Raw genomic sequence first — 56959 nt, forward strand, 5'->3', positions numbered from 1 at the left:
GCCTCTTCAAGGCCGGCGCCTACCGCTCTGTGCGCGTGGGCTTTTCCATGGAGGGGCCAGTAGCGTTCCATGGCGAGGTACGTGAACGAGGCCGACCAGCCGATCAGCAACAGGCCGTTCAGGGCCTCGACGCCGGAGATCAGGCGGGCATGCCCGACGGGGAAGTGGTCGCCGAAGCCGAGGGTGGTGTAAGTGACCACCGAGAAGTACAGGCAGTCCTCGAAGGTGGTGACCGGCACGCCCGCGAAGGCGCCGTTGCCCAGCCGGAGCACGAGCAACCAGTAGGCCCCGGCGTAGATCCAGACAGCCATCGTGTGCCCGACGAAGGCCGCCAGCACCACCACGAGAATGCGGGCGCGCGGTGGAATCGGAAGCTCCGCCAGGTGCTCTGAGGTCAGGCGCAGGATCTCGTACAGCACCAGGATGGTGGTGATGACGAGGACGACGCTGGCGGCCATGGCGAGAAGCATGTGGTTGTCCCGGGAATGAACCCGGGAGGAGCATGCCCCGCACTGCAACGGTCGCCTTGACCTGCCTCAACGCAGCCCCGGACGCCCGCATCAGCTTTCTAGTCCCGAGGTCAGCGGGCCCTGATCCAGATCAACGCGGGACCCGATCCCCTGCCGTCTCCTGGTGGATGCGCCCCAATCCCGGGCGTGCGTCAGCAAGGGAGGCCGGCCATGCCGGACGTTCGCGTATCCGAGGATCTGTGGTCCACCGGAATGCTGCCCGAGGGCATCCTGGAGCGCTGGCTGGTCGAGGACGGGGCCAGGGTGAGGGCCGGGGAAGCCGTGGCCGCCGTCCGGATCGGCGAGGCGCTCCACGACATCGTCTCGCCGGTCGGGGGACGCCTGGAAGTGGTCGCGCCAGCCAGCGAGGTCGTCGACCCAGGCTGCATCATCGCCGAGGTTCATGCCTGACGCCGCGCAGCGGCCGGACCTTTGAGGGAGATCAAGGCCGGCCGGCCCGCGAGGCGAGAGGATTACGGGAGCGAGCCGCGGCGGATTGCGCCGCGGGCATCGGTTGGAGGCTTTGCATGGCCCGGTCGCACCTGCACGCGCATCCCTCGCCGTCGGGATGGCGGACGGACGAGATCCTTCTCGGCACCCTGCAGCACGCGGCCGGCGCCGCGCTGGTGCTGGCCGCGTGGGTCCTCCTCCTTATTGACCAGGGACGCCCTGGCGCCTCCGCCCTCCTGCCGGGACTGCTGATCTTCGGGCTGTCCGCCGCGAACCAGCTCCGCTTCCGAGCCGTGTTGGAGCGAGCCGTTGCGCTCGCCGGCGCCTGGACGGTGCTGGCCCCGTGGATGCTCGGGTTCGCCGCGAACGATCTCGCGACCTGGGCCCACGTGACGCTCGGTGGTGTGACCTTCGTGTCCGCGCTGGCCTGGCTCAAGCTGGCGAGGAAGCCATGACCGGAGCGTCATCACCCCAAGCCGGCATCTTCGCGCTCGCGGGATTGGCGATGCTCGCCGTTACGTTCCCGGCTGCTGCCGGCGCGGATGAAGATCACCGCATCCAGGGCTGGACCGTCGCCGCGCAGCATTGCAGCCGGTGCCACGTCATCGGCAAGGAGCCACAGGAAGGCGGGCACGTCGGACCGGACTTCCGGACCATCGCCGCCATGCCCTCGACCACGGGCGTGGCGCTCAACGTCTTCCTGCAAAGCCATCATCAATGGATGCCAAGCGTGCAACTGGACCGGGACGAGCTGGATGCAGTCATCGACTACGTCCTCAGCCTCAAGACGGCGGAGCCCGCAAGGCCGTGAGGCCGGAGATCGAGAGGATGCTTCCCTTTCCCGTACTCCTGGCCGACATCGGCGGCACCTACGCCCGTTTCGCCATCGTGCCGTGGCCAGGCGCAGACCCAACACCGATCTGGAAGGCGGCGACGGCAGGCTTTTCTGGCCCAGTGGAGGCCGTCCGGTCCTATCTTGATGGGCCCGGAACGATCAGGCCCTGCGCCGCCTTCCTCGCCGTCGCGGGTCGGGTCGGTAGCGGCGTGACGCGCCTGACCAACGCGCCCTGGCGGTTCGATCTCGCTGAGATCGGCGTCGCCCTCGGCCTCGACGCGGTGCGGGTGGTCAACGACTACGTCCCCCTTGCGGCGGCCCTCACGATTCTTGACCAGGCCGCCCCCGCCGAACTGGTGCGGATCGGTCCATCGGTGACCGGCGCGGGCACGCGCCTCGTCATCGGGCCGGGGACGGGCCTCGGCGCGGCGGCCCTGATCCCGGCAGGCGAGCGTTACCTGATCCAGACGACCGAGGCCGGGCATACTGGGTTCGGACCCTGCGAGCCAGATGACGGCCTGCCATGGCACCAACTGATGCCGTCGGAGGGCAGGCTGACGGCCGAAACCCTGTTGTCCGGCCCTGGCCTTGTAAGGATCGCACGGGCGCTCGCGGCGGCACGCGACCCAGAGGTCGGCTGGCGCCTGCCGGCGGAGGTCCTCGACGGCAGGGCGGGGAACGCGGTCGCGCGCGAGACCGTCGAACAGTTCACACGCCTCCTGGGCCGCTTCGCTGGCGACTTGTCCCTGATGTTCGGGGCGACTGGAGGCGTCTTCCTGGCCGGCGGAATCGCTCCGCGGATCATCGCGGACCTGCAGGGCGACGCGTTCCACACCGCCTTCGAGGACAAGCCTCCCTTTCATGAGGCGATGTGCGCCGTCCCGCGCTTCGTCATCACGCGCCCGGAGCCCGCCATCGCTGGACTGGCCCTTCTGGCAAACGAAGACGGCTTCCTCTTCCCCGGCCAGGACTGGCGCAGGGTTGAGGCAGATCAAGGCCGAGCAACGACGCCCGCCGCACCATGAGGGTCTCTCGCGGTCGAGCCCAGGAGCGAACCCCATGTCCTATGCGAGCCTCATGGTCGCGGTCGATGACGGCCGCCACGCTGCAGGGCGGGTCCGCCTGGCCGCGGAACTCGCCCACCGCTTCGGCGCGCGCCTGGTCGGGGCGGCCGGCTGCTTGCCGGATTATCCGCAGGGGTTCGGCGAGACCATCGTTCCGGCCGGCATGGCCATCGAGGAGATCCGGGTGGCGGCCCTCGACCGGCTTAGGGGCGTCGAGCAGCTCTTCCGGCAAGCCTCGTGCCTGAACGACCGGGTCGCCTGGCGTTCAGATCTTGCCGCCCCGGTACCCTTCCTGGAGCAGCAGTCACGGGCAGCGGACCTAATCGTCGCCGGCCGCTACGCGGATGACGAAGGGGTGTTCCCCGGGATGGTGGTCGGCATCGGCGACGTGTTGATGGGCGGTGGCCGGCCCGTTCTGGTGGTCCCGCCGGGCGTCGAGCATCTGGAGGCGCGACGGGTGATCCTTGGCTGGAAGAACACGCTTCAGACGCGGCGGGCCGTCTCGGACGCCCTGCCGTTCCTGCGGCGGGCCGAGGCCGTCCAGGTGTTGCGGATCGCGGATGGCGAGGAGCGGTCGGAGATTGAGGACGTCGCTGCGTTCCTGGCACTGCACGACGTCAACGCGACCGCGCACGTCGTGAAGCCCTCGGGCTGGACCGTTGCCGACGATCTCAGGACAGCGGCCAGCGAATTCGACGCGGACCTGATCGTGACGGGCGCCTACGGCTACAGCCGCCTGCGCGAGTGGTTCTTCGGCGGGGTGACGCGCGACCTGCTGTCGAAGGGCCCTGTTTCCTGTCTGATGTCCCACTGATTGCGAGTCCGCTCATGTCCAACCCGGGCAGCCCCGAACATCCCGAGCCGAGTTTCCCACCACCGTCGCCGGCGTTCCCGCCCGAGCCAGGTCATGATCCCCTGCCAGAGCCCTTGGACGTGCCGACCTGGGAGCCCGCGGGCATTCCGGCTACGAACGAGCCGCTGGGGGTTCCTGGCGGGATACCCCCCGAGATCGTGCCCTGACGTGTTCCGGCGCCTGAGCGCCGGAGGAAATCGTCTGTCAACCGCGGACCGTGACGATCAGGCCGGGGTAGAAACCCGTCCGCTCATCGGAGTGCCCAAGCGGATTGCAGACAATTCGGGTTGATCCGGAGAGGTGGTCGGTAGCGGAGTGGACGTGACCGTGAATCCAGAGTTCGGGAGCTCGCGAGTCGATGAGGTCGCGCAGGTCCGAAGCGTAGCACCAGCGCATGTCGGCGTACGGATCCGGCAGGCTGGCCGGATGCGGGGCGTGATGCGTCACGACGACCGAAGGTCCGTCGTGATGCCTCCCGAGCTCCGCCTCGACGAAGGCAAGCGTCGCCCTGTGCATGGCAAGGACTTCGCCAGGGGCGATCCTGTTTCGCGAGCGGGGACCCGTCCTGATCCGCCGGTAGTCCACCATGCCGTATCGGCCCTGGGCGGACCCGAAGGCATGCGCTCGGTCGAAGCTCCCGAACCGGAAGTCCGTCCATAGGGTGCCACCCAGGAAGCGGGTGCCGCCGATCACAACCGCGTCATCGAGCAGCAAGCTGATGCCGAGCGCGGCCGCACGCTCACGGCCACGTTCCAGCTGGTCGTAGATCGTGTAGCGCTCCTCGCCCCGGTCCCACCAGTAGTCATGGTTGCCCGGCACGTAGACGAGCGGGATGCCCGGCAAGCGCTCGGCGAGCCAGTCCAGGGACCGCGTGAGAGGCATGTGCACGTCGCCGGCGACCACGGCCACGTCAAAGCCAGCCGGCGGCGCATGGAGGATGGGGTCCCAGGCGTTCTCGGGCCATTCCTGATGCAGGTCAGAGAAGACCCACAGGCGCTGGGGGGAGGGCGCCGTCATGACTGAACCCCGGGGCGGGCCGCGTTCTCCGCGAGACGAACCCGGATCTCGTCGAGGGTGACGGGACGAAAATCGAAGCAGTCCACGCCGACGTCGGTGCTTGTGGCCGTGCCCGGCAGAGAACCGTGGGAATGGCCGTAGAGGTGCAGATCGCCGCGATGCATCCGCGGCCAAACCCTGTGGGCGTAGTGACTGCACCAAATGCCCTGCAGGGTACCATCAGTAAGCGGAACGCGGACATGGGCAACGTCGACGACGGTACCGTTCCACGGCAGGCGGGACCCGATCCTGTCGTGGTTCCCACGCACGAGGAAGCGACGGCCGTTCAAGCGCGCGAAAATCCAGCGAGCGCGTTCCTCGGGGCAGCGGTAGCAGAAGTCTCCGAGGTGCCAGACCGTGTCCTGCGGGCGCACGGCGGCGTTCCAACGAGCGATGAGCGCCTCGTCGTGTTCCTCGATGTTGGCAAAGGGCCGGTTCAGTCCCAGGCGGGGGCCCAGGGTTGCCCGATGGGACCAGTGGGTATCGGACGTGAAGAGTGTTCGCGATGTCATCTCATGAGCCTCACGCGGATGCGGAGGCTCGACGCATGGGGTCGCGCGCTCCGGTTCAGTCGGGCGGGTGACGGTCCAGGCGTTTCATGGCAGGGAACTCCTTGCGCCAGTGGGTGATCGCCTGGCCGGCGGCGCCTGGCAAGTGGCGGGACGCAGGCACGGGGCATCAGCCCAGTGTTGATTTCCGGTGCACAGACCGGTTGGGAGGCCTTCCGCGGCGCTCAGGACGGAAAGAAGCCCTTGCGGTCCCCCGACCCCTCCTGCCCGACGAACATCGTCACCCGCGCGGGAGAAGGGAGGTCGAACGGCGGCCTGTCATTCTCAATGATGATGAATTGCGCCTTGTCCGCTTGTGACAGCAGGAACCGGTAGAACTGCTCCTTGAGACCGCTATCCACAACCTCCCTCTCGTCCTCGGCGATTGTCTCATGGTCGGTTTTCAAAGGGTCGCGGTAGCTGAGGAGCGGGCTATCGAGGGCGATGATGCCGGGATGCGGGAGCCCCTTCGACCGGCAGTGCAGGAGCACGCCGATCTTGAACGCGGCATTCATAAGGGCTCGGACGCCCTTTCCGTTCGCTCGGCGGTCCTTACCATTGAGGAGGATGTCGTGGCTGCCGGTATCGAACGACACGGTCGGCGACCCAGGGAAGCCCCAGGCATGCAGCACGGACTGAACCGTCGAGGCCAGTTCGTGGCCGGTGATCCCTCCGATGCCCACGCTGACGGACCCTCTTGGCACCGTCGTGGGCTTGAAAACCGTCAGCCGTGCACGCCGCGAACGCAATGACTCGATGGACTGGAGTTGGGCCAACCCTTGGCGGACGCTGTCCCGGACGCGGTCGAGCTCCTCGTAGGCGGCCCTGCTGGAGGCTTCCAGCGGCTTGAGGCCCTCGATACGTTCGTCGAGCGTGGCGACCTCTGAAGCCAGCCGCTCGGCCCTCTTGAAGAGCCCCTCGCGCTCGGCCTCCAGCGAGAGGATCGCCTTCCGAAGGTCAGACCGTTCGAGCCTGATCTTTGCGATTTCCGCGCGGGTCGCCGCCTGCGTCACCTCGATCTCATCGAAACCATGGGCGTGCCGCTGATGCTCTGGGTCAGCGCCGCAGAGAGGGCAGGCACGACGCGCACCGGCCAGGAGGGCGGCGCTGCCTTCCTCCAAAGCCTCAAGCCTGGCAACGTCGCTCTCGTAGACAGCGTCGAGCAGTGCGAAGCGGTCGAGTGTCACCGATATGTCCGCCCGACGCTCGTGCGCCTCGGCGCCCGCCTCGACTGTTGCACGACGCTCGTGGCGCAAGGCATCGAGCCCGCGCTGATGCTCGGATAGGGACTGCTGCAGCCCCTCGATGGACTCCGAGATACGACCTTCCTGAGCTTCGAGGTCGCCGTTGCCAGGCCAACGCCGCTTAAGTTCCTCTTCGGCGACGGAGATCATGTCGTCGATCAGCTCGATCTTGCCGAGGTTCGCGGTTCTCTGCGCTTCCGAACTCTTCGTCGTCTGCATGGCGCCGTCGTCGACGCCGGTGACGATGAACTTGAGGACGTTCTTGTCGAAGGTCTCGCCGCTCTGCGGAGCGATCCTGATGGGGCTCCACTCGCCAATCATGTTCGTCTCCTCCGTGAAGAGGTACGGGACGAAATGTCGGAAGGTGAAGGCGTTCTTGTCCGCGTTCTGGTTCCTGGCGATCTGCCGGTCCCGGATGCCGAGCTCGGACAGGAGGAAGCCCGACAGGCTTTCGCCCTTCGCGCGGTGTTCCGCCGAGAGCGTCCGCTCGGGTGTCTCCTCTGTGCCCGGCTCGACCGCTCGTCCATAGTACCCGAAGGCCCCGCCCGCGACGGATCGGACGAGCGTCACGCGCCCGCTCCTGGGAAGGTCGAGTTGCAGCCACGCCCGCTCGTAGCCTTGGATCTCCTCGATGTCCGGGAGAGCCGACCCCGCTCCCATCATGAAGTCGAGCGACTTCATGATGGATGTCTTCCCGGCGTTGGAGGCACCCCAGACAACGTTCACGCCCGGCACGAAGCCGATGTCGGCGAGGGCAACGCGCGGCCCTGTTAGAGACAGGCGACGCAGGATGAAGCGGGCTGGATCAGTCATGGTCATCCGAGCCGCGTGTTGCCCTCGGCAACGCCGAACGCCTCACCCCAATCCCCGATATGCTCGCGGATGCGCGCCTTGAAGCTGTCCTTGGTCTGCGAACGCACCTCGCGGGCGATCCATCCCGCGCACGCCTTCAGGTGCTCGGAGTAGGGGGTCTCCAGCAACTCGACGTACGAGGCGGCCTCGTCGGACGCTCGGTAAAAGATGCCGTCCGGTCCGCTCTCCTGGCGTACGAGGTGGCACCTGCGCATCAGGTCCAGGCTCCTCTCGACGAGGCGACGCCGCACCAGGAGCTCGCCCTTGCGCCCCGGAACGTCAGGATGGAGGCTCGGCGGTCCGCCAACGTCGGCGGTGTGAACAACGACATGGTCGAACAGCACCATCTCGGCCAGGTCGACGCGCTCGGGACGCAGGTGTTCGAGGACGATCACCGCCCTGATCCCCGCCTCAAGCGGGGAGTTGAAGAGGCGCCCGAAGGAATCGACGCTCACGGGATCCACTTCATCTGCCCTTCGTTGGCGAGGTGGTGACACATGCCTTGCCGCACAGGCACGCGCGCGAGCTTGCCCTTGATGGCGCAAGGCATCATCGCGGCGTGACGCATGATGGCCCCGACGCGTTCGAGGCGGCTGGTGTGTGCCTGCCGGTAGACGTCGATGACGCCAAAGTAGACCTCGCGCTCGAAAGCCACGAGCGCCTCAATGGAGGTGTTGTCGCGGTGGAAGGCCCGGAACGACGCGGCATCGAAGAACCGCGTTCGCTGCTCCCTGAGGTGGGAGCCGTGCTCGCCGTCCGCCAGCACGTCGTCGGCGGTCGCGAACGCTGAGCCGCGGGCCTCCGCATAGACTTGGCGGAGCTGGTCTATGTACTCCATCTCCTCCTGGCAGATCGCCTGTGGGACGGTGCCTTCTGGAGCATCGCCCGGAGGCAGGCCGAGGACCATCGTCAGGGCCTTGGAAGAGGCCGGGTGCTTCGCCAGGCCTGCGGCGGATAGGTGGCTTACCGCACCGAAATCATAGGCCTCGATCAAGGCGCGCAGTTCGGGGGTGAGGGGGACCTTACGCCGGCCGGTGATGTAGCCCGCGCAGTGCTGGTCCCACTTCGAGAGCAACGCCGCCTTGAGGTCGGACGGGTTGAAGATGAGGTCCTGCAATGGCCCGGCCACGCCGCGCGGGGCCACGAAGAAGTATTGCTCCGGCAACGTCCGGTAAGCGCCCTCCGAATGGTGATAAAAGACCTTGCCGAGTTCCCCGAGCGCCTCGGCCACACCCAGCGTGCTGCGAAGCGTCTTCCGCTTGCATTGGTAGAGGTGCCACGGTCCCTCGTGCTTGGCCGCCGTCACGAAGCCGACGACGTCGCGCCCCTTGTCGTTGGCCTGCCCGATCCGCTCAACGAGGTGGTAGCCGGCCCCGACGCGCTCGCACCACAGCTCGATGAACTCTTCGAGTTCGTCGTCCTCAAGCTCCTTGATGCGAATGGCGACGCTAGTCACGCGACCGATCCTCGAAGGCAGGGATGTAGGGAGACATCGGCGACGAAGCTTCGCCGACCGACCATTCGAAGGTAGCTCAGGGGTTTCGGGCAGCCAAGCGAGAGGTCGTGAAAAGCTGTGCCTGCGAGACGGCGTCACCTCGCGGCTTGGCCGTGGTGCACGCGTACGAGCACATGGGTCTCGGCATCGGGTAGATGGTAGGAGGTCGGCCTACCTCGTACCATTTGCCCACGGAACTGGACGCGTCCGTCCTCGTGTGCCGGACCCGATTTGCATTAATCTCTCGGGACGGTACGGTCGACCCGAACGTCAGATGGTAGGGGCAACAATCGATACAGGCCGTCCACCTTCGATAGTCGATGCTTGCCCCGGGAGGTCCGGTCCCAAAGCCGGTTGACCAGACCAACTTCGAGCGAAACGAAAGCGGCCGTGGCGAGGGCCTTGGTTTCGTTGTCGAACGCTTCGATGAGCTGGTCGGCGGTCATGGGCCCCCGCTCATCCAGCAGCCTGGCAACGTCGCGTGCCACCAAGTCCCAGAAGTGCAGCGCTGTTGAGGCCGCGATGCCTTTCACCTTCTTGCCACCCGGGGATTGGCATCCGACGACCGTGACAGCGCCCGATGGCTTGGCATCGTCGGGAGCCTGAGCTTCGCGCAACGACGAGATCTCCTCCCGAAGGCGTTGGTTCTCCTCGTTCAGGGAGACGAGCTTCCCGTCGAGCTCGCCCACCAGTCGTTGCACCTGCTCAAGTAGCCCAGGAGCCGGCGCCTGCGGGGGCTCCCGCTCCTGACGCGCCTTGGCCGCGGCTTCGCCGATCCTCATCGCCTCAGAGGCGAAGCCCGCGATGAGCTTCTCCATCTCCTCCGGCAGGTCGAGCTTCGCGAGGTGACCTTTGTACCGGCGGCGGTCCCTCCAATCCTCGAAGGGATCCTTCAGGTCACGGTTCGAGGCGGCCTTGCCCCGCAACTCGTCGCCCTTCCGATTTTGCTTGCTCAACGCCTCCCTGAGCGTTGCGTAGGAAACCAGGTCTCCGTTGGCGACCAATTCGTCAGCCAGGGTGTCGAAGGCGGGTTGTGGGATCATCGGCTGGTCTCGGCGTGTCATGGCCAGCCTGCCACCAAGCCGTGAAGAAGCCCTTCCTGCCCGGATCTCGGATTGCCCTGGCCGCCGAACGACTCAGTGATCGACGAAGCCGGCACGGCCCTGCCTTGGACGCCGCCCGGGATGGTTTCCACAGGCAATCCATGCGGGGACAAATCGGGGACAAATGCAAATTCGACGACCGCCCAAAATGAGCGGTGCCAACGACTTAGCGGAGGGGGAAGGTTCTGGCGGAGACGGAGGGATTCGAACCCTCGATACCCCTTTCGGGGTATGCTCATTTAGCAAACGAGTGCCTTCAGCCGCTCGGCCACGTCTCCGCAGGCGGTCGATCTAGAATTTCGGATGGGGCGGGTCAAGCTGCGATTGGCGCGGCGGCCGGGAAATCGATGCCTTCCGGGCGGGCGTGCCGTCGGGGCCACAGGCCCGGTGGATGCCCCGGCACGGCTGATCCGGGCAGGGCGGGGCGGCCTCTCCCGGCCGCCGCGCCGTCTCAGGCGCTGGCACGGTCTTGGGCGCTGGCAAGATCTGGCAAGGTTTCAGCCGCTGGCACGGTCTTGGGCGCTGGCGAGGCGCTTGCGCTGGACCTTGCCGTTGGCGGTCCGCGGCAGCGCGTCGAGGAAGCGGACTTCGCGGGGGCACTTGTAGGTCGCGAGCCGATCGAGGCACCAGGCCATGATATCGTCGGCGTCCATCACGACATCGGGCTTCGGGACGACGAAGGCGGTGATGACGCTGAGGTCGGCCCGAACCGCCATCTCCGCGACACCGACCTCGGCGACGCCGGGATGCTCGATCAGGACCCCCTCGATCTCGTTCGGCGAGACGCGGTAGCCGAACGCGTTCATCAGGTCGTCGTTGCGGCCGTGGAAGGTGAGGTAGCCGTCCGCATCGAGGCTCGCGAGGTCGCCACCCACGAACCACGCGCCGCGCATCACCGCGGCCTCCTCCTCGGGCCGGTTCCAGTAGCCCAGCATCAAGCCGGGCTCGGAGCGGTGGATGGCGAGGAGCCCGACCTCTCCCGGCGGCAGCGGATCCGCCGGCCCCTCGGCCGGCAGGATCGCGACACGGCGCCCGGGCTGCGGCTTGCCGGGCGAGCCGGGGCGCACGGGAATCGTCGGGCCACTCGAGACGTAGGTCGAGCACTCGCTCATCCCGAGGGCTTCGTAGAGGGGCTTTCCGGTCGCCTCGGTCCAGGCTGCGAGGAGTTCGGGCGACAAGGCCTCCCCCGCCGTCACCCCGTGGCGCAGGGTGCCGAGATCGACGGCGCCGAGATCGGCATATTTCAGGATCTGGCGGTAGAGGCTCGGCACGGCGGCGAACAGAGTTGCCCGATGACGGGCGATCAGGGTCGGCCAGATCGCCGGATCGCGCGGCCCGTCGTAGAGCACCGCCGTGGCGCCGCAGGCCCAGGGATCGGTGATCCCGACGCCCAGCGTGTAGGTCCAGTTCATCGTACCCGCATGGAGCATGACGTCATGCTCCGACAGGCCGAGCCAGTGCGCATGCATTGGCCGGCGCCCGCGGATGGCCCGATGGGCGTGCAGAACGCCCTTGGGCCGGCTCGTCGTCCCGGAGGTGTAGACCAGGGTCGCGGGATCCTCGGCCCGGGTGTCCGCGTAGTCGGGCAGTGCCGCGCCGGTCTTCATCGCGGCGATGTCGGCGGACCGGAGCAGGATTCGGTCTCCGAGTCCGGCCGGGTCGATGGAATGGCCCGCCCCCACGACCACGACGGACGCGCCGGCATTCTCCATCAGGAACGCGGCCTCGGGCTCGGTCAGCTGTGGTGAGGAGGGCAGGGCCACGAGGCCGGCGGCCAGCGCGCCGAAGTAGACCAGCACGTAGTCCGCCTCGTTGCCCATGCGGATCATGACGCGCGCGCCGGGCGCGAGGCCGAGGGCGCGGAGCCCGGCGCCGATGCCCCGGACCGCCCGATCGACCTCGCCGAACGTCAGGCTGCGAACGTCGTCGCCGGCGCCCGCCATGATGAGCGCCGTCTTGTCGGCACGCAGGCGGGCATTCTCGGCAAGACAGAAGCGCGCGCCGTTGAACGGCGGGGCCTCGGCGGCGGCGGCGAAGGATGAGGTCAAGCGCGGGCTCCGTGGCGACCCGCGCAAGGAAGCCGAAAGCGGGCGCCCCGACAAGGGCACCCGCTTCCGTGTTCCCGGCTTGGTGCCCCGCGGCGCAGCGCGCCCTCGGCCAGCGAACGCCTCAGCCGGCGATCTCCTTGGCGGCGACCAGCATCTCCTTCATGGCTTCCGCGGCAGCCTGGTAGGCGGGGGTGCCGACATCCCAGTTGCTGACCTTCAGGGCTTCCAGCATCTTGCTGGCCTCTGCGAAAGCCTTGCTCTCCGCCGCCACCAACCGGGCGAAGGCGGGGTGGGCGGCAGGCGCGGTCCCGGCCAGGTCGGTCTTCAGGCTCCGGCCGGGCTGTCCCGACAGGGTGGCCAGGGTCGCGTCCGGCTGCGCCATGCCGACGAGAACCCGCGCAAGTTTGCGCTTCCAGGCGCCGATATCGGCCGGCAGACGCACCAGGGCGTAGACGGGTACGTCGCGGGCATTGGTGTTCAGCGCCGTCTGGCCGGTGGCCTCGGCGCGCACGAGGCGGCTCGTGATCTTCTCGATCTCCTCGTGGGTCTTCGCGGCCTTCGCGGCGATGTTCTGCACGCTGGTCGAGATTTCCGAGGTGGCCGCCCGCTGTTGTCCCAGCATCTGCGAGATCGCCTGGTTCAGGTCGCTGGCCTGGGCGATGCGGGCATTCGTCTCGACGATCCGATGTTCGAGGTGATCGACGATGGTGCGGCCCGTGGTGACGGCGCTGCGGCTCTCGTGAACCGCCTCCGAGATCGCCCCCATCTCGGCGGTGAGGGTGCTCAGCAGCCCGCGGATCTCCCCGGTGGACTTGGCGGTCTGGGCGGAGAGCGACTTGACCTCGGCGGCGACCACGGAGAACCCGCGACCGGCCTCGCCCGCCCGGGCCGCCTCGATCGTGGCGTTGAGGGCCAGGAGATTGGTCTGCGCCGAGATCGCCGCGATGGTGGTGGCCATCACCTCGATCTGGGCGATCGCGCGCTCCAGGACGATGACGCGATCGGAGATCTGGGACGTCCGGGCATCGATCTCGTGCATCGCCGTGCGCGCCTTCTGCGCGTCCTGGATGCAGGCCTGGGTCTCCGCGAGGGCATCCCGCGCGACGGTCACGACCGTCTCGGACGTCTGGGCCACCTCCGCCACGGACGCCGCCATCTCCTCGGCGGCGCCCGCGATCGTCTGGGTGGCGCTGGCCACCTCACCGACGTCGTAGGTCATCCAGCCCGTGTTGGTTGCCGCCTCCGACGCTTCGCGAGCGACGGTGGCGGTGGTGCCCAGGCTGCGCAGGAGGTCGGCTTCGCGATCGGCGTGCAACCGCTCGATCGCGGCGCGGAGCGGCCCCTCGGGCAGATCGACCGATGCGAGATTTTGGCTCACCATCAGCGATTCGACGGCCTGCACCAGACGGGCTTCGTCGCGGATCTGAGCGGCCTCCGGCGCCGCTTCGGTGACGGGTGGCTTCGTGGCGGAACGGGCGAAGGGAAGGCCGAGCATCGCGGTTGGTCCTGTAAGGCGTAGCGATGTGATCTACCGGTCTTCCATTAATGTATCCTTATTGCCCAAGACATCCACATCAGGTCGAGAAGCGTTCCGTGTCCTGCCTTAACGAGTCTTGGTGCAGCGCAACCGATCGAAACCTCGCTCGGCGCAATCACTGCTTGTTGTCTACCGTAGAACCGAGGTCGGAAAACTTCGCTCTTTCCTGAGCCTATAGCCTAAAGGCGGTCTTGACACGGCTTTTCCGTGACCGCTGAGGGGCCGTTGCGCAGACCGAGAGGCGCGTCCCTCCGGTATTAAGGCGGGCATGAAAGACGCTTCAGGCCTGTGTCTACTTTTACACAATCCGACGATGCTGAGACTCGCCTGGGTGGTCGGGGACGCAGCTTCGCGCAGCCTCCGGCGAAGGCGGCAGGCACCAGTCTGGACCAAATCTGTTCAGTCGTTGAACCATCCCGGGGATCATGGCGCCGGGCAGGGCCCCACAATGCAGGGTGGCACCGGGGCAGGGGCCCCGGACGACCCGCGGCGCGTCGGATCCCGGTCGCTCGCCCGCGTTGGGAGACCGGTCGGAGCGAGCCGTGTCTCAGGCCGAGCGGGACAGGGGCACTTCGCGCGGACCGATCAGATCCGCCTTGCGCTCCAATAGAGTCGGCGGCGGGACCGGAGCCTCGATGGTGCAGACGACACCCGTGGCCGCGAACAGCAATTGAACCTCGCCATCGAGTTCCCGGGCAAGGCTGCGCTCGATCAGGCGCGAGCCGAACCCGGTCCGGGTCGGCGCAACGACGGGGGGGCCGCCATCCTCGCTCCAGCGCAGGATCAGGCGGATTTCCGCCTGGCGCTCCACCGACCAGGCGATCGTCACCGTGCCCCCCTCCTGCGAGAGGGCACCGTACTTCACCGCATTGGTGCCGAGTTCGTGCAGCGCCATGGCGATCGAGAGGGCCAGACGCGGCGGCAGCCGCAGGGCGGGACCGGAGACGACGAACCGGGAGCGCTGTCCCTCCGTCGCATCGAGCGGGGCGATGGCGTCGGCCACGACGTTTCCGAGTTCGGCGCCATCCCAGCTCTCCCGGGTGAGGACGTTGTGGACCCGCGCCAGGGCCAGCAGGCGGGCCTCGAACGCGGCTCGCGCCGCGGTGGCCTCCGGCCCTTCGAGCCGGCGCAGGGACTGCCCCGCGATCGATTGCACGGTGGCCAGGGTGTTCTTCACCCGATGGTTCAATTCGTGGATCAGGAGTTGTTGGTGCTCGGCGGCGCGCTTGGCGTCGGTGATGTCGACGTTGCACCCGGTATAGCCGAGGAAATTGCCAGTATCGTCCGTCCGCGGCACCCCCTCGCAGCGCAGCCAGCGCACGACGCCGTCCTGGTCCACCACCCGGACGTCGGCCTGGAAGGGCAACCGGGCCACGAAGGCATCGCGAAAGCGGGTCGCGAAGGCCTCGTAATCCTCGGCGAAGATGATCCGGCGCCAGTCCTCGCCGGCCAGCACGGCGGCCGTATGGAGGCCGAACATGTGGTCGAAATGCATGTTGGCGAAGCTGATCTGGGCGCTCTCGTCGGTCATCCAGATCAGGGCCGGCGCGGAATCGGCCATGTGGCGGAAGCGCGCTTCGCTCTCGCGCAGGGCACTCAGGCCCCGCTCGGTCTCCGCCAGCGCCCGGTCGCGCTCGTCGCTGCGCAGGCGCAGGCGCTGGGAGGCATCCGCGAGCACGTCCCCCAGGCGCCGGATCTCGTGGATCGGCGAGGTGATCCGCGGGATGACCTCGCCGCGCGCGAGGGCCGGCCCCGTCGCCGCGAGCCGGCGCAGGGGCTGCGAGACCCGCGACCACAGGTGGACCGCCAGGATGGACGAGGTCGCCAGCACGAGGAGGCCGAAGCCGCAGAAGGCCCAGATCCAGTTGCGCAGGCGCGCTTCCACCAGGGCCTGTGGGATGATCGCGGCCGCCGTCCAGCCGGTGAGGCGGGAGCGTGCCTCGACGACCGTCACGGCCTTCATGCGACGATCCTTGCCTTCCCAGACATTCGGCGTCGCGGTCTGGTACTGACGCAGCGTCGCGAGGCGCTGCGAGCCGATCATGGCGTCCGGATCGGGCAGCCGCGCCAGGATGACCCCGTCCCGGTCGGAGAGGCCGGTGGTCCAACCCTCGACGGCTTCCCGGGCGACGAGGCTGTCCAGGCGGCTGATCGGGACCGTGAAGCTGAGGATGTGGGTGACGCCGCCCTCGCCGAACACCGGCACGGCGACCGCGTAGGTCGCGTCCGTCGGCTTCATGCCCTTGACGTACCCGGAGACCACGGCGCGCTGACTGCCCGAGGCGATCTCGCGATCGAACGGCAATGCGCTGCGCGGCAGCGGAGCCCGGCGCGGCACCGCCGTGTTCACGACCTGCTGTCCGTCCGGCCGCCGCAGGAGGATGTCGAGGCCGACCGCGTCCCGCACGAGGCGCGCCTGAGCGTCGAAATTGTCGAATTCGCCGTCCTTCAACCGCGGTGACGTGGCGAGGGTCTGCAGCACCGAGACGAGGCCCGCCGTATCGCGGTCGACGGAGAGAGCGATGCTGCGCACGTTCTCGCGGGCGTCCTGCTCGAAGCGGGCCCGCTCCGTCCCCGCATAGCGCGCGAGGAGGATGGCCGTGAACAGCAGGCCCGGTCCGATCAGCGCGATCACCAGGGCGACCAGATAGACCTGGGTCGAGAACCCGCGCTGTCGAACCCGCGCGAAGGCGGAGGCGAGCGACCTCGGCCCCCACCACCGGCGCCCCGTCGTGGTCTCTCCCGGAGGCGGATTGCTCATGGGCGCGCGACGCCCGCGCGATCGATATGTCCGAGGTCGCGAGCCGGCGCGAGGTGATCCCGAACGCGCTGCTTCAGGACTTTGACGTCGGGAAAGCCGCCGTCGCGCGTCCGATCCCAGATCAGGTGCGGTCCGCACAGGATCACGAACACGCCGCCGGTTCCGGGAACCAGCGCCACCTCGCCGAGGTCGTCCCGAAACGTGGAGAGGAGCTCCTGCGCCATCCATCCCGCCCGCAGCAGCCACTGGCACTGCGTGCAGTAGGTGATCGAAACCCGCGGCTTCTCGGGCGATGGGCGGGGCGTTTCGTCCATGGCGGGTAAAGCGACCGATCGCCCCCGGCTTGTCAACCGAAACGCACGCCCGGGCACCGCGAGGCGCCGGCCTCGGCAGGGTTCGACCAAGATTTCCCGTGAACGGCCAAGTTTTTCCCTGTGCGTCTTTATCGCAGCGCCAGCGTGCCTATGTGTGATCACGTGCCGATGAGGGACCCATCCTCGCGCGGCGCTCGGTTTGCAGGGAGTTCAAGCATGCGTTCAGGTGTCGTCACCCCGACGACGGGTCCCGTCCGGGCCTGGCTCGGCAGGGTTCGGATCGCCGTCGCGGCTCTCGCCCTGGGTACGACCCTGACCGGCTGCGGCGCGATCAACCGGGTTCCGACCCTGGAGGAGCGGGCCAAATCCTCCTGGAGCGAGGTGCAGAACCAGTACCAGCGCCGGGCCGACCTGATCCCGAACCTCGTGGAGACGGTGAAGGGCTACGCCCAACAGGAAAAGGACGTGCTGATCGGCGTCACCGAGGCGCGGGCCAAGGCCTCCAGCGTCAAGGTCGACGCCTCCACGGTGAGCGACCCGCAGAAATTCGAGGAATTCCAGGACGCCCAGAACCAGCTCTCCGGCGCCCTGGGTCGCCTGCTCGTGACGGTGGAGCGTTACCCGGAGCTGAAGTCGAACCAGAACTTCCTCGCCCTGCAATCGCAGCTCGAGGGGACCGAGAACCGGATCGCCGTCGCGCGGCGCGACTACATCGGCGCCGTCCAGGACTACAACACCGAGGTCCGGACCATTCCGGGACGCTGGATCGCCGCCTGGTTCTACCCCGAGGCAAAACCGATGGAGACCTTCACGGCGACGCCCAATTCCGAGCGCCCGCCGAACGTGAAGTTCTAGCCCGCCATGGATCGCCCGCGCTTGCGCCGTCCGCGCTCGGGACATCCGCGCTCGGGCGGCGCCGGGACATCCGCCATCCGGTCGATCGCTACGCGGCTGATCCTCGGGCTCTGGCTCGTCGCGGCCACCAGCGGCCTCGCGCTCGCGCAGACCGGTGCCGCCGAACCGACCTTTCCCGCCCTGACCGGACGGGTGGTCGACGGCGCCGGCATCCTCAAGCCCGAAGACCGGACGGCCCTCGAGACCAAGCTCAAGGCGTACGAGGACAAGACCTCCGATCAGGTGGTGGTCGCCACGGTCCCGAGCCTGCAGGGCCGGACCGTGGAGGACTATGCCAACCGCCTGTTCCGCGCCTGGAAGCTCGGACAGGCCAAGACCAACAACGGGGCGCTGCTCCTCGTTGCCCCCAATGAACGCAAGGTCCGGATCGAAGTCGGCTACGGCCTCGAGGGCGCCCTGACCGATGCCCTCTCGAAGGTGATCATCACGACCGCGATCACGCCGCGCTTCAAGACGGGCGACTACGCCGGCGGCATCAATGCGGGCGTCGACGCCATGCTGTCGATCCTCGCGGGCGACGCCGAGGCGTGGCACCGCAAGGCGGAGGTGCGCAGCGACGAGGCCGATCCCGGACAGGTGGTGATCTTCATCGTGCTGTTCCTCGTTGTCCTGTTCGTCGTCTACCGGATGAACCGTGGGCGCCGGGGCGGGGGAGGCGGCTTCATCATCCTGCCGGGGCCATCCGCGGGTGGCTGGAGCGGCGGCGTCTCCGGCGGCTTCGACGGGGGTGGCTTCTCCGGCGGGGGTGGCTCGTCGGGTGGGGGAGGGGCCTCCGGTGACTGGTAAGCAGCGTCCCTTCCTCGAGGAACCGGCCCGGACGCGGATCGCGGAGGCGATCCGCCGGGCCGAGACCGCGACGGCCGGCGAGATCGTCGTGCTGGTGGCGGCCCGTGCCGGGCTCTACCGCTCCGCGCCGCTGCTGCTGGCCCTGGCGGTCGGCCTCGTCCTGCCCTGGCCGCTGATCGCCCTGACGCCGTGGAGCGCGGCCTCGATCGCGCTGGCGCAGGTCGCCGCGGTCCTGCTGGCGCTCCTGGCGGGGCTCCATCCCCGGATACGGATGGCCCTGGTGCCACGGGCGATCCGTCGCGACCGCGCCCACGAACAGGCCCTGCGCGAGTTCACCACCCGCGGGCTCAGCCAGACGGAAGGGCGGACCGGCGTGCTGATCTACGTCGCCCGCGCCGAAGGCCATGCCGAAATCGTCGCCGATCACGGCGTCGCCGCGCGCGTCCCGGCCTCCGCTTGGTCCGGCGCGATCGAGGGGCTCCTGGCTGCCCTGCGGCGTGGCGAGGCCGAGGCGGGCCTGACGAATGCCGTCGTGCAGGTCGGTACCATCCTGGCCGGGCAGCTCCCGCCGGAAGCCAGGCCCGTCGACGCCCTGCCGAACCGCGTGATCGAACTCGATTGACGATCGGGAGTCTGCGCAACCCAGGGTGAGAAAACGCCGGATGGGTGATTCAATCCCGTATGATTGAAATCGCAGGCCCCTGGTCCTGCGGAAGAATTTGCGCGAGAAGAGCCCTTGACGACCTGCTACGAAGGACAGGTCGCTGGAGCGAGACGTCATGAGTGCGGTAACGAAGCACGGGCCCTGGGCCCTCGTGGGAGCGTTGGGGGCGGCGGCCCTCGCCATCGTCGCGACGACGCGCGGCGAGACGGTCAACGCCCTCTGGGTCGTCGTGGCGGCCGTCTGCATCTACCTGATCGCCTATCGCTACTACTCGCTCTTCATCTCCTCCAAGGTCATGCGGCTCGACGACAGCCGCCCAACCCCGGCCCACGTCCACAACGACGGGCTCGACTACGTCCCCACCAACCGCAACGTGCTGTTCGGCCACCACTTCGCCGCCATCGCCGGCGCCGGACCGCTGGTGGGCCCGGTGCTCGCGGCGCAGATGGGCTACCTGCCGGGCCTGCTCTGGATCCTGGCCGGCGTGGTGCTCGCCGGCGCCGTGCAGGACTTCATGGTCCTCTTCATCTCGATGCGCCGGGACGGCCGCTCGCTGGGCGAGCTGATCCGCGCGGAGCTCGGCACCATCCCGGGCGTCATCGCCCTGTTCGGCACCTTCATGATCATGGTCATCCTGCTGGCGGTGCTGGCGATGATCGTCGTGAAGGCCCTGGCCGAGAGCCCCTGGGGCACCTTCACGGTCGCGGCGACGATCCCGATCGCGATGCTGATGGGTCTCTACGCCCGCTACATCCGCCCCGGAAAGGTCGGCGAGGTCTCGATCATCGGCTTCGTGCTGCTGATGCTGGCTATCGTCTACGGCGGGAACGTCGCGGCGGACCCCTACTGGGGGCCCTTCTTCACCTATACCGGCACGCAGCTGTGCTGGCTGCTGATCGGCTACGGCTTCATCGCCTCGATCCTGCCGGTCTGGCTCCTGCTCGCCCCGCGCGACTACCTCTCGACCTTCCTCAAGATCGGCACGATCATCGGCCTGGCCCTGGGCATCGCCTACGTCGCCCCGCACATGCAGATGCCGGCCGTGACCAAGTTCGTCGACGGCACCGGACCGGTCTGGGCCGGGTCGCTGTTCCCGTTCCTGTTCATCACCATCGCGTGCGGCGCGGTCTCGGGCTTCCACGCCCTGATCTCCTCGGGCACCACCCCGAAGCTGATCGACCGTGAGTCCGATGCCCGCTTCATCGGCTACGGCGGCATGCTCATGGAGAGCTTCGTGGCCGTGATGGCGCTGGTCTCCGCCAGCGTGATCGAGCCGGGCATCTACTTCACCATGAACGCCCCGGCCGGCCTCGTCGGCACGACGCCGGAGACCGCGGCTGCCGCGGTGACGAAGCTCGATCCCGCCTTCGCCATCACATCCGAGCAGATCGCTCAGACGGCCAAGGACGTCGGCGAGCACTCGATCATCTCCCGCGCCGGCGGCGCGCCGACCCTCGCGGTGGGCATGGCGCACATCATCTCCTCGGCCATCGGTGGCAAGACGATGATGGCGTTCTGGTACCACTTCGCCATTCTGTTCGAGGCGCTGTTCATCCTGACGGCGGTGGATGCCGGCACGCGCGCCGGGCGCTTCATGCTCCAGGACCTGCTCGGGCTCGTCTCGCCACGGTTCAAGGACACCTCGGCCTGGGCACCCAGCATCCTGGCCACCGCCCTCTGCGTCGGCGCCTGGGGCTACTTCCTCTACCAGGGCGTCACCGATCCGCTCGGCGGCATCTACACCCTGTGGCCGCTGTTCGGCATCTCCAACCAGATGCTGGCCGCCGTGGCCCTGACGCTCGCCACCGTGGTGATCTTCAAGATGAAGCGCGAGCGCTACGCCTTCGTCACGATCATCCCCACCGCTTGGCTCTGCCTCTGCACCCTCACGGCCGGCTGGCAGAAGATCTTCTCGGCCGACCCCAAGATCGGCTTCCTCTCCCATGCCGATCGCTTCTCTGCCGCCATCGCGGAGAACAAGGTGCTGGCACCGGCCAAGACCATGGCCGACATGCACAAGATCGTCTTCAACGACCGGATCGATGCGGCCCTCGCAGTTCTGTTCGTCGGCCTCGTGCTCGCCATCGCCGCCTTCGGCATCATGGCCTGCCTGAAGGCCTATCGGGCCGATCGCTGGACCGCCCTGGAGAGCGGCGGCCCGGCCGCCGTTCCCGCGGAGTAAGTCCCATGGCGCTGTCGTCGACCGAGTTGCGGGACCGTCTCAGGACCTTCTCGAAATGCGTCTGCGACGGCGCTCGCCTGATGGTGGGGCAGGGCGATTACGAGGCCTATGCCGCCCATATCCGGAAGACGCATGCGGACCAGGAGCCCATGAGCGAACGGGAGTTCTTCCGGAACCGGGAGAACGCCCGCTTCGGCGTCGGCAACCGCAGCGGCTTCCGCTGCTGCTGAGCGCTGCCGCCTGCCCGTCTCGCGGGTGTTAACCAGACGAGCGGACTCACGGGTGTGACCCTGGCAGTGCCGCCCGAAATCGGCTTAGCTTGCGCCTCCGATGTCCGGGGGCACCATGACACAGCCGCTGGCGTTCGACGCTCGCTCCAGTTCGGGCCGCGTCGGCGCGATCACCTTCGATAAGCGGCTCATCGGCCTCACCGGCCTCGCGATCCGCGGCTTCCTGCTGTCGCTGGTCACCTTCGGGATCTACCGGTTCTGGTACATCACCGACCTGCGGCGCTATTTCTGGAACCGCACCGTCATCGACGGCAGCCCGGGCGAGTATGTAGGCCGGGGCAAGGAACTGTTCCTCGGCTTCCTCGTCGCCCTCGCCGTGCTGATACCGATCTACGCGGTGATCTTCGTCGCGACCCTCTCGGTCCCGTCGCTCGCCCCCTTCGGCAGCATCCTGTCCTTCGCCATCCTGTTCGTCCTCGGCCAGTTCGCGGGCTACCGCGGTCGCCGCTACCGGGCCTCGCGCACGCTCTGGCGCGGGATCCGGCTGGGACAGGACGGATCGGCGATCACCTACGCGCTGATGGCGACGGGCTGGGCGCTCCTGACCCTGGTCACCCTCGGCCTCGCGTTTCCGTTCATGCGGGCGAGCCTGGAGCGCTATCGGATCACCCATACCCTGATCGGGTCGAGCCGCATGGACTCGTCGGCCCGTGGCCGGTCGCTGCTCCTGCCCTGGCTGAGCTTCTACGCCGTCGTTCTCCTGCCGGTCCTCGGCGCGCTGTTCGCCTTCCTGACCGCCACGGACTTCACCCTCCCGGCCGACCTGTTCGTGCCGAAGCCCGGCGGCAAGCCGAGCGAGACCATCTTCAATCCCGCCTATGCCGGCACACCTGTCGCCACCTATGGGGCGATCCTCGTCGGCACGCTGGGCCTCACCGCGTCCCTCGGCTTCCTGCTGATTCCGTTCTACCGGGCACGCGAGACGCGCGTCTTCATGAACGCGGCGAGCCTCGGGCCGGTGCGGCTGTCGTCGACGCTGAAGGCGCGACAGTTCTACTGGCCCTACATCGTCTACCTGCTGTCGATCATCGGCCTCGTCGTCGTGCTCGGCCTCGTCATCGGCGGCGGCGCGTTCCTGCTCCAGGCGAAAGGCCCCGCGAGCGGGGCGTCCTGGGTGATCGGCCTCGGCCTGGTCGTCGGCTATCTCGGCGGAGCCCTCGTCTTCGCCGTGCTCTACGTCCGCGTCATCACCGCACGCCTCTGGGCCGCCGTCGCCACGACCACCACCGTCGCGGACGCGGAGGGGCTCGCCGCCATCCTTGCCTCCAGCCGCCGCGTCGGCAGCGGGCTGAACGAGGGCCTCGCCGATGCCCTCGATGTCGGTGGCGCCCTGGAGGTCGGGTTCTAGCCCGACCGCCCGAACAGGAGCGGAGCGCTCCGGATAAGGCCGATGCAGCACACAGGTCCGGTCGCGTCGCCGCCGGTCGCCACCGGCACCTATCTCGACGGCCTCAGCGCCCGGGCGCACCCGGTGACGCTGCGGCTCGCCGACCGCCTCGAGATCGACGGAGCCGGCACCCGCCTCGCCTGGGACCTCGCCGACCTCGCGGCCGGCGACACGGTCCCGCCCCTGGTACGGATCGGCCCGCGGGGCAGCCCCGCCCGGGTCGAGTTCGCCGACCCCGGCTTTGCCGACGCCCTCGCGGGCCGCTGCCCCGACCTCTACAGGTCCGACGCGGCCGGCGCCGGTGGAACCTGGCGCCTGGTCCTGTGGTCGGTCGCCGCCGGCGTGTCGGTGCTCGTCCTGGCGATCTACGGGGTTCCGGTCATCGCCGGCCGCCTGGCGCCCCTGGTGCCGAATGCGATCGAGACGCGGCTCGGCAGTGCGGTCGAGGGCCAGGTCGGCCGCCTTCTCGGCGATCCACCGGTTTGCGACGAGCCCGCGGCCCGGACCGTCCTCGACCGGCTGGTGACGCGCATGACCCAGCGCGAAGACCTGCCGGGCGAACCCCTGGTCAGCGTGCGCCGGCACCCCCTCGCGAATGCGCTGACCCTGCCCGGCGCGCGGGTGCTCGTGCTCTCGGACCTCATCGACAAGGCGGAGAGCCCGGATGAGTTCGCCGGAATCCTCGCCCATGAGCTCGGGCACGTCGCCGCGCACGATCCCATGCGGGCCCTTTTGGCCGCGGGCGGAAGCTCGTTCCTTCTCAGCCTCGTTCTCGGCGACCTCACGGGCTCGACGATCCTCATCGCCACGGGGCAGGCCGCGATCTCGGCCGGCTATTCCCGCGAGGCTGAGAACGCCGCGGATGCCTACGCGGTGACCCTGATGCGCCGAGCCGGGGGCGATGCTGCGGCGCTGGCGACGATCCTGGAGCGGATCGCCGGGGACGGGGACCAGGGCGCGGTCGCGACGTTCCTCCGCAGCCATCCCATGACACGGGAACGCGCCCAGCGGATCCGCACCCTGGCGGGCCTCGGGAGCGGCGGGCGGCAGATCCTCACGGGCGCGGACTGGGCGTTGCTGAAAGGCATCTGTCGCAACGTCCCGGTGAAATCAGCACAGTAATCGGGCAGCAGCGCCGAAGTTTAGGCGACCGGTTTACACCCGGAAACAAAAATCTCGGGTTGAGACCTCGATTGCGTCGCGGCGTCACGGCTACAGAGAAACCGGTGGCATGCGACCACCGTGGTACACCAGCCTGAACGCGATCGCGTGGGAGCCGCATGGGCCTCGTCCAGTATGCTCTGAAGTTCCGCATCACGATCTACGTGCTCGCCGTGCTGATGATGCTCGGCGGCGCGGCAGCGGTCGTGGTCGCCCCGAAGGACGTCCTGCCCACCGTGGATATCCCGGTGGTCGTGGTGGTGTGGACGTATAACGGTCTGTCGACCTCCGAGATGGAGCGTCGCATCACGACCTATGCGGAGTTTTCGCTCTCGAACAACGTCAACAACATCGCCCGAATGGAGTCGACGACCCTCCAGGGCACGGCGATCCAGAAGATCTACTTCGATGGTTCGGTGAGCATCGACCTCGCCATCGCGCAGGTCGTCTCGGCGATGAACTCGATCCGCTCGACGATGCCGCCCGGCGTACAGCCCCCCATCGTCCTGCGCTTCTCGGCCTCCTCGGTGCCGGTGATCCAACTCGCGCTCTCCTCCGACCGGGAGAGCCTGACGAAGGTCTTCGACTACGCCCAGTATCGCATCCGCCAGCGCCTGACCCAGGTCCCGGGCTCGACCCTGCCGTCGCCGTTCGGCGGCACGCCGCGCCAGATCATGGTCGATCTCGACCTGCACGCCCTCCAGGCCCTCGGGCTGACCGCCCTCGACGTCACCAACGCGGTGACGGCGCAGAATCTGACGATCCCCTCCGGCCTCGCGAAGATCGGCGAGCAGCAATATCCGGTGCAGCTCAACGCCTCGCCCGAGGCGATCGAAGCCCTGAACCAGATCCCGATCAAGGTGGTGGGCGGCCAGCCGATCCTGGTGCGCGACGTCGCCAACGTCCGCGACGGCGGGCCGCCGCAGGTCAACATCGTGCGCGCGGACGGCCTGCACTCGGTGCTGATGCGCATCTTCAAGAACGGCACCGCCTCGACGCTGGACGTCGTCAACAACGTCAAGAAGGCGCTGCCCGACATCCAGGCCGCCGCCCCCGAGGGCATGAGCCTGAAGCCGCTGTTCGATCAGTCGGTCTTCGTCTCCGCCGCCATCGAGGGCGTGATCCACGAGGCGATCATCGCGGCGGGCCTGACGGGCCTCACCATCCTGCTGTTCCTCGGGTCGTGGCGCTCGACCATCGTGGTGCTGGTCTCGATCCCGCTCTCGATCCTGACTTCGCTGGCGATCCTGGCGGCGCTGGGGGAGACCATCAACGTGATGACCCTCGGCGGCCTCGCCCTGGCGGTCGGCATCCTGGTCGACGACGCCACCGTGGCGATCGAGAACACCTACCGGCTGTTCGAGGAGGGCGAGCCCTTCCGCAAGTCGGTGGTGGAGGGCGCGGCCGGCATCGCCAAGCCGGCGCTGATCTCGACCCTGTCGATCTGCGCCGCCTTCGTCTCGGTCTTCGCCCTGACGGACACGCCGAAATACCTGTTCACGCCCCAGGCTCTGGCGGTCGTGTTCGCCATGCTGACCTCCTACGTCCTGTCGCGCACCCTGGTCCCGGTGCTGATCGACGTGCTGGTGGCGCGGGAATACGACACCAAGCACGGGGAGGGCGCCGCGCCGCGGCGGGGACGCGTCGCCCGTGCCCTCGGATGGGTCGGCGGCCCGGTCTTCCGCTTGGCCGGCTGGTTCCGGCACGGCTTCGAGCTGCGGTTCGCGCGCTTCCACCGCGGCTATCTCGGTCTGCTCCACGTCGTCATCGCCCGCCGCGCCGCGACGCTGACCCTGGTGGCCGTCGTCTTCGCCGCCACCGCCGGGCTCTTCGTCTTCGTCGGGCAGGACTACTTCCCGCAGGTCGCCTCAAGCCAGATGACCCTGCACCTGCGGACCCGCCCGGGGATGCGCATCGAGACGGCCGAGCAGGTCTTCGCCCAGGTCGAGAACGTGGTCCGCGAAGTCATTCCCGAGGGCGAGATCGACCAGATCCTCGACAACATCGGCCTCCCGGCGAACAACTACAACTTCGCCTTCTCGGACGGTTCGTTCGTCGCCTACAACGACGGCCAGATGCTCATCAACCTCAGGGAGGGTCACGGCTCGGTGGCGGACTACACCAAGCACCTGCGCGAGGTGCTGCGCGAGCGTTTCCCCGACGTGGTGTTCTACTTCCAGCCCTCGGACATCATCACCCAGATCCTGAACTTCGGCACGCTCGCGCAGATCGACATCCAGGTCACGGGGCGCAACACCGCCAAGGATCTCGAGGTGGCGCAAAACATCGTCCGCCGCCTCAAGGCGGTGCGCGGCGCCGTCGACGTGCACCTGCACCAGATCGTCGGCACGCCGCAGTTCTTCGTCGACGTGGACCGGCGGCTCGCCTCGGAGCTCGGGCTCACCCAGCAGCAGATCGCGCAGGGCCTGAACGTCTCGCTGTCGGGCTCCTTCCAGGTCACGCCGAACTTCTGGACCGACCCGAAGACCGGCATCCCCTACCAGCTCTGGGTCCAGACGCCGGAATACCGCAACGACTCGCTGACCGCGCTCCAGAATACGCCGCTCCTGGTCAATGGCGGCGCCGATGCGCCCGGGGTGCTGACGCTCCTCTCCAGTGTCTCGACCATGCGCCGGGAGGGGTCGCAGACGGTGATCAACCACGTCAACACGCAGCCGACCTTCAACGTCTACGCGGCGGTGCAGGACAGCGATCTCGGCTCGGTCTCGAAGGAGATCCGCCAGATCGTCGCCGAGGAGCAGAAGGCCCTGCCGGCGCCGGACAAGATCATCGTGCGCGGGCAGATCGAGAACATGGAATCCGCCTTCTTCCGGCTCCAGGTCGGCCTGGCGATCGCCCTGGTGGCGGTCTACCTGCTGATGGCGGTGAACTTCCAGAGCTGGGGTGATCCCTTCGTGGTGCTGGCCGCCCTGCCGCTCGCCTTCTGCGGCATCGTCGCGAGCCTGTTCATCACCGGGACGACGTTCTCGATTCCCTCACTCTTCGGCGCGATCATGTCGGTGGGCATCGCCTCCGCGAACTCGATCCTGCTGGTGACCTTCGCCAAGGAGCATCGCGAGGCCACCGGATGCGGTGCCGTCGAGGCGGCCCTGCTCGCCGGCGAGACACGCCTGCGGCCGGTGCTGATGACCGCGAGCGCGATGTTCCTCGGGCTCATTCCGATGGCGCTCGGCACGGGCGAGGGCGGCGAGCAGAACGCGGCTTTGGCCCGGGCCGTGATGGGCGGCATCGCCATCGGCACGCCGGCGACGCTGCTCTTCGTGCCGTTCCTGTACGCGCTGCTGCGCCGGGGCGCGGTCAAGCCCCTGGAGGATTACGCGTGAGCCGTCGGCGGATCGTCAGGTTTCGGATCTTGGTTCGAAGGTTGGTCATGAATCGCAGGGTGAAGCCCGGTTCGGCGATGGGACAGGCGTGATGCATCAGACCCACGACCCGTCCGACATCCCGCCGCCGCCCGGCAAGGCGCCCTTCCTGATCGCCGCCGTGGCCGCCATCGCCCTGCTCGCCTGGGGCGGCTACGGCCAGATGCAGCGGCGCGCCGCCGCCTCCGAGACCCAGCGGAAGATCAACAGCTTCGTGCCGGCGGTGCGCACCGCCACCGCGGAGCGGGCCGACAAGCCCATCGACATCACCCTGCCGGGCCAGACCGACGCCTTCGCCAAGGCGGCCCTCTACGCCCGCGCCACCGGCTACATCGCCGAGCGCAGGGTCGATATCGGCAGCCGCGTCCGCCAGGGCGACATCCTGATGCGCATCGCCGCCCCGGACCTCGATCAGCAACTGGCCCAGGCGGAGGCGCAGACCGGACAGCTCGAGGCGGCCCTGCTGCAGGCCAAGTCCATGGTCGACCAGGCCAAGGCCAACGTGAACCTCGCCAACGTCACCAACACCCGCACCACGACGCTCGCCGGCCAGGGCTGGGCCTCGAAGCAGAACGCAGACAATTCCCAGGCCAGCGTGCTGAGTCAGGCGGCGACCCTCGCCTCGGCGGAAGCCGGCGTGAAGGTGGCCCAGGCCAACATCAAGGCCCAGGCGGCCACGGTGGAGCGCCTGCGGGCGCTCACCGGCTTCAAGGACATCATCGCCCCCTTCGACGGCGTGATCACCCAGCGCGGCGTCGATGTCGGCGACCTCGTGCACGCCGACGGCAGCGGGACCGCGCTGCTCTCCATGGACCGCGACGACATCCTGCGCGTCTCGGTCAACGTGCCCCAGAACGTCGCCGTCGGCGTGAAGCCGGGGGTGGACGCATCCATCAAGGTCCCGCAGATCGCCGACCGGACCTTCTCCGGCAAGGTCGAGCGCAGTTCGGTGGCGCTGCTGACCTCGTCCCGCACCCTGACGGCCCAGGTCGACGTGCCGAACGGCGACGGCGCCCTGCGGGCCGGACTCTATGTCTACGTCACCCTCAAGGTGCCGCGCACGGAGCCCAACGTGCGGGTGCCGGCCGAGAGCCTCGTCTTCAACCAGCGCGGCACCCAGGTGGCGGTGGCCCGCGACGACGGCACGGCGCAGTGGCGCACGGTGACGATCCGGCGCGACCTCGGCACCACGGTGGAGCTCGGCCAGGGCCTGGACGGCGGCGAGGAGATCGTGCTCAGCCCCCCCGCCGACCTGCGCGACGGCCAGAAGATCGAGCGCAAGCCGCCGGCGGCCGACGGCAAGTCGCTGAAGTCGGCCGCCCGCTGACGACAGACTCGATCCCCAACGATCGGCTCATCCCATCGGCGCGTTCGGACCGCCAGCGAGTCCACATCGACACCCATCCAATTCTGAAGAGTCGGAACTCTTCGGAACCCCTCGGGATCGGATGACAGAGTCACCGGTCATTGCGAGTTCGACAGACTGCAAATTATCGTATTGCAGAAATTATTTTTTGCTGTATCCCGATCTCAGGAGGGCCGGATGACGAACGTATCTGTCCTGCCGCATGAGGATCAGCCGCCTGAGCTCGGCGACGGCATCGCGCTCCGGCGATGCGCACGCTACGCCATGCGGCTTCTCACGATGATCCTGGGAATGACCGTCGTCTTCACGGGGGTTGTCCTGGCGCTCGGCCTTCTTTGTCAGGGCCGCTTTCTCTGGCTCGGGCCCAACGCAGCCTTCATCGGGAGCCGGCCGGAGGGTAGCGCCGGAATCGTGCCGTTCGGAGGGCTGCCCTGGCCGACGCGATTGTCCTACGCGGCGAATTTCATGATGACCCAAGCGCCAATTCTGTTTCTGCTCACGGACCTGCGCGCGTTCTTGCGCGACCTCGCGGCCGGAACGCTTTTCGCATCTGGGCACGCGTCGCGCCTACGCCGGATGGCGGTCTGGCTCCTCGCTTATGCGATCGCACCGATCATCGGACAGATTCTGGTTCGGTCCGTCGGGCAGGGGGTGGATCTCGCTTGGTTCCGCACCTCGTCGCTCCACGCCCTCGTGCTCGCCGCTCTCCTGATCGTTCTCGCCGAACTCATCCGGGTCGGGCAGGCAATCAAGGACGATCGGGACGGATTCGTCTGATGCCAATCGTCCTGAGGCTCGATGTAATGCTCGCCCGTCGCAAGCGCCGATCGAAGGATCTCGCCCGTGCAGTCGGGATTACGGAGGCCAACCTGTCGCTGCTGAAGTCCGGGAAAGTCCAGGGCGTACGCTTCGCGACACTCGAAGCGATCTGTCGGGAACTCGACTGCCAGCCGGGCGACTTGCTCGAGTACGTTCCGGACGGCGAGGACGCACTACGCCGCGCAGGCTGATTGCATCGCCGACAACCTCGGACCCGCACGCATCCGCGCTGCGGGAGCGGAGACTTGTACCCATGCGCCATTTCTCGCGCGGCCTGCGCACGCTCGTGATTGTCCTCACCACGACGCTGCTCGCGGCCTGCCACCCTGCCGCCTCGAAGCGGGATCGGGTCGCAGTCGCCTGGCCGGCAGAAGCCGGCACCGTCGTGACGCTGCCGATGCAGCGTGTCTCTGGCCGCTGGCTCATACCTGTCGCGTTTCGTCGTCCGGACGGCAGCGAGCGGCGGGCGTTCGCATGGCTGAACATGGGCGTGGGGGCTCCGATCCTGTCGCAGGATCTCTATCGAGAGTTGGGTCTCGCCGAGGGCCAAAATCTCACGATGCGGATCGGCGCCGTGTCGGTGCAGGTCGAACGCGAAGGGGTGACCGATGGTCCCGGGCGCATCGGGGACCAGGATCTGTTCGCCCTCCTCTTCGCACCCCGGACGGTGGAGGCTGTCCTCCCAGCTGGGATACTTCAGCATTTTGCGGTCTCGATCGATCCGAAGGCCGCATCCCTGACTCTGGCACAGCCCGGATCTTTTCCGCTGCGCGGCGTACCGGTGCCGATCCGGGTCAATCCGGACTCCGGACTTGTCGTGCTGGATGCACGGATCGACACCGGACCGGTTCCCCTCGTTGTCGACGTCGGCGCACCCTACACATGGCTGCGGGGCCGGGCCGTCTCGCAATGGCTCGCCCAGCACCCCGAGTGGCACCGCGGGGACTCCGCGGTCGGGCGCGCCAATCTCGCGATGGCGGATCTGGACCTGGAACGCGCCGGCAAAATCATTCGCTTTCCGCGTGTCTACCTACCGGGCTTGGTGCTCCAAGATGTCGGCGCCCTCGGCACAGGGCCGATCGGCGGCGCGCTCGGAGAGGCAGCACTGGGAGAGATATTCTGGGACACTTGGGAGTCAGATGCTGGCGAGCCGGTGGTGGGCTGGCTCGGCAACAATGTCCTCGACAATTTTCGTCTGACACTCGACTACGCGGGCCGGCAGAGCTTCTGGGAGCGGCAGCGCGCAGCCGATCCCAGTGAACTAGACAGCGTCGGCCTGACTTTGGTCCGGCGCGGCACGGGCTATGTTGTCGCTGCCGTCGCGTCCCGGGAAGATCGTCCCCTCGTGCCCGGCGTCGAAGTGGGTGATCGGTTGGTGCAGGTCGATGGGCATCTGCTGGACGGGCTCCCCCCAGAGGCGGTGCTCGCAAGGCTATCGGCCCGCCCGGGACAGCCGCGCATTCTGGACCTAGACCGCGGTGGAAGATCCGTGACGATCAAGGCCGAAGGGGCGAACTTCTGAGGCAACTCTCTGACGTGTGCCAGGCGGAGATCTGAGCACACCATTTTGCCCCTCTCGAATGGAAGAGCGTGATGCGCCCTCGCGGATTGTTGGACGGGGAGTCATTGAGCAAGGCTGAACACCCGAGCGAGCGGTATTGCAGCGATCGAATCCACGAAAACTCAGCCAAAGGTCTGGCCGCCTCCGCGAACGGAGGCCCCCGGTTGCGCCGGCACGCTCCGGCGTAGACAAGGCGGTCCCGGCGTCGCGCCAGCGACCCGCAGCGGACCCCGTCATGCCGACTCCCCCCGACGCCGCGTCGCGCGACGGCTCCCGCTTCGCCTCGATCGCCGCAGCCATCACCTGCGTGGCGGTGGTCGGCATCGGGCTCAGCCTGACCATCCCGCTGCTCTCCATCGAGATGGCGCGCATGGGTGCGTCGAGCACCCTGATCGGGGTGAACACCGCGGTGGCCGGCCTCGCGGCCATCCTGACGGTCCCCTTCGTGCCCCGCCTGGCGGCCCGGCTCGGCGTGCTGCCGCTCCTCGTGGGCGCCATCGTCCTCGGCGCCCTCTGCCTCGTCGCCTTCAAGCTCCTGCAGGGCATCGCTTGGTGGTTCGTGCTGCGCTTCGTGTTCTCCACGAGCCTCGGCGCGCTGTTCGTGCTTTCCGAGTTCTGGATCAACGCGGCGGCTCCGCCCGAGCGGCGCGGGCTGGTGATGGGAATCTACGCCACGGTGCTGGCGCTGGGCTTCGCGGTTGGCCCGACCCTGCTCGCCGTCCTGGGGACACAGGGCCCCGCGCCCTATCTCGGTGGGGCCGGCCTGTTCCTCGTCGCCCTGGTCCCGCTCCTGCTGGCCCGGGGCCTGTCGCCAGTGATCGGGCACGGCGCGTCACGGCCCTTCCATGCCTATCTGCGCCTGGCGCCCGCGGCCACCGCCGCGGCCCTGGTCTACGGGGCGGTGGAGACCGGCGGCTTCGCGATCCTGCCGCTCTACGGCCTGCGCCTCGGCTACGACGCCGAGACGGCGGCCGGGCTCGTCAGCGCGCTCGCCCTGGGCAACGTGATGTTCCAGATCCCGTTCGGCTGGCTCGCCGACCGCGTGGACCGCCGCCTCGTGCTGCTGATGGCCGGTCTCGGCGGCGCCCTCGGCTCGAGCCTGATTCCGATGGCCTCGGCCTCGTTCCCCGCGCTGCTGGTGCTGCTGTTCCTGTGGGGCGGCATTGCCGGGACACTCTACACGGTGGGTCTCGCCCATCTCGGGGCGACGGTGCGGGGGCGGGAACTCGCCGGCGCCAACGCCGCCTTCGTGGTGCTCTACAATGTCGGTCTGATGCTCGGTCCGCCCATCATCGGCGGCGGCATGGATCTGGCCCCGCCCCAGGGCTTCGCCTACAGCCTGTGCCTGCTGTTCCTCGGCTACGCGGCGGTGGTCGCCCTCCGCCTCGTCCAGCGGCCGACGGACGAGGCGCAGGCGAACGACACGCCTTGACGAATCCCGGCCGATGAGGCAATCACCCGCCGGTATTCAGCCGGCCGACGCCGGCCCTTTTGCGTTTCGCTGATGCGGAATGCCGCGATCACAGGAGCGCCGCGTCCATGGCCAAGGCCGTCACCGTTAAAGTCAAGCTGATCTCCACCGCTGACACGGGTTACTTCTACGTCACGAAGAAGAACTCCCGCACGCAGACCGAGAAGCTGTCGATGAAGAAGTACGACCCCGTCGTGCGCAAGCATGTCGACTTCAAGGAAACCAAGATCAAGTAAGCCCGACGGCGCGTTCCCGCGCCGCATCCGTGTCGTCGAGGCCGTTTCTCCGCAGGGGGAAGCGGCCTTTTTGTTTGCGCGGTGGGACGGTTGATGTACCGCCCCGTTCGGGCGATGGAGAGCCCTCGGCGCCCACACCCGCAGGATGAGTTCATGGCAGACGATCTCGACCGCAGCTTCGATGTCGACCTGTTCGTCATCGGTGGCGGCTCCGGCGGCGTCCGGGCGGCCCGCATCGCCGCCGGCTACGGCGCCCGGGTCCAGCTCGCCGAGGAGTACCGGGTCGGCGGCACCTGCGTGATCCGCGGCTGCGTGCCGAAGAAGCTCATGGTCTATGCCGGGCGCTTCGCCGACGAATTCGCGGATGCCGCCGGCTTCGGCTGGACCGTGCCCGAGCCGCGCTTCGACTGGTCCGTCCTGAAGGCCCGGCGCGATGCCGAGGTCAGCCGCCTCGAAGGCATCTACGACGCCAATCTCGGCCGCGCGGGGGTCACCGTCAGTCCCGAGCGGGCGGTGATCGAGGATGCGCACACCGTGCGCCTCGTCGGATCGGACCGCCGCGTCACGGCCCGCATCATCCTGGTCGCGGTCGGCGCCCATCCGGTCAAGGAACCGCTGATCCCGGGCGCCGAGCTCGCCATCACCTCGAACGAGGTCTTCGCGCTCGAGACCCTGCCCGAGCGCATCCTCGTGGTCGGCGGCGGCTACATCGCGGTGGAATTCGCCGGCGTCTTCGCGCATCTGGGCAGCCGCACCACCCTGCTGCACCGGGGCGACCGCCTCCTGCGCGGCTTCGACGACGAGATCCGCGACGCGCTCGGCGAGGCCTATGCCAAGCGCATGGACCTGCGCCTCAACCGTACGGTGGAGCGCCTCGACCGGGCCGAGGGCGGCATCCGCGTCACCCTCGACGACGACAGCACCCTGGAGGTCGATCAGGTCCTGACCGCCACGGGCCGGCGCCCGAACATCGCCGGGCTCGGTCTCGACAAGGTCGGGATCGCACCGGATGCGCGCGGCGCGATCCCGGTCGACGCCTTCTCGCAGACCTGCGTGCCGTCGATCTACGCGGTGGGCGACGTCACCGATCGGGCCGCGCTGACGCCGATCGCCATTCGTGAGGGCCACGCCTTCGCCGACACGGTGTTCGGCGACAAGCCGTGGTGTGTCGATCACGGCCTGATCCCCACTGCCGTCTTCTCGACGCCGGAGATCGGGGTTGTCGGCCACAACGAGGATGTGGCCCGTGACCTCTACGGCACCATCGACGTATACCGCTCGAGTTTTCGGCCGATGAAGGCGACCCTGTCCGGCCGTGAGGAGCGCGTGCTGATGAAGGTGGTGGTCGATTGCGCCAGCGATCGCGTCGTCGGCGTACACGTCTTGGGGCACGATGCTGGCGAGATCATCCAGGCCGTGGGCATCGCCGTCACCATGGGGGCCACCAAGGCGGATTTCGACCGCACCATCGCGGTGCATCCCACGGCCGGCGAGGAACTCGTCACGATGCGCAGCCCCGTGGTGACCAAGCATCCGGTGGGTGTCGGCTAGCGTCTCAACGGCCAAACCCCCGGGCCCGATCCGTCGCGGGTCATCGCACGACCACGCACAACGACCGGATCCGCGGCCGCGCAATTGTCCCGGACCAGCGGTCCGTCCCGGGAGATGCGCGGCCTCAGGCCGCCCGGCATCCGCCTCGCCGACCGCTCCGATGCCGAGCACCCGACCCAGACCGAAGCGCCGGACGTGATCTGGCGCGATGTCCAGACCGAGCCCGGCGCAGCGCGTGACGGCGCCTTCGCACTACACGGGATCGCGATCAGAGGAAGCTGGAGGAGGGACCGCCGGTCAGCCCGGCGGCCACTTGAAGTCGTCGGCCCGGCCGGGCTGGGCCAGGGGGGCGGCGCCCCGCACCAGGGCGCGCTCGACGGTACCAGTCGGATCAGCGTCGCGGGGGCGGCCACTGATCAGGGTGCCGCCCGGCGTCACCTCGGCGCGGCCGAGGGGGACCACCGGGCCGGCGAGGGGCTTGACCGGCAGGGCCGGGATGCCCGGCGGCTCCGGCAGGCTCGGAAGCATCGCGGTGATCTGCCGATCGATGGCGGCGGCATCGTCGAGCTTGGTGGCTTCGCCTTCAACGATCGGCTGCGGCGCCACCGCCACGGGAGCGGCGAGCGCCGGCTGGGCTGGCGGCGTTCCGGTTCCCATCATCCGCTTCAACTCGACGTCGGCGAAATGCGCCATCTTGCGCGCCCCGGCCTTGGTGAAGTGGACGCCGTCCGCCGTGCGCAGCTTGGCCTCCTGGCCTTCCAGGTCCGGCCCCGTCGCGGTGTACCGGTTGCGGTCGTCGACGAAGCCGGGCCAGATGTCGACGTAGGTCTGGCCGGCCTTGGCCACGCGCTCGCGGAAGATGTCGTTGATCGCCGCGATGTCCTTGGTCAGGGCTTCGCTGCGCATCGGGGGAGCCCCGACCCAGATCAGCGGGATCTTCGCGTCCGTGAACACCTTGATCAGGGCGTCGACGCGCTCGGCATAGAGGGTGCGCCAGCGGTCGCTCAGGGGATCGAGGGTCTGGTCACCCTCCCGGATCGGCTGACGATCGTTGGATCCCAGCATGACGAGGGCATAAGTGGTCTTCGGGTTGGCCTTCAGGAACTCCTCGGCGGCCTTCGGCCAGTCGACCACGTCCCTGCGCACGAGGCCGCTATCGGCCTTCGAGCGATCGAGCACACCGATCTCCGGATTGTCCTCGAACACGTTCGACAGGCCGCTGCCGAGGTGGCCGGCCAGCGTATCGCCGAAAACCGCGATCCGCGTCGTCGGCTCGACCTTGGGTACGGCCGGCTTCGGCTGGGCCACGACCGGGGCCGGGCGGGGACGACGCCGGACGGCGCGCCCGTCGTCGTGCCCGGAGCGCCCGTCATCGGCATAGCCCCGGCTGCGCGGCGGCGCCGGGCGGGCGCTCGGCACCGGGGCGACCTGAGCCGGCGCCGGACGATCCTCCCAGGGCCAGTAGAACTGGCGCGGCGCCTCCTGAGGCGGGGGGGTGTAGCGCCGGTTCGCCTGGCGGGCGGCGTAGCCGTCGTCGTCCCGGTAATAGTCCCGCGCCCGGCGGCGGGGGGATTGGTAGTCGCCGCCCCGCGGTGCGTCGTAGGAATCGCCCCACTGCGCGCAGGCCGGCGCGGCACCGGCGAAGAGCAGGACGAGACCGGAGAGGAAACACCAGGCCGCGCGCGATGCCGGCAAGGTCATGGGACGCCTCGATCAAACGGACCGGGGACCGGTCGGGTGGCCGACACCTTAGAGGAGGATGGCGCCGAGGTCTAAGGCCGCCCCCGCAGGTGCTCCAGCAACCTTGGGGTGGCGTAGCCGTCCGCAGGCAGGCCCTCGGCGATCTGGTACTGCCGCACCGCCTCGCGAAGCTTCGGTCCGGCGCGCCCGTCCGCCGCGCCCGCGTAGAGGCCGCGCTCCGTCAGACCGACTTGAAGGGCCTGCAGCCCCGCCTTGTCGAGGCGTGCGTCGCGAACCGGCCAGGGCGCGGCGAGGACCGGCCCGCCGGCCAGTCGGTCGGCGAGATGCCCCACCGCCAGCGCGTAGGAATCCGAGGTGTTGTAGGCGCGGACCACCTCGAAATTGTCGGTGATCAGGAAGACCGGGCCGCCGAGGCCGCCCGGCAGGAACAGGCTGCCAGCGTCCGCATCCGGCAGGGCCTGGCCGTCGGTACGCCGGACGCCGCGTCGGGCGAACTCCGCGAGGTCGCCGCGATAACGGGCGAGGTCGAATCCCGTCGGCAAGGTGACCGCGTAGCCCCAGGACAGGGCCGGGTTCCAACCGAGGGCCTTGAGGTAAGCGGCAATGGAGGCCAGGGCGTCCGCCTCCGACCCCCAGATGTCGCGGTGCCCGTCGCCGTCGAAATCCACCGCGTGGGCGAGGAAGCTGGACGGCAGGAACTGCACTTGGCCCATGGCCCCGGCCCAGGAGCCCTTCATGCGCTCCGGCGTGACGTCGCCCCGCTCCAGGATGGCGAGGGCGGCCAGGAGTTCGTCGCGGAACAGCGTCCCCCGGAACCGCGCCTCCGCCAGGGTCGCGAGGGCCCGGATCGTCGGAACGCTGCCGCCGCTCGCGCCGAAATCCGACTCGACACCCCAGAATGCCAGCACGATCCAGCGCGGCACGCCGTAGCGTGCCTCGATGCGCGCGAGGATGGGCGCGAGCCGCTTGGCTTGGGCCTGCCCCCGGGCGATCCGGCCCGGTGAGACGGCACCGACGAGGTAGTCCCAGACCGGACGCCCGAACTCGCCCTGCCTGCGCGTGCGGGCCAGGACGTCGGGATCGGGTCCGGACATCCCCGCGAAGGCCGCCGCGAAGGTGTTGGATGAGACGCCCCGCGCCTCTGCCTCCGGTCGCAGCGCGGCGATGAACGCGGCGAAGCGGGACTGCGTTTCCGCCGTCGCTGCGGACGGCGCGGGTGCGGCTCCCGCCGCGAGCACCGGGCCGGCCCCGAGCCATCCCGAGAGGAGGAGCGGTCCCCAGCCCCTCACAGGCGGTTGCGCCGGGCCAGGGCCTCTTCCCAGGCGAAGGCCTGAGCGACGATCCGGTCGAGGTCGTCGTTCTGCGGGGTCCAGCCGAGATCACGGATGCGCTGGGCCTCGGCGACGATCTGGGCCGGATCTCCCGGACGGCGCGGCGAGAGACGCACCTCGAAATCACGCCCCGAGACCCGCTTGACCACGTCGATCACCTCCAGGACCGAGTAGCCGCGGCCATAGCCACAGTTCATCGTCAGGCTCTCGCCGCCGGACCGCAGATGGTTGAGGGCGACCCGATGGGCCTCGGCGAGGTCGGAGACCTGGATGTAGTCCCGCAGGCACGAACCGTCCCGGGTCGGGTAATCGGTGCCGAAGACCTCGAGATGCGTCCGCTGCCCGAGGGCAGCCTGGGTCGCGACCTTGATGAGATGGGTGGCGTTGGGCGTCGATTGCCCCGTTCGGCCCCGCGGGTCGGCCCCGGCCACGTTGAAGTAGCGCAGGATGACGTAGGAGAAGCCGTGGGCCTTGGCAGCATCGGCGATCATCCACTCGCTCATCAGCTTGGAGCGACCGTACGGGTTGATCGGCGACGGCGGCAGGTCCTCCGGTACCGGCACGACTTCGGGCTCGCCGTAGACCGCCGCCGTCGACGAGAAGATCACGTGCTTGACCCCGCAGCGAACCGCCGTTTCGATCAGCGCCCGCGTCTTGACGGTATTGGCCAAGTAATAGTGGAGCGGATCTGCGACCGAATCCGGTACCACGATGCGCGCGGCGAAGTGTGCGATGGCGTCGATACGATGCTGGAGGATGACTTCCGTGACGAGCGACTGGTCCGCGACGTCGCCGATGACGAGCTTGACCTCCGGGGGGAGCGCCCAGTCGAACCCGGTCGAGAGGTCGTCGAGGACCACAACCTCCTCGTGCCCGGCGTCGAGCAATGCCAGCACCATGTGGCTGCCGATATAGCCCGCCCCGCCCGTCACAAGAACCGCCATGACACCTTCTCCCCAAACGTTTCACTGACGATATATCGGAAATCGAGCTTGTCGGTTATGCCCGTTACGTCGATGGCTCTATCGCCTCCCTGGGCGGAGGCTGTACCGAGGCAACGTCACTCACTCGGGGTTTTCCTCACCTCCCCTCGTTACCGGGTCTCGCTGATGAAACCGATTCGCAAAGCCGTCCTGCCCGTCGCCGGCTTGGGCACCCGCTTCCTGCCCGCCACCAAGGCGGTGCCGAAGGAGATGCTCACCGTCGTCGACCGGCCGGTCGTTCAGCACGTCGTCGACGAGGCCCGTGAAGCGGGAATCGAGCACTTCATCTTCGTCACCGGGCGCGGCAAGGCGGTCATCGAAGACCACTTCGACGTCGCCTTCGAACTCGAACGGATGCTGCAGGAGCGCGGCAAGACCGAGGCCTACGAGGCTCTGAAGCGCGACCTCCCGGGCGCGGGCCAGACCAGCTTCACCCGCCAGCAATCGCCGCTCGGCCTCGGCCACGCCGTCTGGTGCGCCCGCGAGATCGTGGGTGACGAGCCCTTCGCGGTGCTGCTGCCCGACATGCTGAGCCGCGGCTGCATGCAGCAGATGCTCTCCGCCTACGAGCGTCACGGCGGCAACGTCATCGCGGTCGAGGAGGTCAAGCCCGAGGAGACGCATCAGTACGGCATCGTCGGTGTCGGCCAGACCTTCGGCCAGACCTTCGAGATCAACGGCATGGTGGAGAAGCCCAAGGCCGGCACCGCGCCCTCGAACTTCATCATTTCCGGCCGCTACATCCTCCAGCCCGAGATCTTCGACATTCTCTCGGCGGGGGAGACGGGCGCCGGCGGCGAGATCCAGCTCACCGACGCCATGATCAAGCTCGCTAAGGACCAAGCCTTCTTCGGCATGCACTACCAGGGTCGGACCTACGATACCGGCTCGAAGCTCGGCTTCCTCACCGCCAACATCGCCTACGCCCTTGAGCGCAAGGACCTATCGGAGGCCCTCAAGGCCGAGATCGCGCAGCTTCTGAGCGAGCACTAAGACCGCGTCCCGGCAGGGTCCGGCCAGCTCCGGAGGAAATGCCGAGCCCAGACCCGAGAAAACGGGTTGAACGTCGTGCAAAGCCCTTGATTTTTGTGCGTCGCACTTTAGATTGTGCGTTGCGGGACCGCGATGGCGTCGCGGTTCGGCAGCCCTTCTTGGGCGTTTCCTCCCTAGACTTCGGGCCGCTCTTCGGAGCGGCCTTTTTTTGTGCCCGATTTTGCCCAAGCGAACGGACGCCGCAGGCGCGACGCCTCGGGCCGCGCGAGCGACGCGAGGGTCCTGCGCGCGAGCACGCTAATCCTCATGGTGGTGGATGTGGGTCGAAGGATCTGCACGGGACCCGGCATGCGGGGTCTCGGAGCGAAGGCTCGGCCTCAGGCCGCAGGATATCGGTGGACGCCTCCTGGGAGGACGCGCGGGCCGGCCGCGCACGGGGCAGCGGTCGGCTCGCGGGACGACAGGCGCGAAGGCGCCGGCGGATCGGTTCAGTTCAGGTAGGTCCGGATCCAGTTCGGCGACAGCACCTCGCCATCCTCCGTGATGATCCAGGGCTGCTTGGCCGGATCGGACAGGGCGCCGGCGGCAGCCTCAATGGCCTCACGCAGGGTCCGGTAGCGGGCGGGCTGAGCGAGGGGAGCCGGAACCGGAGCGGTACGCCAGATCGTCAGATCGGCGGGACGTTCCAGGGCTTGGGTTTCCATGTGTGTATTCCTTTGATCGTGAGGGTCGTTCCCCGCGATGCCGGATGCCCGGTTCGTGGTCTGTACGACCTCGAACCTGAACATCTACTGCGGGACGTCTATCCGGGTGAATGGAAGCATCTCTAAGGCAGCTTTGAGGTCATTTCAGGCAGGAACGAAATGCTCATCCGAACCTGAAAGCTCCCTCCCTCATACAAAACGTGCCGTTGTTGATCAGCGCGCAGAATATGGCTGCTTTTGGACGCCCTCTCGTTCTCTTTGTCGCCTAGGCTGACAATGTCGAGCCGTTGTTTATCTTTGGCCACGGCGGGTTTCGGTGTGCTGTCGCACCCTGGTCCGTCGCGGTACCGAGCCAGTTGAAGGCCATTGCGTCACCGCCCAGTTAATGGCGACGCGAAGCGGTGCGGTTTTCGCAGCATGGTGAAGAGGATGACACATGCCCGATCGGTATCCGCCGCGGCCGGCGGATCGCTTCCAGCGCTGGGCCGCCGGGGCGGCCCTCGGCCTGCTCGCCCTCTTCGTCGCCCAGCCCTACCTGACCGGCCTGCTGTTCTCGGCGGACACCGCGCGGGCGATCACCGCCCGCGGCGACCTGGCGTCCGCCGAGACGGCGACGGTGGAGCTCTTCGCCCGGGCCAGCCCGTCCGTGGTCCACGTCTTCGTGCAGGCCGCCGCCCAGGGGCGAGCCCTGATGGGGGTCGACAACGAGGGCGGTGAGTCGGGCGGCGGCTCGCAGACCGGGACGGGCTTCATCTGGGATGCGGCCGGACACATCGTCACCAACAACCACGTGGTCGCGGCGGCGGCACAGGGTGGGGGCACCATCGCGGTCCGCCTCTCCTCGGGCGCGGTCGTGTCGGCGAGCCTCGTCGGCGCAACCCCGAGCTACGATCTCGCCGTCATTCGCCTGGGGCGTACCACCGCGGCCTTGCAGCCCCTGGCCATCGGCACCTCGGCCGATCTCAAGGTCGGCCAGTCGGTCTTCGCCATCGGCAATCCGTTCGGCCTCGACCACACGCTGACGACCGGCGTGATCAGCGCCCTGCAGCGTCGCCTGCCCACCAGCGCGGGACGGGAACTCTCCGGCGTCATCCAGACCGATGCGGCGATCAATCCCGGCAATTCCGGAGGTCCGCTCCTGGACTCCGCCGGGCGCCTCATCGGCGTCAACACCGCGATCTTCTCGCCCTCCGGGGCGAGCGCCGGCATCGGCTTCGCGATCCCGGTCGACGTCGTGAATAGGGTCGTCCCCGAGCTCATCCGCAACGGACGGACGCGCAATCCCGGCATCGGCATCATCGCGGGACAGGAGGCGACTGCGGCGCGCCTCGGAATCGACGGGGTGGTGGTCCTGCGCGTGCTGCGCGGCTCTCCGGCCGCATCGGCCGGCCTTCAGGGTGTCGATCCGCAGACGGGTGAGATCGGCGACATCATCGTCGGGGCCGGCGACCGACCGGTGCATCGCCTCGCCGACCTCACCGCCGCCATGGAGGCGGCCGGTCTCGGCACCTCGATCGACCTGACCGTGGAACGGGACGGACGCACCCGCCGTGTCCGCGTCACCACCACCGACGTGGCGGAGAGCCGGCTCTGAGGCCGGGCCCTCGTCACGCCGCGCGGCGCTCGCTAAAGCGATCCATCGTCAGTGAAAGTGACCCATGGTCAGCCTTCGTCCCTCCTGCGCCGTCCTGCTCTGGCTGGCCGGTACCCTCGCCGCCGGTGCCGCCGAACGGACACCGCCGCATCTCTGCCCGGACAATGCGCCTGAGGGCGTCCGTCTGCCGCCGCAGCCCGGCTGCGGCACGGCGCGCCCGAAGCCGGCGGTCGTGGACAGCCAGGGGTTCCGTGATGTGGGCGGGGTGAAGCTGCGCGTCGGCGGCCGCGTCGGTGCCGAGTACGGGTTCGGCCGGTGACGTTCCTCGCCGGAGCGGTGGCGCTCCTTCTCGTGTGGTGGTTCGGGCGAAACCTGCGGATTCGCCATCCGGCCCTGACGGCACGCGTCCTGCGGCAGGTGGGGGGCTACATCGCCCTCGCGCTGGCAGCGCTCTTCCTGATGCGGGGCCGGCTCGAGTTCGCCGTCCTGCTCGGGGGCGGCGCCATCTGGCTGCTCGAGGGGTCGGCCGGCCTGAACCGCCGGGTCCGGGGTTTTGCCGCTCGCTACGATCCACGCCGGCTGTCGGGGGCCACCATCCGCTTCGATGCGGGCGGGGAGGGGATCGCCCTGGCGGGTCCCTATGCCGGCCAGCCCCTGGCGGTCATCCCCCTGCCCGCCCTCATCGCCCTGTTCGGACGCGATGCCGAGACCGCCCGTCGTCTAGAGGCGTATCTCGACCGCCGGCATCCCGGCTGGCGTGTAGACGCTCAGGGAGATCCCGACCCGGGGCCGCGCCGCGCGGCGTATCCAGGGGCGATGACGGAGCAGGAGGCCTATGAGATCCTGGGGCTTGAGCGCGGGGCGTCCCTGGAGCAGGTCCGCACGGCTCACCGGACGCTGATGAAGCGGCTGCACCCCGACCAGGGGGGCACGGCCGAGCAGGCGGCCCGCGTCAACGCGGCCCGTGACAGGATTAACAACCGACATCGCTGATACTCCACGCGCGTTGCCAGACAAGGAATGTCGAGAGTGCGGCCGTCCGGCGATACGAACCGGGCGTCCGTGTCCTGTGCCGGAACGCCCGAACGGGGCGCCGGTCCCTTGCAGACCCGTCAGTGCAAACTCAGCTGCGGGTGGCGAAGCAGTTGAAGCCGTTGCGCTTCAGCGCGTTGCAGGCATCCTGTGCGCTGTCCTGCTCGGCGAAGCCCGAGAACCGGGCGCGGAACAGGGTCGCGCCGCCATGCTCGACCTTCACCGTGTAGGGCGAGGCCTTCGAGAGCGCGCCGCCGGCCCGGCTGCGGGCCTCGGACAGCATGGATTTCGCCTTGTCCTCGTCGTCCATGGCGCCGAGCTGGATGACCCAGGCCGTGGGGGTGATCCGCGCGCCGGAGACCGGCTTCGCCGCCTCGCTGCGGGGGCCGTCGACGGAGGCGAGACGGGCGTCGCTCTTGCCGCCGGCCGGGAAGGCGGGCTGGCCGCCGGACGGCGCATAGGCCTGCGCCGAGGCCGGCAGGGCGCCGGAGCGCCACTTCATGCCGGCACTGCCGGGGGTCGTGGTGGCGGAGCGGCTGGGGCTGATGTCGAGGGGCTGACCGGCGTGCAGGGTCGATGCCGTGGTTTCCACATCCTCGTCGTCGGCGGAGGCCACCTGGGTCCGGGTGCGCGAGGCGCCGTCGGCGACCACGGCCGGGCGCGCACGCTCCGCGACCTCGATGGTCGAGGGGGCCTGGCGGGCCCCCGCATAGGCCCGGGGCAGGGACTGGCGCACGAGGTCGGCCATGATCCGGTCACGGCTGGCGCCGGATTTACCGCCCAGCACGATCGCCACGATCTGGCGGTCGTCGAGCTTGGCCGCCGTCATCAGGTTGAAGCCGGAATCGCGGGTGTAGCCGGTCTTGATCCCGTCGACGCCCTGGACATTGCCGAGGAGACGGTTGTGGTTGCCGATGACCCGGCCGCGGAAGGCGAAGGACCGGGTCTGGAAGTACCGGTAGTACCGCGGGAAGCGATCCTGGATCGCCCGGGCCAGGATGGTGAGATCGCGCGCCGTGGTGATCTGGTCGGCATCCGGGAGACCGGAGGCATTGGCGTAGTGGGTGCGGCTCATGCCGAGAGCCTTGGCCTTCTGCGTCATCATCTCGGCGAAGCGGGCTTCGGAGCCGGCGATGTTCTCGCCGATGGCGCAGGCCACATCGTTGGCCGACTTCGTCACGATCGCCTTGATCGCGTCCTCGACCTCGATGGTGGAACCCGGACGCAGGCCGAGCTTCGAGGGAGCCTGGGAGGCCGCGAAGGACGAGATGGTGAGTGGCGACTCGAGGGTGTAGCGTCCGCGCTCCAGCTGCTCGAAGAGCATGTAGAGCGTCATCACCTTGGTGATCGAGGCCGGGTGGCGCAGCGAATCCTCGTTGATCGCGTGCAGCGTCTTGCCGGTCTTCACGTCCACCACCATGGCGGCGTAGGGCGGGTTGTAGCCGCCACCGCCGCCACCGCGGTGATGATGGCCGCGTCGCGCCTCGGCCGGGGAGGCGAGGGCGGCCAGGACGGCGGCCGCTGCGATCGCGGCCGGGATAGCAGGCACCCGGCCGACGCGGGGAGTATGGCTACGCATCACGACTCACTGCCTCGACATGCACGACCCGCGGGTCGGCTTGCACCGCAACATCTCGGCGGGGGGTGCGGCCGTGCCGCCGTTACCCCGCAACATCTGTCAATCAGGCTAGGTGGACGCAGTTACGGCCCGGTTAATGCAGCGCGACCAATTCGTTGGATCCGCCGCCCATATTGCGATGCAATATATCGCTTGACGTTTTATGTTGCGTCGCACACAAAACGTCACGGCCGGCTTCGGCCTCGCGGGCAATCGCCCGACACGTCAGGGTAAGCCCCGCGGGGGCGGAAGGATCTTCAGATGACCCAAATGTACGAGAAGGCCGCCGAGATGAACAAGACCGGCCTCGCCAGCGTGATGAAGAGCGTCTCCTCGCTCGCCAAGACCAATCAGACGGCCGGCATCGAGATGGCGGATTTCGCCAAGGAATCCTACAGCGCCGGCGCCGAAGCGATGAAGAAGCTGGCCGCCGCGCGCACGCTGCAGTCCGCTCTGGAGATCCAGGCCGAGTACCTCAAGGCGTCCTACGAGCGCCTGCAGAACCAAGCCAAGGTGATGACCGACCTGTACCAGGGCCTCGCCCAGGACGTCGGAGCGCCGCATCAGGCCAAGGCGCCGTTCGATCTCAAGAGCTTCTTCGATCCCAAAAATCTCTTCAACCCGAAGGCCTTCTTCAACCCGAAGGCCTTCGACCTCGCGGGCTTCCCCAAGCTTCCCGGCTTCCCCGCGGCCGACCAGAAGGCGGCCTGACACGCGGGCGCACGGCCCGCCGCAGTCCTTCACGTTCTGACAGTCCGGCCCCGTGCGATCGCTCGCACGGGGCCTTTTTCGTCTCCGGGACCGGGCGTTCCCGGAGTGTCGTCCGGTTGGTTGGGGAAGCCGGTCCGCTGCCGTCTCGGACAAGTGCGCGCAGCCGACTGGCGAAGCGACCGATCGCCCTATAGATTACCAGCGATGCGAGCGCGCCTCGCCGGCGCGACCCGCGGATGAGCAGCCACCAAGCAGCATGCCGCACCAAGGGGTCGATGCGATTCAGATGACCGACGTCCTGATACGGGGCAGCGAATCCTCGCGCGCGGACGGCCCCGAGACCTTTTCACCGCACCGGCGCGTCGCGAATGTGCGGGCGACGGACGAACCACGCGAACCGGGTGGTACGGATGACGGCCGGTCCGGGACCGCCATCATCACCCGCACCAAGCCCAAGACCAAGCGACCGAGCCTCTACCGGGTTCTCTTGCTGAACGACGACTACACGCCTCAGGAGTTCGTGGTTCACGTCGTCGAGAAATTCTTCAACAAGTCCCAGGAAGTCGCGTTTCAGATCATGATGCACGTGCACCACAATGGTGTCGGCGAGTGCGGGATCTTCACGTACGAAGTTGCGGAGACCAAGGTGACGCAGGTCATGGACTTCGCCCGCAAACACCAACATCCTCTCCAGTGCGTTATGGAAAAGAAATAGGCACCCCACACAGAGGCCACGCTTTGCCCAGCTTCTCTCGCAGCCTAGAACAAGCTCTCCACCGCGCCCTGGCGCTCGCCGGCGAGCGCCGGCACGAATATGCGACGCTGGAGCATCTCCTGCTCGCCCTCGTGGACGATCAGGACGCGGCCGCCGTCATGCGGGCCTGCAACGTCGAGGTCGACACCCTCAAGCGCAGCCTGGTCGAGTACGTCGACACCGAGTTGTCGAACCTCATCGGGGACGGCCGTCAGGATGCCAAGCCGACAGCCGGCTTCCAGCGCGTGATCCAGCGTGCCGTGATCCACGTGCAGTCCTCCGGGCGCGAGGAGGTCACCGGCGCGAACGTGCTGGTGGCGATCTTCGCCGAGCGCGAGAGCCATGCCGCGTACTTCCTGCAGGAGCAGGACATGACGCGCTACGACGCGGTCAACTACATCAGCCACGGCATCGCCAAGCGCCCGGGCGCGTCCGAGGCCAAGCCCGTGCGCGGTGCTGACGAGGAATCCGCCTCCGAGCGTCCGAGCGGCGACGAGGGCGAAGGCCGCACGAAGAAGAAGGGCGATGCCCTCGAGGCCTACTGCGTCAACCTCAACAAGAAGGCCCGCGACGGGCGGATCGACCCGCTGATCGGCCGCGAGGCCGAGGTGCAGCGCACGATCCAGATCCTGTGCCGTCGCCAGAAGAACAACCCGCTCCTCGTAGGCGAGCCCGGCGTCGGCAAGACCGCCATCGCCGAGGGCCTGGCGCGCAAGATCATCAACAAGGAGGTGCCCGAGGTCCTCATCGAGGCCACGGTCTTCTCCCTCGACATGGGCACCCTGCTGGCGGGCACCCGCTACCGGGGTGACTTCGAGGAGCGCCTCAAGCAGGTGATGAAGGAGATCGAGGCGCACCCGAACGCGGTGCTCTTCATCGACGAGATCCACACGGTGATCGGCGCCGGCGCCACCTCCGGTGGGGCGATGGATGCCTCGAACCTGCTCAAACCCGCCCTGGCCAACGGCTCGCTGCGCTGCATCGGCTCGACCACCTACAAGGAGTACCGCCAGTACTTCGAGAAGGATCGCGCCCTAGTGCGTCGCTTCCAGAAGATCGACGTCAACGAGCCGTCGATCCCCGACGCGATCGAGATCGTGAAGGGCTTGAAGCCGTACTTCGAGGAGTTCCACAAGCTCAAGTACACCACCGAGGCCGTGAAGGCCGCGGTCGAGCTCTCGGCGCGCTACATCAACGACCGCAAGCTGCCGGACAAGGCGATCGACGTGATCGATGAGACCGGTGCCTCGCAGATGCTGGTGCCGGAGGCACGCCGCAAGCGTACCATCGGCGTCAAGGAGATCGAGGCGACCATCGCCACGATGGCCCGCATCCCGCCGAAGACCGTCTCGAAGGACGACGCGGTGGTTCTCAAGAACCTCACCGAGAACCTCAAGCGCGTGGTCTACGGCCAGCCCAACGCCATCGACGCGCTGACCTCGGCGATCAAGCTGGCCCGCGCGGGCCTGCGCGATCCCGACAAGCCGATCGGCTCGTACCTGTTCGCGGGTCCGACCGGCGTCGGCAAGACCGAGGCCGCCAAGCAGCTCGCCGCGTCCCTCGGCGTCGAGATGCTGCGCTTCGACATGTCGGAGTACATGGAGCGGCACACGGTCAGCCGCCTCATCGGCGCACCCCCCGGCTATGTCGGGTTCGACCAGGGCGGCCTGCTCACCGACGGCATCGACCAGCATCCGCACTGCGTGCTGCTGCTCGACGAGATCGAGAAGGCACATCCGGACCTGTTCAACATCCTGTTGCAGGTCATGGATCACGGCAAGCTCACCGACCACAACGGCAAGCAGGTCGACTTCCGCAACGTGATCATCATCATGACCACGAATGCGGGTGCCTCCGACCTCGCGCGCTCGGCCTACGGCTTCACCCAAGCCAAGCGCACGGGTGACGACGTCGAGGCGATCAACAAGCTGTTCGCGCCGGAATTCCGCAACCGTCTCGACGCGATCATCTCCTTCGGGCACCTGCCGAAGGACGTGGTGGCGAAGGTGGTCGACAAGTTCGTGCTCCAGCTCGAAGCGCAGCTCGCCGACCGCAACGTCACCATCGAGCTCTCGGACGAGGCGCGCGAGTGGCTGACCGAGAACGGCTACGACGACGCGATGGGCGCCCGCCCGATGGCCCGCCTGATCCAGTCGACCATCAAGACGCCGCTGGCCGACGAGGTGCTGTTCGGGCGGCTCAAGGACGGCGGCGCGGTGCGGGTCGTCCTGCGCAAGGGCGAGGGCGCGGAGAAGGACGCCCTCGGCTTCGAGTTCCCGGCCGGTCCGGTCACGCCGAAGCCCGAGAAGGACGTCGCCAACGCGGCCAAGAAGCACAAGCGCACGAAGGCCAAGGCCTCGGCGCGCAAGACGAACGACAAGCGCGACGACAAGGGCGGCCCCAGCGGCGGCTCCGGGGTCCGCACCGTTCCGAAGGTGCCGCTGGTCAAGGCCTGAAAGGCCAGGGCCTGAGACCCACCCGGTCGAACCGGCCTCTCCCCTCGGGAGGGGCCGGTTTTTCACGTCCGACGGGCGGCGGAAAACCACATCCGGCGGTCGACACGGGGTCGCCGGATGGTTAGCAAGCGCGGGAATGGAGCGCGGACACTGCGAGAGACTGGCCGGATACGCCTCCCCAGCGCTGAGATCGGTTGAGGAGGGGCGTCCCCGATGAACGACTTGCACGAGGGTCCCCTCACGCCCATCGCCACCAAGCAGGCCGCCGCCCCGAAGCTCACGGCGCGGGAGCAGCGTCGGCTGCGGCGTCGGCGCCGCCGGCGCGGCGAGGAGATCCTGGGCTGGATCCTGGTTCCGGTGATCGTCTTCGGACTCTACTGGGGCGTCACCGCCAGCCTCGATTTCCTCGGGACCTCGCCGGGCCAGCTTTGGGACCAGCTGATGCAGGTCAAGGCGATGATGGAGAAGCGCAGCTGATCCGGACGCCGGTCGAACCGACCGGCGCCGGTCTCACGTCAGACCCAACGCAGCACTTCGGCGACGCGCGGAGGCTGGTCGTCCGCGGGGATCGACCGGTTTCGATCCGTGCCTTCAGCCCCGCCGCAGGGCGTGGATCGAGAACAGCCGATCGGGATCGGTCCAGACCGCTTCAGCGCCCCAGCCAGCCTCGCCCGCCAGGGTGCGGAAGCTCTCGACCGTGTACTTGTAGCTGTTCTCGGTGTGGATCGTCTCACCCTCGGCAAAGGCGATGCGGCGATCCGCGATGCGGATGGTCTGGGCCTTCAGGCTGACGAGGTGCATCTCGATACGGGAGGCCTCGGGGTTGAAGAAGGCCCGGTGGACGAACGCGTCGAGATCGACCTCCGCGCCGAGCTCGTGGCGCATCCGCACGAGCAGGTTGCGGTTGAAGGCCGCCGTCACGCCGGCGGCATCGTCGTAGGCGGCATCGAGCACCGCCTTCTCCTTCACGAGGTCGATACCGATGATCAGGGTGGCGCCCGCCCCGAGCACCCGCCCGAAATGGGCGAGCAGCCGGGTCGCCTCGGGCGGCTCGAAATTGCCGATGGTGGAGCCGGGGAAGAACCCGGCGACCGGGCCGCCCGACAACCCGGCCGGGAGGGTGAAGGCCCGGGTGAAATCCGCCGCAACGGGGGCGATCGTCAGGTTCGGGAAGTCCCGGGCCAGGGCCTCGGCCTCGCTGAGCAGGAAGCTCTCCGAGACATCGACCGGGACGTAGGCCGCGAGGTCCGGCCGGTGCACCATCAGGCGCCGGACCTTCACGGTCGAGCCGCTGCCGAGCTCGACGAGGGTCGCCCGGGCCGGCAGGGTCGCGGCGATGGCCGATCCTTGTGCGTCGAGAATGCCGAGCTCCGTGCGGGTCGGGTAGTATTCCGGTTGCCGGGTGATCGCCTCGAACAGGTCCGAGCCAGCGGCGTCGTAGAAATACTTCGCCGACAGGAACTTCTGGGGCGCCGAGAGGCCCGTCAGCACATCGTCCAGGAACTGGCGCTCGGCATCGATGGCCGCGATCGGGGTCGCGTCCGTGAAGACGGGGTTGATGGTCAAGGGACGTCTCCGGGCACGCGACGGGTCGAGGATCAGGACCGGGCGTCCGACAGGCGCAGGCCCGTGAACTGCCAGCGTTGATGGGGATAGAAGAAGTTGCGGTAGCCCACCCGCGCATGGCCCTGCGGCGTCGCCACCGAGGAGCCGCGCAGGACGAATTGGTTCGACATGAACTTGCCGTTGTACTCGCCGAGCGCGCCGTCCACCGGGCGGTAGCCGGGGTAGGCCGTGTAGGCGCTGCGAGTCCATTGCCAGACGAGTCCGAAGGCGTCGGGGAGCTTGTCCGCGCGGGCCGCAACTTCCCACTCGAACTCGGTCGGCAGGTCACGCCCGGCCCAGCGAGCATAGGCATCGGCTTCGTAGTAGCTGATGTGGGTGACGGGAAGGTCGGGATCGACCGGCTGGATGCCGGCAAGCGTCATGCTCGCCCATCCGCCCTCGGTCTCGCGCCAGTAGCCCGGCGCTTCCCACCCTTCGGTCTGGGCGGCGATCCAGCCGTCCGAGAGCCAGAGCTCGGGCCGCGCGTAGCCGCCAGCCGCCATGAATTCGCGCCACTGCCCGTTGGTGACCAGGGCCCTGTCAAGGGTGCCGCCCTGGATCAAGGCATCGTGGCGCGGGGATTCGTTGTCGAAGGAGAAGCCCTCGCCCGCATGGCCGATGGACTCGATGCCCCGGCGCAGCTCCGTGCGTCCGCCGGTGCTCTGGGGCCTCGGGAAACGCCAATCCCCGTCATAGGCCGGGCCGAGCGGGTTCTGCGCGAAGGCGTGCAGGATATCGGTGACCAGCAATTCCTGGTGCTGCTGCTCGTGATAGAGCCCGATCTCGAGGACCGGGAGCACCGCCTCGAGGGCATTGGCGGAGGCCTGGCTCAGGAGGGCATCCACCGAGCGGTCGACATGCGCGCGGTAGGCAGCGACCTCGTCCGCCGTCGGCCGGGTGATGAGCCCGCGCATAATCCGGGGCTGACGGGGGCCGGCGGCGACGTAGTACGAGTTGAAGAGATAGTGCAGCCGCTCGTCGTAGATGGCGTAGCCCGGCAGGTGCTCACGCAGCAGGAACTGCTCGAAGAACCACGTGGTGTGCGCGCGATGCCATTTCGTCGGGCTGGCATCCGCCATCGACTGGACCTGCTGGTCCTCCGGGGACAGCGGCGCCGCGCGGCGCTCGGTCTCATCGCGGACGTGATGGAAGGCCGCGATCCAGGCTGCGCGGTCCACCGGCATCGCCGAGAGGGGCGGGGGTGGGAACGCAGACCGGCCGGGCTCGGCCACAGGGGTCTCCCGAAACGCTGCCGACGCTGCCATGGCGGCCACTCCCATACCTGAACCCGCAAACCTGAACGTGAGAGAGGAGATATGGCCCCGCGGCCATTCGGCAACGGAGACCGTGCGGGGTCCTTCGTCGCGGCTACGCTCGGACCGCCGGGTCGATCGCCTTTTTCCGGCCACGGTGACCTCCCCTTAACCCTTCGGGGCCGACACTTCGCCGTTCACGCGGGACAGTCGGGCCGGACTCGGATGCGGATCGATCTCATGGCAGGAGCGACCACGGCGGCCGTGGCACGGAGCGTAGCGCCCGCGCCCACCATCCTGGTGTTCGATTCCGGGCTGGGTGGGCTGACGGTGCTGGAGCAGGTCCGGCGGGCCCGACCGGATGCCGCCTACGTCTACGCCGCCGACGATGCCGCCTTCCCGTATGGCCGCCTGTCCGAGCCGGTGCTGGTGGAGCGGGTGCTCGGCGTCATGGAGCGCCTGCTCGGGCTGCACGCGCCGGACCTCGTCGTGGTGGCCTGCAACACCGCCTCGACCCTGGTGCTGCCGGCCCTGCGCCAGCGCTTCGCCACGCCCTTCGTCGGCGTCGTGCCGCCGATCAAGCCGGCCGCGGAGGCGACGCGCTCGGGGGTGGTCAGCCTCCTGGCGACGCCCGGCACCGTGGCGCGCGCCTACACCCACGAACTCGTCGAGACCTACGCGAGCGCCTGCGCCGTCACCCTGGTGGGCGCCCCGAACCTCGCCGGCTTCGCGGAAGCCGAGATGGCCGGCCAGCCCGTGGACGACGCGGCCCTGGCCCGCGAAATCGCCCCCTGCTTCGTCACCCTGGAGGATGGCCGGCGGACCGACGTGGTCTGCCTCGCCTGCACCCACTACCCCCTGCTCCTGGCCCGGTTCCGGGCCCTTGCCCCCTGGCCCGTGACCTGGATCGACCCGGCCCCGGCCATCGCCCGGCGGGTGACGCAGCTGATCGGGCCGAGCCCCCGCGCCCTGGGCCGGGACGATGCGCCGGTGCTCGGCGCCTTCACCAGCGGCGCCGGCCTCACGGCGCCCCTGCGCCGCTCCCTGGAGGCCCGAGGGGTCGGGCGCGTCGCGGTGGAGGCGATGCCGCTCGGCCTGCAATAGGTGATGGGCAGCCGGCTCGGCATTGACGGAGGCGGCCGCGTGCTCTAACGAGGCGCCGGTAACGGGGCTCCGACGAGGGGCCCCGATGCTTTTCAAGCGCACCCGTGGGCGGCAATGTCCGTCCTGTCGCTCCGCTTCAGGCTTCCGGGCCCGGCGGAGAGAGGAGGGCGCGTTCCTCGATAGATCTCCATTGCGAGAGGAACCGCGATGTCAAAACGCATTCAGGCGAAGCACAAGCTCGATCGCCGCATGGGCCAGAACATCTGGGGCCGCCCGAAGAGCCCCGTCAATCGCCGCGAGTACGGCCCCGGCCAGCATGGCCAGCGCCGCAAGGGCAAGATGTCCGACTTCGGCACGCAGCTGCGCGCCAAGCAGAAGCTCAAGGGCTACTACGCCAACATCACCGAGAAGCAGTTCCGCCGTTACTACGCCGAGGCGATCCGCCTGCGCGGTGATTCCGGTGAGAACCTGATCGGTCTGCTCGAGCGCCGCCTCGACGCCGTCGTGTACCGCGCGAAGTTCGTCCCGACCCCGTTCGCGGCGCGTCAGTTCGTCAACCACGGCCACGTCAAGGTCAACGGCCAGCGCGTCAACATCGCCAGCTATCTCGTGAAACCGGGCGACCTGATCGAGGTCAAGGATTCCTCGAAGCAGCTCGAGATCGTCGTCGTGGCCGCGCAGCTCGCCGAGCGCGACGTGCCGGACTACATCGAGGTGGATCACTCCAAGATGACGGCCCGCGTCACCCGCGTGCCGAACCTCGGCGAGGTTCCCTACCCGGTCCAGATGGAACCGAACCTCGTGATCGAGTTCTATTCGCGCTGATCCCAGCGGATCATCGCCGACGATACGAGAGGGCCGCCCGCGAGGGTGGCCCTTTCTCGTTGAGGCGCAGGTTTCGGGAACAACGGCTTCGGAGGCGAGGGTTTCGGCCGAAACGGTCGCGAGAGCTCAGCGGGGGAGGGTGCCGGCGCCCGGGGCTGCGCGGTTGCGCGACCGCAGGGCGCGGGACGCATCCCGGGCGCTCGGCGGAAGACCGCCGTCGGCGGCTCCCGGCTCATCCCCCGGCGCAACAGGCCCGACGCGGCGCCTGTCCCGCCCGCCGGTCTCGAAGCCGTAGCCGGCATTCACGCCGGCATAGAAGCCGGTGAAGTCCTCGGCCGCGGCCGGAGCATGCGCCGCCAGCCCGGCAAGGCCGATCAGCGCGAGGAGGGTGGTCCGCATCCCGATCTCCAGAGGCCCTGGCCTCTCTCGCGACGTCAGCCTGAAACGCGAAACGGCGGCCGGGGCGGGCCGCCGTTTCAGTCATGCCGTGAAAGGTGGCCGCAACGCGGCCAGCCCGTGTCGATCAATCGTCGACGTTGATGCTCTGGGCCTCGCGGCCCTTCTGACCCTCGACGACGCCGAGGACGACCTGCTGGCCTTCGGCCAGGGAGTCGAGACCGGCGCGGGAGAGGGCCGAACGGTGCACGAACACGTCCTTGCCACCGTCGTTGACGGAGACGAAGCCGAAGCCCTTGGCCGGGTCGTACCACTTCACCGTGCCGGTCATCTCGGTGGACGGACCGCTGGCGAAACGACCGCCGCCACGATCACCGCCGCGGTCGCCGTAGCTACCGCCGCCACCGCCACCACCGTAGCCGCCGCCACCGCCGAAGCGGTCGCCGCCACCGAAGCCGCCGCTGCGGGGCGGACGCGCGTCGCGCATGGGAGCGGCCTCGGCCGTGGAGGTGTCCACGCTGGTGACATCGGTCACCTGCGGACCCTTCTGGCCCTGGGCGGTGTGAACCGTCAGGCGCGTGCCGGGGAGGAGGTCGGCATGGCCAGCAGCTTCAACGGCGCGGATGTGGAGGAAGGCATCGCCCGAACCGTCAGCCAGCTCGACGAAACCGAAGCCTTTCTCCTTGTTGAACCACTTGACCGTCGCATCGCGCTCCGGTCCAGAGGGCGCCGCAGCGGCGCGCGACGGACCACGGTCGAAACCGCCGCCACCGCCGAAACCACCACCGTAGCCACCGCCGCTCGGAGGAGCCTGATCCGGCCAACGCGGCTCGGCTCCACCCTCATCGAAGCCGCGCTTCTGCGGCCCCCGAAAATCACGACCACGTCCCATAGAAAGCTCGCAAAAACCGTCCGCCGACCATCAGTTTCGATAACCGCGTGCGCGCCATCCCAGACAGCCCACGCTCCGCCCTATCATTACTCCCAGCAGCGGTGACCAAGAATAACGCCTTAGTCCTGACTGAAAGCCGCCTTGATCGCAAGATGCTTCTGCCCCGGTTGGCGAGAGTTCCGTAACTTTCCTGCGGCAAAATGCGTAGCTTTTTAGCGCACCCCCGCGCCGCTCGCGGCCCGTGCCCGCCGCTGAGGCAATTCTCGCGACCGCCGATCGAATCGATTTGCTGACCGATGTTAGCAAAGCGCAAAGTCCCGAACGGTAGGCTGTCGGCGGGGCATGTCCGCCCCGAGCCGCCGGGCCCGATGCCGCATCCATGATCGCGACCCCGAGTTTTCCGGACCTCTCGGCACTGGTGGTCGACGAGAGTCTCTACATCCGCCGCATCGTCCGCGACATGCTGATGCGCGTCGGGATCAAGCGGGTGCTGGAGGCGCCGGACGGGGCCGAGGCCCTCGGCGTCCTGGCGGAGAGCAAGCCGGACCTCACCATCATCGACTGGGATCTGGCGATCCTCTCGGGCGAGGAGTTCATCCGCCTGGCGCGCACGCCCACCACCTCGCCGTCGCCCACCGTCCCGATCATCCTGATGCTGGCCCAGCCCCGGCGCAACGTGGTCGACCGGGCGATCTCGCTCGGGGTCAACGAGATTATCGCCAAGCCGTTCTCGCCCAAGACCCTGTGGTCGCGCCTCGACGAGGTGATCAACCGGCCGCGCCCGTTCTCGCAGGTGAAGAGCCTCCTCCGGCCGGTGCCGCGCATGGCGGCGGCCAGCAAGCTCGGGTGAGCGCCGGCCTGCTTCGTTCGAGCGCCTGAATTCATCCCAGATGCGGTCGTCCGGGCGATCGAGGCTTTGCAGTTTGCCGGGGAGACCTGTAGCGTCCCACGGGACTGTTGGTCCGGCTCTCCGCCGAGGGCCATGATCGAGGATTTCGGCTCAGCCGATGAGGGACGAGAGCGCCGCGACCATGCCGGCCCGCCCGAGCGGCGGGAAGACGCCGCTAGCGGCACCGGTGGCGCGCGCCGATACGCCGGCTTCGGCCAGCCGTCCGGGCCGGCGCAGCGCCTATGCGGCCCTCGACCTCGGCACCAACAATTGCCGCCTCCTGGTGGCCGAGCCGGCCTCGCACGGCTTCCGGGTGATCGACGCCTTCTCGCGGATCGTCCGTCTCGGCGAGGGGCTCGGCAACGCGGACCGGCTCAGCGAGCCCGCGATCGAGCGGACCCTCGAGGCCCTTCGGGTCTGCAAGGCCAAGATGCAGGCCCGCGGCGTGGTGAGGGCGAAGATCATCGCCACCGAGGCCTGCCGCCTCGCGGTGAACGGCGCCGCATTCGTCGAGCGGGTGCGCAACGAGGTCGGGCTCGACCTCGAGATCGTCGACCGGCAGACCGAGGCCTACCTGGCGGTGACGGGCTGCGCCGCCCTGGCCGACCCCTATTCCGAGTCGGTGGTGATCTTCGACATCGGCGGCGGCTCCACCGAGATCGCCTGGCTCGACGGCGCGGCGACGAACCCCTCGGCCGATCCGACCCTGCGCATCCGCGCCTGGGATTCCCTGCCCGTGGGCGTCGTGACCCTGGCCGAGCGCCACGGCGGCTCCGACGTCACCCGCCTGACCTTCGAGGGCATGGTCGAGGAGGTGGCCGATCTCCTGGCGCGCTTCGCCATTCGGGCCGCGCCCGCCGCGAATGCTCGGCACTTCCACCTGCTCGGCACCTCCGGTACGGTGACGACGCTGGCGGCGATGCACCTGCGTCTCGCCCGCTACGAGCGCCGGCGGGTCGACGGTCTCTGGATGAGCGACGCCGATGTGGGCGAGGCGATCGACGACCTCCTCGACACCCGGCTCGAACAGCGCGCGGACAATCCCTGCATCGGGCGGGACCGGGCGGACCTGGTCCTGGCGGGCTGCGCCATCCTGGAGGCGATCCGCCGGGCGTTTCCGTCGGACCGCCTGCGCATCGCCGATCGCGGCCTGCGCGAGGGCCTCTTGATGAACATGATGCGTGAGGACGGCGTCTGGCGCCGTGGGAGCTACCGGTGAGTGACAGGCGTGGTGCCGGCGCGGGTCTGCGCGGCGAACTCAAGCAGCGGGTGAAGACGGGGCGGGGCCGGACCGCCTCGCAGAAGCGCTGGCTCGAGCGCCAGCTCAACGATCCCTACGTGGCCCGGGCCAAGCGCGAGGGCTACCGCTCGCGCGCAGCCTTCAAGCTCATCGAGATCGACGAGCGCTTCAAGCTCCTGAAGCCCGGCCAGCGCATCGTCGACCTCGGCGCGGCCCCCGGCGGCTGGTCGCAGGTGGCGGCCAAGATCGTGGGGGCCAGCGGCAAGATCGTCGGGATCGACCTGCTCGAGATCGAGCCGATGGTCGGGGTCGACTTCATCACCCTCGACTTCCTCGCTCCCGAGGCGCCGACGCTGCTCACCAACCTCCTCGGGGGGCCGGCCGACCTCGTGCTCTCCGATATGGCCGCCAACACCACCGGCCACAAGCAGACCGAC

The 56959-nt window shown here is 68.6% G+C and carries 53 protein-coding genes and 1 tRNA gene (2 of these 54 cut by a window edge); 33 read left to right on the top strand and 21 right to left on the bottom strand.

Annotation, left to right across the window (positions count from 1 at the left end; translation table 11 throughout):
* Nucleotides 1–470, bottom strand: the 5' portion of a protein-coding gene (locus tag CRT23_RS13215; protein WP_103710085.1) for a potassium channel family protein. It extends 148 nt beyond the left edge of the window; 470 of the gene's 618 nt are visible here — the first part of the coding sequence; its start codon is at nt 468–470; the stop codon falls past the left edge of the window.
* Nucleotides 471–680: 210 nt separating this feature from the next.
* Between CRT23_RS13215 and CRT23_RS13220 the strand changes: the two genes are divergently transcribed.
* The 5 genes from CRT23_RS13220 (at nt 681) to CRT23_RS13240 (ending at nt 3672) form a co-directional block, all read left to right on the top strand.
* Complete coding sequence (locus tag CRT23_RS13220; RefSeq protein ID WP_056220123.1) at nt 681–920, top strand: biotin/lipoyl-containing protein; 240 nt, start codon at nt 681–683, stop codon at nt 918–920.
* 116 nt (nt 921–1036) lie between these two features.
* On the top strand, nt 1037–1414 hold the full coding sequence (locus CRT23_RS13225; protein WP_103710086.1) for an SPW repeat protein: 378 nt from the start codon (nt 1037–1039) through the stop codon (nt 1412–1414).
* Nucleotides 1411–1770, top strand: a complete 360-nt coding sequence (locus CRT23_RS13230) for a c-type cytochrome (protein WP_103710087.1) — start codon at nt 1411–1413, stop codon at nt 1768–1770. Before CRT23_RS13225 ends, CRT23_RS13230 begins: the two co-directional genes overlap by 4 nt.
* A 17-nt stretch (nt 1771–1787) precedes the next feature.
* Nucleotides 1788–2819: a glucokinase gene (locus CRT23_RS13235; protein WP_103710166.1), complete on the top strand. Its 1032-nt coding sequence runs from the start codon at nt 1788–1790 to the stop codon at nt 2817–2819.
* Nucleotides 2820–2853: 34 nt separating this feature from the next.
* Nucleotides 2854–3672, top strand: coding sequence for a universal stress protein (locus CRT23_RS13240; protein WP_103710088.1), 819 nt, complete (start codon nt 2854–2856; stop codon nt 3670–3672).
* 243 nt (nt 3673–3915) lie between these two features.
* On the opposite strand, the gene CRT23_RS13250 is transcribed toward CRT23_RS13240, so the two are convergent.
* The 11 genes from CRT23_RS13250 to CRT23_RS13305 form a co-directional block, all read right to left on the bottom strand.
* Nucleotides 3916–4728, bottom strand: a complete 813-nt coding sequence (locus tag CRT23_RS13250; protein WP_103710090.1) for a metallophosphoesterase — start codon at nt 4726–4728, stop codon at nt 3916–3918.
* Nucleotides 4725–5279, bottom strand: coding sequence for a metallophosphoesterase (locus CRT23_RS13255; protein WP_103710091.1), 555 nt, complete (start codon nt 5277–5279; stop codon nt 4725–4727). Before CRT23_RS13255 ends, CRT23_RS13250 begins: the two co-directional genes overlap by 4 nt.
* A 221-nt stretch (nt 5280–5500) precedes the next feature.
* On the bottom strand, nt 5501–7372 hold the full coding sequence (locus CRT23_RS13260; RefSeq protein ID WP_103710092.1) for a hypothetical protein: 1872 nt from the start codon (nt 7370–7372) through the stop codon (nt 5501–5503).
* A 2-nt stretch (nt 7373–7374) separates the two neighbouring features.
* Nucleotides 7375–7866, bottom strand: coding sequence for an ABC-three component system middle component 2 (locus tag CRT23_RS13265; protein ID WP_146056383.1), 492 nt, complete (start codon nt 7864–7866; stop codon nt 7375–7377).
* On the bottom strand, nt 7863–8867 hold the full coding sequence (locus CRT23_RS13270; protein ID WP_181017345.1) for an ABC-three component system protein: 1005 nt from the start codon (nt 8865–8867) through the stop codon (nt 7863–7865). The genes CRT23_RS13265 and CRT23_RS13270 overlap by 4 nt, the downstream gene beginning before the upstream one ends.
* A gap of 275 nt (nt 8868–9142) precedes the next feature.
* On the bottom strand, nt 9143–9949 hold the full coding sequence (locus CRT23_RS13280) for a hypothetical protein (RefSeq protein ID WP_103710096.1): 807 nt from the start codon (nt 9947–9949) through the stop codon (nt 9143–9145).
* Between the two features lie 246 nt (nt 9950–10195).
* Nucleotides 10196–10287, bottom strand: a tRNA-Ser gene (locus tag CRT23_RS13285).
* Nucleotides 10288–10506: 219 nt separating this feature from the next.
* A complete protein-coding gene (locus tag CRT23_RS13290; protein WP_103710097.1) occupies nt 10507–12057 on the bottom strand; it encodes an AMP-binding protein in 1551 nt (516 codons plus the stop codon).
* Nucleotides 12058–12178: 121 nt separating this feature from the next.
* Nucleotides 12179–13552, bottom strand: coding sequence for a methyl-accepting chemotaxis protein (locus CRT23_RS13295; protein WP_103710098.1), 1374 nt, complete (start codon nt 13550–13552; stop codon nt 12179–12181).
* A 589-nt stretch (nt 13553–14141) separates the two neighbouring features.
* Nucleotides 14142–16355, bottom strand: coding sequence for an HWE histidine kinase domain-containing protein (locus CRT23_RS13300; RefSeq protein ID WP_103710099.1), 2214 nt, complete (start codon nt 16353–16355; stop codon nt 14142–14144).
* Nucleotides 16352–16669, bottom strand: coding sequence for a SelT/SelW/SelH family protein (locus CRT23_RS13305; RefSeq protein WP_103710100.1), 318 nt, complete (start codon nt 16667–16669; stop codon nt 16352–16354). Before CRT23_RS13305 ends, CRT23_RS13300 begins: the two co-directional genes overlap by 4 nt.
* 216 nt (nt 16670–16885) lie before the next feature.
* On the opposite strand from CRT23_RS13305, the gene CRT23_RS13310 reads away from it, so the two are divergent.
* The 15 genes from CRT23_RS13310 to gor all read left to right on the top strand — a co-directional run bounded on the left by CRT23_RS13310 (nt 16886) and on the right by gor (nt 34441).
* Entirely contained in the window at nt 16886–17524 is a 639-nt protein-coding gene (locus tag CRT23_RS13310; RefSeq protein WP_103710101.1) for a LemA family protein, read from the top strand.
* Between the two features lie 96 nt (nt 17525–17620).
* Complete coding sequence (locus CRT23_RS13315; protein WP_245436210.1) at nt 17621–18370, top strand: YgcG family protein; 750 nt, start codon at nt 17621–17623, stop codon at nt 18368–18370.
* Nucleotides 18360–18992, top strand: coding sequence for a TPM domain-containing protein (locus tag CRT23_RS13320; protein ID WP_103710103.1), 633 nt, complete (start codon nt 18360–18362; stop codon nt 18990–18992). Before CRT23_RS13315 ends, CRT23_RS13320 begins: the two co-directional genes overlap by 11 nt.
* A gap of 157 nt (nt 18993–19149) precedes the next feature.
* Entirely contained in the window at nt 19150–21216 is a 2067-nt protein-coding gene (locus CRT23_RS13325) for a carbon starvation CstA family protein (RefSeq protein ID WP_103710104.1), read from the top strand.
* Nucleotides 21217–21221: 5 nt separating this feature from the next.
* Entirely contained in the window at nt 21222–21446 is a 225-nt protein-coding gene (locus tag CRT23_RS13330; RefSeq protein ID WP_055953333.1) for a YbdD/YjiX family protein, read from the top strand.
* A gap of 115 nt (nt 21447–21561) precedes the next feature.
* Nucleotides 21562–22854, top strand: coding sequence for a DUF898 family protein (locus CRT23_RS13335; RefSeq protein ID WP_245436193.1), 1293 nt, complete (start codon nt 21562–21564; stop codon nt 22852–22854).
* A gap of 42 nt (nt 22855–22896) precedes the next feature.
* On the top strand, nt 22897–24015 hold the full coding sequence (locus CRT23_RS13340) for a M48 family metallopeptidase (protein WP_103710106.1): 1119 nt from the start codon (nt 22897–22899) through the stop codon (nt 24013–24015).
* A gap of 158 nt (nt 24016–24173) precedes the next feature.
* Nucleotides 24174–27398, top strand: a complete 3225-nt coding sequence (locus tag CRT23_RS13345) for an efflux RND transporter permease subunit (RefSeq protein WP_103710107.1) — start codon at nt 24174–24176, stop codon at nt 27396–27398.
* 91 nt (nt 27399–27489) lie between these two features.
* Nucleotides 27490–28764: an efflux RND transporter periplasmic adaptor subunit gene (locus CRT23_RS13350; protein WP_103710108.1), complete on the top strand. Its 1275-nt coding sequence runs from the start codon at nt 27490–27492 to the stop codon at nt 28762–28764.
* A gap of 216 nt (nt 28765–28980) precedes the next feature.
* On the top strand, nt 28981–29580 hold the full coding sequence (locus tag CRT23_RS13355) for a DUF2975 domain-containing protein (RefSeq protein ID WP_181017346.1): 600 nt from the start codon (nt 28981–28983) through the stop codon (nt 29578–29580).
* Nucleotides 29580–29813 (top strand): helix-turn-helix transcriptional regulator, encoded by a 234-nt coding sequence (locus CRT23_RS13360; RefSeq protein WP_103710109.1) that lies wholly within the window; start codon nt 29580–29582, stop codon nt 29811–29813. Before CRT23_RS13355 ends, CRT23_RS13360 begins: the two co-directional genes overlap by 1 nt.
* A gap of 62 nt (nt 29814–29875) precedes the next feature.
* Nucleotides 29876–31144: a peptide-binding protein gene (locus CRT23_RS13365; RefSeq protein ID WP_103710110.1), complete on the top strand. Its 1269-nt coding sequence runs from the start codon at nt 29876–29878 to the stop codon at nt 31142–31144.
* A 274-nt stretch (nt 31145–31418) separates the two neighbouring features.
* Entirely contained in the window at nt 31419–32615 is a 1197-nt protein-coding gene (locus CRT23_RS13370; RefSeq protein ID WP_103710111.1) for an MFS transporter, read from the top strand.
* Nucleotides 32616–32722: 107 nt separating this feature from the next.
* Nucleotides 32723–32890, top strand: a complete 168-nt coding sequence (gene rpmG, locus CRT23_RS13375) for a 50S ribosomal protein L33 (protein ID WP_018044575.1) — start codon at nt 32723–32725, stop codon at nt 32888–32890.
* Between the two features lie 153 nt (nt 32891–33043).
* Nucleotides 33044–34441, top strand: a complete 1398-nt coding sequence (gor, locus tag CRT23_RS13380) for a glutathione-disulfide reductase (RefSeq protein WP_055953351.1) — start codon at nt 33044–33046, stop codon at nt 34439–34441.
* A 297-nt stretch (nt 34442–34738) separates the two neighbouring features.
* Here the strand turns inward: gor and CRT23_RS13385 are convergent, their stop codons facing one another.
* The 3 genes from CRT23_RS13385 to galE form a co-directional block, all read right to left on the bottom strand.
* A complete protein-coding gene (locus CRT23_RS13385) occupies nt 34739–36142 on the bottom strand; it encodes an SGNH family hydrolase (protein WP_103710112.1) in 1404 nt (467 codons plus the stop codon).
* A gap of 71 nt (nt 36143–36213) precedes the next feature.
* Nucleotides 36214–37380, bottom strand: coding sequence for a lytic murein transglycosylase (locus CRT23_RS13390; RefSeq protein ID WP_245436212.1), 1167 nt, complete (start codon nt 37378–37380; stop codon nt 36214–36216).
* A gap of 47 nt (nt 37381–37427) precedes the next feature.
* Complete coding sequence (gene galE / locus CRT23_RS13395; protein WP_103710114.1) at nt 37428–38417, bottom strand: UDP-glucose 4-epimerase GalE; 990 nt, start codon at nt 38415–38417, stop codon at nt 37428–37430.
* Between the two features lie 165 nt (nt 38418–38582).
* On the opposite strand from galE, the gene galU reads away from it, so the two are divergent.
* Nucleotides 38583–39449 carry a UTP--glucose-1-phosphate uridylyltransferase GalU gene (galU, locus tag CRT23_RS13400; protein WP_055953365.1) on the top strand — a complete coding sequence of 289 codons (867 nt, stop codon included), beginning with the start codon at nt 38583–38585 and terminating at the stop codon, nt 39447–39449.
* Between the two features lie 488 nt (nt 39450–39937).
* Here galU and CRT23_RS13405 read toward each other — a convergent pair whose 3' ends face one another.
* Nucleotides 39938–40153, bottom strand: coding sequence for a hypothetical protein (locus CRT23_RS13405; protein WP_055953370.1), 216 nt, complete (start codon nt 40151–40153; stop codon nt 39938–39940).
* A 436-nt stretch (nt 40154–40589) separates the two neighbouring features.
* On the opposite strand from CRT23_RS13405, the gene CRT23_RS13410 reads away from it, so the two are divergent.
* The 3 genes from CRT23_RS13410 to CRT23_RS13420 all read left to right on the top strand — a co-directional run bounded on the left by CRT23_RS13410 (nt 40590) and on the right by CRT23_RS13420 (nt 42740).
* Entirely contained in the window at nt 40590–41747 is a 1158-nt protein-coding gene (locus tag CRT23_RS13410) for a trypsin-like peptidase domain-containing protein (protein ID WP_103710115.1), read from the top strand.
* A 64-nt stretch (nt 41748–41811) separates the two neighbouring features.
* Nucleotides 41812–42066, top strand: a complete 255-nt coding sequence (locus CRT23_RS13415; RefSeq protein ID WP_103710116.1) for a hypothetical protein — start codon at nt 41812–41814, stop codon at nt 42064–42066.
* Nucleotides 42063–42740 (top strand): DnaJ domain-containing protein, encoded by a 678-nt coding sequence (locus CRT23_RS13420; RefSeq protein ID WP_245436194.1) that lies wholly within the window; start codon nt 42063–42065, stop codon nt 42738–42740. The genes CRT23_RS13415 and CRT23_RS13420 overlap by 4 nt, the downstream gene beginning before the upstream one ends.
* 130 nt (nt 42741–42870) lie before the next feature.
* Here CRT23_RS13420 and CRT23_RS13425 read toward each other — a convergent pair whose 3' ends face one another.
* Nucleotides 42871–44358 carry a D-alanyl-D-alanine carboxypeptidase gene (locus CRT23_RS13425; RefSeq protein ID WP_103710117.1) on the bottom strand — a complete coding sequence of 496 codons (1488 nt, stop codon included), beginning with the start codon at nt 44356–44358 and terminating at the stop codon, nt 42871–42873.
* Between the two features lie 300 nt (nt 44359–44658).
* On the opposite strand from CRT23_RS13425, the gene CRT23_RS13430 reads away from it, so the two are divergent.
* From CRT23_RS13430 to CRT23_RS13445, 4 genes are all read left to right on the top strand, one after another.
* Nucleotides 44659–45108 (top strand): phasin family protein, encoded by a 450-nt coding sequence (locus tag CRT23_RS13430; RefSeq protein ID WP_103710118.1) that lies wholly within the window; start codon nt 44659–44661, stop codon nt 45106–45108.
* A 370-nt stretch (nt 45109–45478) separates the two neighbouring features.
* A complete protein-coding gene (gene clpS / locus CRT23_RS13435; RefSeq protein ID WP_055953857.1) occupies nt 45479–45823 on the top strand; it encodes an ATP-dependent Clp protease adapter ClpS in 345 nt (114 codons plus the stop codon).
* A gap of 23 nt (nt 45824–45846) precedes the next feature.
* Nucleotides 45847–48318, top strand: coding sequence for an ATP-dependent Clp protease ATP-binding subunit ClpA (gene clpA / locus CRT23_RS13440; protein WP_103710119.1), 2472 nt, complete (start codon nt 45847–45849; stop codon nt 48316–48318).
* Between the two features lie 213 nt (nt 48319–48531).
* Nucleotides 48532–48795 (top strand): hypothetical protein, encoded by a 264-nt coding sequence (locus CRT23_RS13445; protein WP_103710120.1) that lies wholly within the window; start codon nt 48532–48534, stop codon nt 48793–48795.
* Between the two features lie 114 nt (nt 48796–48909).
* Here CRT23_RS13445 and egtD read toward each other — a convergent pair whose 3' ends face one another.
* Together egtD and egtB are read right to left on the bottom strand one after the other, a co-directional pair.
* Entirely contained in the window at nt 48910–49878 is a 969-nt protein-coding gene (egtD, locus tag CRT23_RS13450; RefSeq protein WP_245436213.1) for an L-histidine N(alpha)-methyltransferase, read from the bottom strand.
* Nucleotides 49879–49916: 38 nt separating this feature from the next.
* Nucleotides 49917–51188: an ergothioneine biosynthesis protein EgtB gene (gene egtB / locus CRT23_RS13455; protein WP_103710122.1), complete on the bottom strand. Its 1272-nt coding sequence runs from the start codon at nt 51186–51188 to the stop codon at nt 49917–49919.
* A gap of 213 nt (nt 51189–51401) precedes the next feature.
* Here egtB and murI point away from each other — a divergent pair, with 213 nt between their 5' ends.
* Both murI and rpsD read left to right on the top strand, forming a co-directional pair.
* The gene (gene murI / locus CRT23_RS13460) at nt 51402–52280 is read left to right on the top strand and encodes a glutamate racemase (RefSeq protein WP_103710123.1); all 879 of its coding nucleotides are present in this window, start codon (nt 51402–51404) and stop codon (nt 52278–52280) included.
* A 207-nt stretch (nt 52281–52487) separates the two neighbouring features.
* Nucleotides 52488–53105 (top strand): 30S ribosomal protein S4, encoded by a 618-nt coding sequence (gene rpsD, locus CRT23_RS13465; RefSeq protein ID WP_055953400.1) that lies wholly within the window; start codon nt 52488–52490, stop codon nt 53103–53105.
* Between the two features lie 126 nt (nt 53106–53231).
* On the opposite strand, the gene CRT23_RS13470 is transcribed toward rpsD, so the two are convergent.
* Entirely contained in the window at nt 53232–53504 is a 273-nt protein-coding gene (locus tag CRT23_RS13470) for a hypothetical protein (RefSeq protein WP_103710124.1), read from the bottom strand.
* A 124-nt stretch (nt 53505–53628) separates the two neighbouring features.
* Entirely contained in the window at nt 53629–54393 is a 765-nt protein-coding gene (locus CRT23_RS29605) for a cold shock domain-containing protein (RefSeq protein WP_055953406.1), read from the bottom strand.
* Between the two features lie 379 nt (nt 54394–54772).
* On the opposite strand from CRT23_RS29605, the gene CRT23_RS13480 reads away from it, so the two are divergent.
* The 3 genes from CRT23_RS13480 to CRT23_RS13490 all read left to right on the top strand — a co-directional run.
* Entirely contained in the window at nt 54773–55243 is a 471-nt protein-coding gene (locus CRT23_RS13480; protein WP_055953409.1) for a response regulator, read from the top strand.
* A gap of 157 nt (nt 55244–55400) precedes the next feature.
* Nucleotides 55401–56501, top strand: a complete 1101-nt coding sequence (locus tag CRT23_RS13485; RefSeq protein WP_055953412.1) for a Ppx/GppA phosphatase family protein — start codon at nt 55401–55403, stop codon at nt 56499–56501.
* Nucleotides 56498–56959, top strand: partial view of an RlmE family RNA methyltransferase gene (locus CRT23_RS13490; protein WP_103710125.1) — the 5' portion only. 255 nt of this gene lie beyond the right edge of the window; the window shows 462 of its 717 coding nt (coding positions 1–462); the start codon lies at nt 56498–56500; the stop codon falls past the right edge of the window. The genes CRT23_RS13485 and CRT23_RS13490 overlap by 4 nt, the downstream gene beginning before the upstream one ends.

Origin of the sequence: Methylobacterium sp. V23, from assembly GCF_002917135.1 — a bacterium.
Lineage (GTDB): Bacteria > Pseudomonadota > Alphaproteobacteria > Rhizobiales > Beijerinckiaceae > Methylobacterium.

Bases quoted from the DNA above. Each gene is read 5' to 3' on its own strand.
- CRT23_RS13410 (WP_103710115.1), top strand. From the start codon at position 40,590: ATGCCCGATCGGTATCCGCCGCGGCCGGCGGATCGCTTCCAGCGCTGG.
- CRT23_RS13325 (WP_103710104.1), top strand. From the start codon at position 19,150: ATGAGTGCGGTAACGAAGCACGGGCCCTGGGCCCTCGTGGGAGCGTTG.
- CRT23_RS13345 (WP_103710107.1), top strand. From the start codon at position 24,174: ATGGGCCTCGTCCAGTATGCTCTGAAGTTCCGCATCACGATCTACGTG.
- rpsD (WP_055953400.1), top strand. From the start codon at position 52,488: ATGTCAAAACGCATTCAGGCGAAGCACAAGCTCGATCGCCGCATGGGC.
- CRT23_RS13470 (WP_103710124.1), bottom strand. From the start codon at position 53,504: ATGCGGACCACCCTCCTCGCGCTGATCGGCCTTGCCGGGCTGGCGGCG.
- CRT23_RS13430 (WP_103710118.1), top strand. From the start codon at position 44,659: ATGACCCAAATGTACGAGAAGGCCGCCGAGATGAACAAGACCGGCCTC.
- CRT23_RS13310 (WP_103710101.1), top strand. From the start codon at position 16,886: ATGCGTTCAGGTGTCGTCACCCCGACGACGGGTCCCGTCCGGGCCTGG.
- CRT23_RS13280 (WP_103710096.1), bottom strand. From the start codon at position 9,949: ATGATCCCACAACCCGCCTTCGACACCCTGGCTGACGAATTGGTCGCC.
- CRT23_RS13480 (WP_055953409.1), top strand. From the start codon at position 54,773: ATGATCGCGACCCCGAGTTTTCCGGACCTCTCGGCACTGGTGGTCGAC.
- CRT23_RS29605 (WP_055953406.1), bottom strand. From the start codon at position 54,393: ATGGGACGTGGTCGTGATTTTCGGGGGCCGCAGAAGCGCGGCTTCGAT.
- CRT23_RS13370 (WP_103710111.1), top strand. From the start codon at position 31,419: ATGCCGACTCCCCCCGACGCCGCGTCGCGCGACGGCTCCCGCTTCGCC.
- CRT23_RS13330 (WP_055953333.1), top strand. From the start codon at position 21,222: ATGGCGCTGTCGTCGACCGAGTTGCGGGACCGTCTCAGGACCTTCTCG.
- galU (WP_055953365.1), top strand. From the start codon at position 38,583: ATGAAACCGATTCGCAAAGCCGTCCTGCCCGTCGCCGGCTTGGGCACC.
- CRT23_RS13360 (WP_103710109.1), top strand. From the start codon at position 29,580: ATGCCAATCGTCCTGAGGCTCGATGTAATGCTCGCCCGTCGCAAGCGC.
- CRT23_RS13255 (WP_103710091.1), bottom strand. From the start codon at position 5,279: ATGACATCGCGAACACTCTTCACGTCCGATACCCACTGGTCCCATCGG.
- CRT23_RS13445 (WP_103710120.1), top strand. From the start codon at position 48,532: ATGAACGACTTGCACGAGGGTCCCCTCACGCCCATCGCCACCAAGCAG.
- CRT23_RS13260 (WP_103710092.1), bottom strand. From the start codon at position 7,372: ATGACTGATCCAGCCCGCTTCATCCTGCGTCGCCTGTCTCTAACAGGG.
- CRT23_RS13235 (WP_103710166.1), top strand. From the start codon at position 1,788: ATGCTTCCCTTTCCCGTACTCCTGGCCGACATCGGCGGCACCTACGCC.
- CRT23_RS13350 (WP_103710108.1), top strand. From the start codon at position 27,490: ATGCATCAGACCCACGACCCGTCCGACATCCCGCCGCCGCCCGGCAAG.
- galE (WP_103710114.1), bottom strand. From the start codon at position 38,417: ATGGCGGTTCTTGTGACGGGCGGGGCGGGCTATATCGGCAGCCACATG.
- CRT23_RS13230 (WP_103710087.1), top strand. From the start codon at position 1,411: ATGACCGGAGCGTCATCACCCCAAGCCGGCATCTTCGCGCTCGCGGGA.
- murI (WP_103710123.1), top strand. From the start codon at position 51,402: ATGCGGATCGATCTCATGGCAGGAGCGACCACGGCGGCCGTGGCACGG.
- rpmG (WP_018044575.1), top strand. From the start codon at position 32,723: ATGGCCAAGGCCGTCACCGTTAAAGTCAAGCTGATCTCCACCGCTGAC.
- gor (WP_055953351.1), top strand. From the start codon at position 33,044: ATGGCAGACGATCTCGACCGCAGCTTCGATGTCGACCTGTTCGTCATC.
- CRT23_RS13220 (WP_056220123.1), top strand. From the start codon at position 681: ATGCCGGACGTTCGCGTATCCGAGGATCTGTGGTCCACCGGAATGCTG.
- CRT23_RS13340 (WP_103710106.1), top strand. From the start codon at position 22,897: ATGCAGCACACAGGTCCGGTCGCGTCGCCGCCGGTCGCCACCGGCACC.
- CRT23_RS13305 (WP_103710100.1), bottom strand. From the start codon at position 16,669: ATGGACGAAACGCCCCGCCCATCGCCCGAGAAGCCGCGGGTTTCGATC.
- CRT23_RS13250 (WP_103710090.1), bottom strand. From the start codon at position 4,728: ATGACGGCGCCCTCCCCCCAGCGCCTGTGGGTCTTCTCTGACCTGCAT.
- CRT23_RS13300 (WP_103710099.1), bottom strand. From the start codon at position 16,355: ATGAGCAATCCGCCTCCGGGAGAGACCACGACGGGGCGCCGGTGGTGG.
- CRT23_RS13405 (WP_055953370.1), bottom strand. From the start codon at position 40,153: ATGGAAACCCAAGCCCTGGAACGTCCCGCCGATCTGACGATCTGGCGT.
- CRT23_RS13425 (WP_103710117.1), bottom strand. From the start codon at position 44,358: ATGCGTAGCCATACTCCCCGCGTCGGCCGGGTGCCTGCTATCCCGGCC.
- CRT23_RS13385 (WP_103710112.1), bottom strand. From the start codon at position 36,142: ATGACCTTGCCGGCATCGCGCGCGGCCTGGTGTTTCCTCTCCGGTCTC.
- CRT23_RS13240 (WP_103710088.1), top strand. From the start codon at position 2,854: ATGTCCTATGCGAGCCTCATGGTCGCGGTCGATGACGGCCGCCACGCT.
- CRT23_RS13365 (WP_103710110.1), top strand. From the start codon at position 29,876: ATGCGCCATTTCTCGCGCGGCCTGCGCACGCTCGTGATTGTCCTCACC.
- CRT23_RS13415 (WP_103710116.1), top strand. From the start codon at position 41,812: ATGGTCAGCCTTCGTCCCTCCTGCGCCGTCCTGCTCTGGCTGGCCGGT.
- CRT23_RS13335 (WP_245436193.1), top strand. From the start codon at position 21,562: ATGACACAGCCGCTGGCGTTCGACGCTCGCTCCAGTTCGGGCCGCGTC.
- egtB (WP_103710122.1), bottom strand. From the start codon at position 51,188: ATGGCAGCGTCGGCAGCGTTTCGGGAGACCCCTGTGGCCGAGCCCGGC.
- CRT23_RS13225 (WP_103710086.1), top strand. From the start codon at position 1,037: ATGGCCCGGTCGCACCTGCACGCGCATCCCTCGCCGTCGGGATGGCGG.
- CRT23_RS13355 (WP_181017346.1), top strand. From the start codon at position 28,981: ATGACGAACGTATCTGTCCTGCCGCATGAGGATCAGCCGCCTGAGCTC.
- CRT23_RS13485 (WP_055953412.1), top strand. From the start codon at position 55,401: ATGAGGGACGAGAGCGCCGCGACCATGCCGGCCCGCCCGAGCGGCGGG.
- CRT23_RS13295 (WP_103710098.1), bottom strand. From the start codon at position 13,552: ATGCTCGGCCTTCCCTTCGCCCGTTCCGCCACGAAGCCACCCGTCACC.